This window comes from Lacinutrix neustonica (assembly GCF_026625145.1).
GTDB lineage: Bacteria > Bacteroidota > Bacteroidia > Flavobacteriales > Flavobacteriaceae > Lacinutrix > Lacinutrix neustonica.
Genome location: NZ_CP113088.1, coordinates 461,371 through 519,041, shown reverse-complemented (window position 1 = coordinate 519,041; position 57,671 = coordinate 461,371). Strand labels below are relative to the sequence as shown.

Annotated in this window: 53 protein-coding genes and 11 pseudogenes (2 of these 64 only partly in view); 40 read left to right on the top strand and 24 right to left on the bottom strand. The window is 34.9% G+C overall.

Going from position 1 to position 57,671, the window contains the following annotated elements; translation table 11 throughout:
* The 4 genes and pseudogenes from dnaK to N7U66_RS02800 form a co-directional block, all read left to right on the top strand.
* A pseudogene (dnaK, locus tag N7U66_RS02815) lies at positions 1 to 1,380 on the top strand (molecular chaperone DnaK); it begins 538 nt to the left of the window's first position.
* A gap of 153 nt (positions 1,381 to 1,533) precedes the next feature.
* Positions 1,534 to 1,911 carry a hypothetical protein gene (locus N7U66_RS02810; protein WP_267677231.1) on the top strand — a complete coding sequence of 126 codons (378 nt, stop codon included), beginning with the start codon at positions 1,534 to 1,536 and terminating at the stop codon, positions 1,909 to 1,911.
* Positions 1,871 to 2,059, top strand: coding sequence for a hypothetical protein (locus N7U66_RS02805; protein ID WP_267677230.1), 189 nt, complete (start codon positions 1,871 to 1,873; stop codon positions 2,057 to 2,059). Before N7U66_RS02810 ends, N7U66_RS02805 begins: the two co-directional genes overlap by 41 nt.
* A 318-nt stretch (positions 2,060 to 2,377) precedes the next feature.
* Positions 2,378 to 3,326 (top strand): annotated as a pseudogene (locus tag N7U66_RS02800) (NAD(P)H-dependent flavin oxidoreductase).
* A gap of 50 nt (positions 3,327 to 3,376) precedes the next feature.
* Here the strand turns inward: N7U66_RS02800 and N7U66_RS02795 are convergent.
* Entirely contained in the window at positions 3,377 to 4,456 is a 1,080-nt protein-coding gene (locus N7U66_RS02795) for an endonuclease (protein WP_267677229.1), read from the bottom strand.
* Between the two features lie 190 nt (positions 4,457 to 4,646).
* Between N7U66_RS02795 and N7U66_RS02790 the strand changes: the two genes are divergently transcribed.
* From N7U66_RS02790 to N7U66_RS02770, 5 genes are all read left to right on the top strand, one after another.
* Positions 4,647 to 5,075, top strand: coding sequence for a hypothetical protein (locus N7U66_RS02790; protein WP_267677228.1), 429 nt, complete (start codon positions 4,647 to 4,649; stop codon positions 5,073 to 5,075).
* Entirely contained in the window at positions 5,066 to 5,920 is an 855-nt protein-coding gene (locus tag N7U66_RS02785; protein ID WP_267677227.1) for a hypothetical protein, read from the top strand. Before N7U66_RS02790 ends, N7U66_RS02785 begins: the two co-directional genes overlap by 10 nt.
* Before the next feature lie 295 nt (positions 5,921 to 6,215).
* Entirely contained in the window at positions 6,216 to 6,701 is a 486-nt protein-coding gene (locus tag N7U66_RS02780) for a PAS domain-containing protein (RefSeq protein WP_267677226.1), read from the top strand.
* Positions 6,702 to 7,045: 344 nt separating this feature from the next.
* Positions 7,046 to 7,555, top strand: a complete 510-nt coding sequence (locus N7U66_RS02775; protein WP_267677225.1) for a GTP-binding protein — start codon at positions 7,046 to 7,048, stop codon at positions 7,553 to 7,555.
* Between the two features lies 1 nt (position 7,556).
* Positions 7,557 to 9,029: a translation factor GTPase family protein gene (locus N7U66_RS02770; RefSeq protein WP_267677224.1), complete on the top strand. Its 1,473-nt coding sequence runs from the start codon at positions 7,557 to 7,559 to the stop codon at positions 9,027 to 9,029.
* A 208-nt stretch (positions 9,030 to 9,237) separates the two neighbouring features.
* On the opposite strand, the gene N7U66_RS02765 is transcribed toward N7U66_RS02770, so the two are convergent.
* From N7U66_RS02765 to N7U66_RS02760, 3 genes are read right to left on the bottom strand one after another with little or no spacing between them, the layout of a single operon-like run.
* The gene (locus N7U66_RS02765) at positions 9,238 to 9,801 is read right to left on the bottom strand and encodes a GNAT family N-acetyltransferase (RefSeq protein WP_267677223.1); all 564 of its coding nucleotides are present in this window, start codon (positions 9,799 to 9,801) and stop codon (positions 9,238 to 9,240) included.
* On the bottom strand, positions 9,785 to 9,955 hold the full coding sequence (locus N7U66_RS21290; protein WP_313791389.1) for a hypothetical protein: 171 nt from the start codon (positions 9,953 to 9,955) through the stop codon (positions 9,785 to 9,787). The genes N7U66_RS02765 and N7U66_RS21290 overlap by 17 nt, the downstream gene beginning before the upstream one ends.
* A 14-nt stretch (positions 9,956 to 9,969) precedes the next feature.
* Positions 9,970 to 10,437 carry an alpha/beta hydrolase gene (locus tag N7U66_RS02760; protein WP_313791388.1) on the bottom strand — a complete coding sequence of 156 codons (468 nt, stop codon included), beginning with the start codon at positions 10,435 to 10,437 and terminating at the stop codon, positions 9,970 to 9,972.
* Between the two features lie 46 nt (positions 10,438 to 10,483).
* Here N7U66_RS02760 and N7U66_RS02755 point away from each other — a divergent pair, with 46 nt between their 5' ends.
* The 6 genes and pseudogenes from N7U66_RS02755 (at position 10,484) to N7U66_RS02735 (ending at position 15,205) form a co-directional block, all read left to right on the top strand.
* Entirely contained in the window at positions 10,484 to 10,912 is a 429-nt protein-coding gene (locus N7U66_RS02755) for a PaaI family thioesterase (protein ID WP_267677222.1), read from the top strand.
* A 1-nt stretch (position 10,913) separates the two neighbouring features.
* Positions 10,914 to 11,683, top strand: a pseudogene (locus N7U66_RS21285) (chorismate-binding protein).
* A gap of 4 nt (positions 11,684 to 11,687) precedes the next feature.
* Positions 11,688 to 12,029 carry a chorismate-binding protein gene (locus N7U66_RS21275; protein ID WP_313791385.1) on the top strand — a complete coding sequence of 114 codons (342 nt, stop codon included), beginning with the start codon at positions 11,688 to 11,690 and terminating at the stop codon, positions 12,027 to 12,029.
* A 63-nt stretch (positions 12,030 to 12,092) separates the two neighbouring features.
* Positions 12,093 to 13,842, top strand: a pseudogene (menD, locus tag N7U66_RS02745) (2-succinyl-5-enolpyruvyl-6-hydroxy-3-cyclohexene-1-carboxylate synthase).
* A gap of 118 nt (positions 13,843 to 13,960) precedes the next feature.
* Positions 13,961 to 14,302: a DUF2853 family protein gene (locus N7U66_RS02740; RefSeq protein WP_267677221.1), complete on the top strand. Its 342-nt coding sequence runs from the start codon at positions 13,961 to 13,963 to the stop codon at positions 14,300 to 14,302.
* Positions 14,303 to 14,375: 73 nt separating this feature from the next.
* Positions 14,376 to 15,205 (top strand): annotated as a pseudogene (locus tag N7U66_RS02735) (CvfB family protein).
* Between the two features lie 2 nt (positions 15,206 to 15,207).
* Here N7U66_RS02735 and N7U66_RS02730 read toward each other — a convergent pair.
* The 3 genes from N7U66_RS02730 to N7U66_RS02720 form a co-directional block, all read right to left on the bottom strand.
* Entirely contained in the window at positions 15,208 to 15,642 is a 435-nt protein-coding gene (locus tag N7U66_RS02730; RefSeq protein WP_267677220.1) for a hypothetical protein, read from the bottom strand.
* 139 nt (positions 15,643 to 15,781) lie between these two features.
* Entirely contained in the window at positions 15,782 to 16,210 is a 429-nt protein-coding gene (locus N7U66_RS02725; protein WP_267677219.1) for a hypothetical protein, read from the bottom strand.
* 206 nt (positions 16,211 to 16,416) lie between these two features.
* Entirely contained in the window at positions 16,417 to 16,827 is a 411-nt protein-coding gene (locus N7U66_RS02720) for a hypothetical protein (RefSeq protein WP_267677218.1), read from the bottom strand.
* Positions 16,828 to 17,219: 392 nt separating this feature from the next.
* Between N7U66_RS02720 and N7U66_RS02715 the strand changes: the two genes are divergently transcribed.
* The gene (locus N7U66_RS02715) at positions 17,220 to 18,059 is read left to right on the top strand and encodes a 1,4-dihydroxy-2-naphthoyl-CoA synthase (protein WP_267677217.1); all 840 of its coding nucleotides are present in this window, start codon (positions 17,220 to 17,222) and stop codon (positions 18,057 to 18,059) included.
* 7 nt (positions 18,060 to 18,066) lie between these two features.
* Positions 18,067 to 18,972 (top strand): 1,4-dihydroxy-2-naphthoate octaprenyltransferase, encoded by a 906-nt coding sequence (gene menA, locus N7U66_RS02710; protein ID WP_267677216.1) that lies wholly within the window; start codon positions 18,067 to 18,069, stop codon positions 18,970 to 18,972.
* On the opposite strand, the gene N7U66_RS02705 is transcribed toward menA, so the two are convergent.
* The gene (locus N7U66_RS02705) at positions 18,969 to 19,859 is read right to left on the bottom strand and encodes a sterol desaturase family protein (protein WP_267677215.1); all 891 of its coding nucleotides are present in this window, start codon (positions 19,857 to 19,859) and stop codon (positions 18,969 to 18,971) included. The genes menA and N7U66_RS02705 overlap by 4 nt on opposite strands.
* 59 nt (positions 19,860 to 19,918) lie before the next feature.
* Between N7U66_RS02705 and N7U66_RS02700 the strand changes: the two genes are divergently transcribed.
* The 6 genes and pseudogenes from N7U66_RS02700 to N7U66_RS02675 all read left to right on the top strand — a co-directional run bounded on the left by N7U66_RS02700 (position 19,919) and on the right by N7U66_RS02675 (position 26,543).
* Positions 19,919 to 20,953, top strand: a complete 1,035-nt coding sequence (locus tag N7U66_RS02700) for an o-succinylbenzoate synthase (RefSeq protein ID WP_267677214.1) — start codon at positions 19,919 to 19,921, stop codon at positions 20,951 to 20,953.
* A gap of 3 nt (positions 20,954 to 20,956) precedes the next feature.
* Positions 20,957 to 21,927 (top strand): annotated as a pseudogene (locus tag N7U66_RS02695) (CPBP family intramembrane glutamic endopeptidase).
* On the top strand, positions 21,911 to 22,978 hold the full coding sequence (locus tag N7U66_RS02690; protein ID WP_267677213.1) for an AMP-binding protein: 1,068 nt from the start codon (positions 21,911 to 21,913) through the stop codon (positions 22,976 to 22,978). The pseudogene N7U66_RS02695 and the gene N7U66_RS02690 overlap by 17 nt, the downstream one beginning before the upstream one ends.
* Before the next feature lie 92 nt (positions 22,979 to 23,070).
* The gene (locus tag N7U66_RS02685) at positions 23,071 to 24,846 is read left to right on the top strand and encodes a VIT and vWA domain-containing protein (protein WP_267677212.1); all 1,776 of its coding nucleotides are present in this window, start codon (positions 23,071 to 23,073) and stop codon (positions 24,844 to 24,846) included.
* Positions 24,818 to 25,456: a carboxypeptidase-like regulatory domain-containing protein gene (locus N7U66_RS02680; RefSeq protein ID WP_313791551.1), complete on the top strand. Its 639-nt coding sequence runs from the start codon at positions 24,818 to 24,820 to the stop codon at positions 25,454 to 25,456. Before N7U66_RS02685 ends, N7U66_RS02680 begins: the two co-directional genes overlap by 29 nt.
* 4 nt (positions 25,457 to 25,460) lie before the next feature.
* Complete coding sequence (locus N7U66_RS02675; RefSeq protein ID WP_267677211.1) at positions 25,461 to 26,543, top strand: DUF2135 domain-containing protein; 1,083 nt, start codon at positions 25,461 to 25,463, stop codon at positions 26,541 to 26,543.
* A 66-nt stretch (positions 26,544 to 26,609) separates the two neighbouring features.
* Here N7U66_RS02675 and N7U66_RS02670 read toward each other — a convergent pair whose 3' ends face one another.
* The 3 genes and pseudogenes from N7U66_RS02670 to N7U66_RS02660 form a co-directional block, all read right to left on the bottom strand.
* The gene (locus tag N7U66_RS02670; RefSeq protein WP_267677210.1) at positions 26,610 to 27,032 is read right to left on the bottom strand and encodes a DoxX family protein; all 423 of its coding nucleotides are present in this window, start codon (positions 27,030 to 27,032) and stop codon (positions 26,610 to 26,612) included.
* 115 nt (positions 27,033 to 27,147) lie between these two features.
* On the bottom strand, positions 27,148 to 28,431 hold the full coding sequence (locus N7U66_RS02665; protein ID WP_267677209.1) for an MFS transporter: 1,284 nt from the start codon (positions 28,429 to 28,431) through the stop codon (positions 27,148 to 27,150).
* Positions 28,431 to 30,058 (bottom strand): annotated as a pseudogene (locus N7U66_RS02660) (acyl-CoA carboxylase subunit beta). Before N7U66_RS02660 ends, N7U66_RS02665 begins: the two are co-directional and overlap by 1 nt.
* 125 nt (positions 30,059 to 30,183) lie before the next feature.
* On the opposite strand from N7U66_RS02660, the gene N7U66_RS02655 reads away from it, so the two are divergent.
* The 5 genes from N7U66_RS02655 (at position 30,184) to ettA (ending at position 33,833) form a co-directional block, all read left to right on the top strand.
* Positions 30,184 to 30,714, top strand: a complete 531-nt coding sequence (locus N7U66_RS02655) for an NADPH-dependent FMN reductase (protein ID WP_267677208.1) — start codon at positions 30,184 to 30,186, stop codon at positions 30,712 to 30,714.
* Positions 30,714 to 31,151, top strand: coding sequence for a MarR family winged helix-turn-helix transcriptional regulator (locus tag N7U66_RS02650; RefSeq protein WP_267677207.1), 438 nt, complete (start codon positions 30,714 to 30,716; stop codon positions 31,149 to 31,151). Before N7U66_RS02655 ends, N7U66_RS02650 begins: the two co-directional genes overlap by 1 nt.
* Entirely contained in the window at positions 31,148 to 31,861 is a 714-nt protein-coding gene (locus N7U66_RS02645; RefSeq protein WP_267677206.1) for a pirin family protein, read from the top strand. The genes N7U66_RS02650 and N7U66_RS02645 overlap by 4 nt, the downstream gene beginning before the upstream one ends.
* Positions 31,862 to 31,956: 95 nt before the next feature.
* Positions 31,957 to 32,139: a CAL67264 family membrane protein gene (locus N7U66_RS02640; RefSeq protein ID WP_267677205.1), complete on the top strand. Its 183-nt coding sequence runs from the start codon at positions 31,957 to 31,959 to the stop codon at positions 32,137 to 32,139.
* 2 nt (positions 32,140 to 32,141) lie between these two features.
* A complete protein-coding gene (gene ettA, locus N7U66_RS02635) occupies positions 32,142 to 33,833 on the top strand; it encodes an energy-dependent translational throttle protein EttA (RefSeq protein WP_267677204.1) in 1,692 nt (563 codons plus the stop codon).
* 69 nt (positions 33,834 to 33,902) lie between these two features.
* On the opposite strand, the gene N7U66_RS02630 is transcribed toward ettA, so the two are convergent.
* The 3 genes from N7U66_RS02630 to N7U66_RS02625 all read right to left on the bottom strand — a co-directional run bounded on the left by N7U66_RS02630 (position 33,903) and on the right by N7U66_RS02625 (position 35,063).
* Positions 33,903 to 34,130 carry a hypothetical protein gene (locus N7U66_RS02630; protein WP_267677203.1) on the bottom strand — a complete coding sequence of 76 codons (228 nt, stop codon included), beginning with the start codon at positions 34,128 to 34,130 and terminating at the stop codon, positions 33,903 to 33,905.
* A 154-nt stretch (positions 34,131 to 34,284) separates the two neighbouring features.
* Entirely contained in the window at positions 34,285 to 34,473 is a 189-nt protein-coding gene (locus N7U66_RS21270) for an MBL fold metallo-hydrolase (protein ID WP_313791384.1), read from the bottom strand.
* Between the two features lie 26 nt (positions 34,474 to 34,499).
* On the bottom strand, positions 34,500 to 35,063 hold the full coding sequence (locus tag N7U66_RS02625; protein ID WP_313791383.1) for an MBL fold metallo-hydrolase: 564 nt from the start codon (positions 35,061 to 35,063) through the stop codon (positions 34,500 to 34,502).
* Positions 35,064 to 35,327: 264 nt separating this feature from the next.
* Here N7U66_RS02625 and N7U66_RS02620 point away from each other — a divergent pair, with 264 nt between their 5' ends.
* From N7U66_RS02620 to N7U66_RS02570, 9 genes and pseudogenes are all read left to right on the top strand, one after another.
* The gene (locus N7U66_RS02620) at positions 35,328 to 36,566 is read left to right on the top strand and encodes a coiled-coil domain-containing protein (protein WP_267677202.1); all 1,239 of its coding nucleotides are present in this window, start codon (positions 35,328 to 35,330) and stop codon (positions 36,564 to 36,566) included.
* Positions 36,567 to 36,916: 350 nt separating this feature from the next.
* Positions 36,917 to 37,975 carry a hypothetical protein gene (locus N7U66_RS02615; RefSeq protein WP_267677201.1) on the top strand — a complete coding sequence of 353 codons (1,059 nt, stop codon included), beginning with the start codon at positions 36,917 to 36,919 and terminating at the stop codon, positions 37,973 to 37,975.
* 242 nt (positions 37,976 to 38,217) lie between these two features.
* Positions 38,218 to 40,212, top strand: coding sequence for a DUF4910 domain-containing protein (locus N7U66_RS02610; RefSeq protein WP_267677200.1), 1,995 nt, complete (start codon positions 38,218 to 38,220; stop codon positions 40,210 to 40,212).
* A gap of 11 nt (positions 40,213 to 40,223) precedes the next feature.
* Positions 40,224 to 42,188: pseudogene (locus N7U66_RS22425) on the top strand (AAA family ATPase).
* Positions 42,181 to 42,768, top strand: a complete 588-nt coding sequence (gene nudK, locus N7U66_RS02590; RefSeq protein WP_267677196.1) for a GDP-mannose pyrophosphatase NudK — start codon at positions 42,181 to 42,183, stop codon at positions 42,766 to 42,768. The pseudogene N7U66_RS22425 and the gene nudK overlap by 8 nt, the downstream one beginning before the upstream one ends.
* Before the next feature lie 47 nt (positions 42,769 to 42,815).
* On the top strand, positions 42,816 to 42,971 hold the full coding sequence (locus N7U66_RS02585) for a hypothetical protein (protein ID WP_267677195.1): 156 nt from the start codon (positions 42,816 to 42,818) through the stop codon (positions 42,969 to 42,971).
* Positions 42,972 to 44,051 (top strand): DUF6638 family protein, encoded by a 1,080-nt coding sequence (locus N7U66_RS02580; protein WP_313791550.1) that lies wholly within the window; start codon positions 42,972 to 42,974, stop codon positions 44,049 to 44,051.
* Between the two features lie 315 nt (positions 44,052 to 44,366).
* On the top strand, positions 44,367 to 44,894 hold the full coding sequence (locus N7U66_RS02575) for a hypothetical protein (protein ID WP_267677193.1): 528 nt from the start codon (positions 44,367 to 44,369) through the stop codon (positions 44,892 to 44,894).
* A gap of 91 nt (positions 44,895 to 44,985) precedes the next feature.
* Positions 44,986 to 46,752 carry a hypothetical protein gene (locus tag N7U66_RS02570; protein ID WP_267677192.1) on the top strand — a complete coding sequence of 589 codons (1,767 nt, stop codon included), beginning with the start codon at positions 44,986 to 44,988 and terminating at the stop codon, positions 46,750 to 46,752.
* A 92-nt stretch (positions 46,753 to 46,844) separates the two neighbouring features.
* Here the strand turns inward: N7U66_RS02570 and N7U66_RS02565 are convergent.
* The 4 genes and pseudogenes from N7U66_RS02565 to N7U66_RS02550 all read right to left on the bottom strand — a co-directional run bounded on the left by N7U66_RS02565 (position 46,845) and on the right by N7U66_RS02550 (position 50,172).
* A pseudogene (locus N7U66_RS02565) lies at positions 46,845 to 48,320 on the bottom strand (helix-turn-helix domain-containing protein).
* A gap of 83 nt (positions 48,321 to 48,403) precedes the next feature.
* Positions 48,404 to 48,862 carry a GNAT family N-acetyltransferase gene (locus tag N7U66_RS02560; RefSeq protein WP_267677191.1) on the bottom strand — a complete coding sequence of 153 codons (459 nt, stop codon included), beginning with the start codon at positions 48,860 to 48,862 and terminating at the stop codon, positions 48,404 to 48,406.
* Position 48,863: 1 nt separating this feature from the next.
* Positions 48,864 to 49,157, bottom strand: a complete 294-nt coding sequence (locus N7U66_RS02555; RefSeq protein ID WP_267677190.1) for a hypothetical protein — start codon at positions 49,155 to 49,157, stop codon at positions 48,864 to 48,866.
* Complete coding sequence (locus tag N7U66_RS02550) at positions 49,150 to 50,172, bottom strand: formimidoylglutamase (RefSeq protein ID WP_267678595.1); 1,023 nt, start codon at positions 50,170 to 50,172, stop codon at positions 49,150 to 49,152. The genes N7U66_RS02555 and N7U66_RS02550 overlap by 8 nt, the downstream gene beginning before the upstream one ends.
* 146 nt (positions 50,173 to 50,318) lie before the next feature.
* On the opposite strand from N7U66_RS02550, the gene N7U66_RS02545 reads away from it, so the two are divergent.
* Positions 50,319 to 51,200 (top strand): chromosome partitioning protein ParA, encoded by an 882-nt coding sequence (locus tag N7U66_RS02545; RefSeq protein WP_267677189.1) that lies wholly within the window; start codon positions 50,319 to 50,321, stop codon positions 51,198 to 51,200.
* Between the two features lie 196 nt (positions 51,201 to 51,396).
* Here the strand turns inward: N7U66_RS02545 and hutI are convergent, their stop codons facing one another.
* Positions 51,397 to 52,632: an imidazolonepropionase gene (gene hutI / locus N7U66_RS02540; RefSeq protein ID WP_267677188.1), complete on the bottom strand. Its 1,236-nt coding sequence runs from the start codon at positions 52,630 to 52,632 to the stop codon at positions 51,397 to 51,399.
* Between the two features lie 134 nt (positions 52,633 to 52,766).
* The gene (locus N7U66_RS02535) at positions 52,767 to 53,042 is read right to left on the bottom strand and encodes a hypothetical protein (protein WP_267677187.1); all 276 of its coding nucleotides are present in this window, start codon (positions 53,040 to 53,042) and stop codon (positions 52,767 to 52,769) included.
* 249 nt (positions 53,043 to 53,291) lie between these two features.
* Here N7U66_RS02535 and N7U66_RS02530 point away from each other — a divergent pair, with 249 nt between their 5' ends.
* A complete protein-coding gene (locus N7U66_RS02530; protein WP_267677186.1) occupies positions 53,292 to 53,798 on the top strand; it encodes a Crp/Fnr family transcriptional regulator in 507 nt (168 codons plus the stop codon).
* 154 nt (positions 53,799 to 53,952) lie between these two features.
* Here N7U66_RS02530 and fumC read toward each other — a convergent pair.
* Both fumC and N7U66_RS02520 read right to left on the bottom strand, forming a co-directional pair.
* Positions 53,953 to 55,351: pseudogene (fumC, locus tag N7U66_RS02525) on the bottom strand (class II fumarate hydratase).
* A gap of 58 nt (positions 55,352 to 55,409) precedes the next feature.
* Positions 55,410 to 56,326: pseudogene (locus N7U66_RS02520) on the bottom strand (lipid A deacylase LpxR family protein).
* Between the two features lie 201 nt (positions 56,327 to 56,527).
* Here N7U66_RS02520 and N7U66_RS02515 point away from each other — a divergent pair.
* On the top strand, positions 56,528 to 56,701 hold the full coding sequence (locus N7U66_RS02515; RefSeq protein WP_267677185.1) for a hypothetical protein: 174 nt from the start codon (positions 56,528 to 56,530) through the stop codon (positions 56,699 to 56,701).
* A gap of 117 nt (positions 56,702 to 56,818) precedes the next feature.
* Here N7U66_RS02515 and N7U66_RS22420 read toward each other — a convergent pair whose 3' ends face one another.
* A complete protein-coding gene (locus N7U66_RS22420) occupies positions 56,819 to 57,535 on the bottom strand; it encodes an outer membrane beta-barrel family protein (RefSeq protein WP_390886616.1) in 717 nt (238 codons plus the stop codon).
* On the bottom strand, positions 57,504 to 57,671 hold the end of the coding sequence (locus tag N7U66_RS22415; protein ID WP_390886615.1) for an outer membrane beta-barrel family protein. It continues 453 nt past the right edge of the window; the window shows 168 of its 621 coding nt (coding positions 454–621); its start codon lies off the right edge, out of view; it ends in the stop codon at positions 57,504 to 57,506. The genes N7U66_RS22420 and N7U66_RS22415 overlap by 32 nt, the downstream gene beginning before the upstream one ends.

Here is a 57,671-nt window from a genome sequence, read left to right as displayed (position 1 = left end):
ACAAAAAAGGAACAGACCAAAAAATAGTAGTGTTTGATTTTGGAGGAGGAACACATGATGTTTCTATCTTAGAATTGGGTGATGGTGTCTTTGAAGTATTATCAACAGATGGTGATACACACTTAGGTGGTGATGATGTCGATCAAAAAATTATTGATTGGTTAGCTGATGAGTTTAATAACGAAGAAGGAATGGACTTAAGAAAAGATCCAATGTCTTTACAACGTATTAAAGAAGCTGCAGAAAAAGCGAAGATTGAATTATCTTCTTCAGAGCAGACTGAAATCAATTTACCATACATTACAGCAACAGCAAGTGGACCAAAACACTTAGTACGTACATTAACACGTTCTAAATTCGAACAGTTAATTGATGATTTAGTTAAAAGAACAATAGAGCCTTGTCAAACAGCGTTAAAAGCAGCAGGATTATCAAAATCTGATATTGATCAGATTATATTAGTAGGAGGGTCTACACGTATTCCAGCAGTACAGGAAGCTGTAGAAAAATTCTTTGGAAAAGCACCAAGTAAAGGTGTGAATCCTGATGAAGTTGTTTCTTTAGGAGCAGCCATTCAAGGTGGAGTACTTACAGGAGATGTTAAAGATGTATTACTTTTAGATGTAACACCTTTATCATTAGGTATAGAAACAATGGGTAACGTGATGACGAAACTTATTGAAGCCAATACAACGATTCCTACAAAAAAATCACAGGTATTCTCAACGGCAGCAGACAACCAACCTTCAGTAGAAATTCACGTGTTACAAGGTGAAAGAGCAATGGCTGGAGATAATAAAACAATAGGACGTTTTCACTTAGATGGTATTCCACCAGCACAAAGAGGAACACCGCAAATTGAAGTAACGTTTGATATTGATGCTAACGGAATCATAAAGGTTTCAGCTACAGATAAAGCAACGAACAAGACACAAGATATTCGTATTGAAGCGTCTTCTCGGTTTAACTGAAGAAGAAATTAAAGCGATGAAAGCAGATGCTGAAGCAAATGCTGAGGCCGATGCCAAAGCTGCAGAAAATGCTAAGAAATTAAACGAAGCAGATTCTATGATTTTCCAAACGGAAAAGCAATTAACTGAGTTTGGTGATAAATTATCTGATGATAAGAAAAAACCAATCGAAGATGCTTTAGCTGAATTAAAAACAGCATACGAAACGAAAGATATTGCAGTTATTGAGCCAGCGTTAGAAAAAATTAACGAAGCTTGGAAAGTAGCAAGTGAAGAAATGTACAAGGCACAAGCAGACGCTCAAGGAGGAGCAGAGCAAGCTGGTCCTACAGATGCAGGAGCAGGAGCTAAAGGTCAAGAAGCTAGCGAAAGTGATGTGGAAGACGTAGATTTCGAAGAAGTGAAATAAATAATTTAGTGTTTTCATACTAAAAACGCAATCATTCATATGGTTGCGTTTTTTTTTTTGACCTATTATTTTAAAAAATAACCAATTATTATTTTTAAAAATTGATGATATTTTAAAATTTTATAGATTTGTGACCATAAACCCAAATGTATTATGAAAAAATTAAACGTATTACTTATTGCCTTATTTCTCGTGTTATCTGCATGTACTAGTGATGACGACACTACAGATGCGCCTATTGCATCTGAAAGTATTCTAGGAACGTGGATCGGTCAAGATGTTGATTATACAGGAGCATCAACGACAACAGGCCAAGGCCAAAGTATCAATTCTACTTTTGTAGGAGAAGCTTATGATGTTGACTACACATTAACTTTCACAGAAGACCCAAATCAAGTGGTGTCAAATGGTTCTTATAGTATTGAATTAACAACGACAACCTTAGGACAAACACAAACCAACACAGTAGAAAACCTAGAGTTTTTAGGGAATGGTTCCTGGAGTCTATCTCGGAAACCAATTAACTATTGATAATGATGGTGAAATTTCTGTAGCAACTGTTTTAGAAGTTACAGCAACTACTTTAAAATTAAGTTATAGGCAAACAGAGGAGAGTATAGTACAAGGTTTTAAAGTGACCACTTTTGTTGATGTAATTATGACCTACACTAGAATGTAATTTTATTTATTATTTTACTGCGCAATCATTCATTTGATTGCGTTTTTTTTGTTTTATAATTTGGCTCTTAATACAACTGTGAAACCCAATGTAAAACTGAGCTTGTCGAAGACTTTTCTCGCTTATTTAAATGTTTTTTTTAGCTTGAAAAACTTCGACAAGCTTAGAGATACAAATGGGATATGATTAGTCTTTATAACAATTATGCACGCATAATAAATTAATCATTATATTTGTACGTGTTCTTTTATTTAAGAACAATACAATTATTCTGTTTAATAAAATACATTCCTAATTTATATGGGAATAATAAAAAATATGCAAACCAAACTTACACAGCTCCTAAATATTAAATACCCAATCATTCAAGCTCCAATGTTTTTGGTCTCTAACGTGGCCATGGTAACCGAGGCCATGAAAGGGGGGATTGCAGGATGTATTCCAGCTCTAAACTATAGAACTTTAGAGGAATTGCGTGCTGCCATTCAAGAACTGAAAGCGAATAAAGTAGAAGGAGGCTCCTTTGGCTTTAATTTAATCGTGAATAAATCAAACTTAAAGTATAAGGGACAGTTAGAAGTGCTGTGCCAAGAAGGGTGCGATTTTATTATTACTTCTTTAGGAAGTCCGGAAGAAACTATTAAACAAGCACATAAAGTTGGGATTAAAGTGTTTTGCGATGTTACCGATTTACATTTTGCTGAAAAAGTACAACAACTAGGCGCCGATGCGGCGATTGCAGTAAATAATGAAGCAGGCGGACACCGAGGGAATTTATCTCCAAAAGAATTAACAAACCTATTAAGTGAAAAATTAGATATCCCAGTTATTTCAGCGGGAGGTGTAGGGCACAAGGGCGATATCGACAAAATGATAAGTTATGGTGCTGCGGGTGTTTCAGTGGGAAGCCCTTTTATTGCTTCTGTAGAAGCAGGTGTGACCGACGAATACAAACAGGCTTGTGTCGATTACGGCTCAGAAGATATCATCATGACACAACGTATTTCACGGTACGCCCTGTACAGTAATTAACACCCCTTATGTTCAAAAAATAGGAACCAAAGAGTCTTGGTTGGAATCGGTATTAAATAAAAATAAAAAGCTAAAAAAGTGGGTTAAAATGATTCGCTTTTCAATAGGTATGAAAGCGACTGAAAATGCAGCTAAAAAAGCGACGTATAAAACGGTATGGGTTGCTGGTCCTAGTATTGAACATACCAAAGCGATTCTACCTGTGAAAGATATCATAGCAAAGTTGGTTCAGTAACAAGTTATTAATTGCTTAATAATGTAAACTTAGATATTTTTTTATAGAGATTAGTTTATAATTATTCTTTTTGAAATCACTTGGTTTTCAGATACCATGTGAATCATATATATGCCATGTAATTGTGAGACATTGATGCTGTTACTGTCATTATCAACTCTTGTTTGTAACACCTTTCTTCCAGTCATATCATAAATAGAGAGCTTCGTTTTGGAGTCTAATCCGGTAATATTTATAATATTAGAAGCAGGGTTAGGGTAAATAGTAACGTATGTATCCTTGAATGTGGTAAGACTTAAAACCTGATCTATAGGCCAATCTACACCAATGGCTGTGCCCCGGAGATGTTCCGCTAACTCAGGATAATCTATAAAAGGGTTTCTATTATGTTGATAAGCATAATAAATGATGTCATTTCTATTTTCTTCCCAGGCATCAACAGGATCATTACGGTGCCAATCCATTAAAGTAGACCACACGCCATGTACAGGCTCATTATTTCCATTTGGGAGCATCCATTCAGTAGGTTCTAAATCGGGATATGCGTCCAGGCCTTCGTAACGAACAACCATATAAAACAACATTCTTGCAACATCGCCCTTAACATCATCACGAGGCTCAAAAGACCAATCCACGGTGTCTGTTTGTGAACCTGTAATATTGCCCCATTTATCGGTTACATTTTGACAATTGGAGCAATTATTAAAACTCCTATTGTTGCGTATACTATTTGTAGTGTTATCTAAAGGCCTTAACGCGTGAACATCTGTTCCAGGTCCCCTAGTCGTACCAAAGTCACCACGCGATTTGGCCCAAACGTGCTCTCTAGTCCAACCATTTCCCGAATTATATTCTTGAGCAGCATCTACAGAGACTCCTGAATAAATAAGGACGACATTATTTACATTATTTGGATCTCTATCGGTATCTTTTAAAATATCCCACACGTCTGTGTTGGTACTCGTGTAAGAGAATTCGATGTGATTATCTATAATATTATTTAACTCAAATTTGAGGCTATCATCCGCTAAATTTTCAGCACTTTCATAATAGTCTATAGGAATTTGAGCAAAAATGAGATGGGTAAACAGAAGGGCTGTTACCAAAGAGGAATGTGATTTTGGAGTCATATTTGTAGGTTAAAGGGATAGTACTCATATGTTTATACTTGGGATAGCAATTATAAGATAATTTTGAAGGTATTTACTATAAAACACAAATTATTTAGAATTTATTTCGTATAAGTTAAAAAGTATTTTTAATAGGCTTTCTCTTTTCGTTTTTTACACTTTACTTTGTATAATCTGCTAAAAGAAAACAATGTTGAAGAAAATTGGTTTATTTATAGGTATTATTATTGTCGTTTTTGTGGGGCTAATTTATTGGTCCTTGTCAGGTACTGAAGAAGAATTTAAGACCGCCAAAATTGTTGGAATGCATAATATTGAAACGGTAAATTTTCGAACGTTAGACTCTGTTTTAATTGCGGCTAGCACGCTTTATGAAGCCGATGAAATTAAACGTCTTATGCAAGGCGAACACTATCGAGAAGCTTGGGAGACTCCTATAAAAGTACCCGTATTATTTTTAGATTCCCTAAAGGGAGGGATGGAAGTTTTAAAAAAAGGTGGCGGCAAGCAAACTCAATCTTTGAAATTAAAATCGCATAAAGGTGTTGAATATACCATAAGAAGTATAAATAAGAACCCAAAAGCTTTAATCCCTGACTTTGCGGAACCTTGGGGTTAGAAAACATTATTGTCGATGGTATTTCTGCACAACATCCTTATGGAGCTGTATTAGCTGCAGAATTATCAAAACAAGCCAACCTATTGAGCACACATCCCAAAATAGTGTTCGTTCCTAAACAAAAAATACTAGGGAAATACAATGAAGAATACGGCAATCGTCTATTTCTTTTGGAGTATGAAACGAATAGCCATGGCAATTGGACCACATTTAAAAATGTTATTGAGATTATTGCGACAGACGATTTACAAGAACTAAAAGTAGACTATGGTAAAAATATTTCTATTGATAAACCAACATTAATAAGAGCCCGGTTGTTTGACTTCCTTATTGGAGATTGGGATAGACATGCTAAGCAATGGGGATGGATGGTTCAAAAGGAAAATGAAAAATACAGGGCGATACCAATAGCGGGAGACCGTGATAATGCTTTTTTTAAAACAGAAGGGGTCATACCAACAATATTAAGCAACGAAAACATTGTTCCTGAGTTGCGACCGTTCACCAAAGAAATAGAGTATATGCCTGGGTTAGTGTACCCTTTTGATCGCTATTTTTTATACCGTACATCGGATTCCCTTTTTGTAATGGAAGCTCAAAACCTTCAGCAACTACTAACTGATAATGTACTACAGGAGGCTCTTAGGGTTTGGCCAAAAGAAATTTCACATTTGGATGGTCAAGAGATTATAGAAAAAATAAAAGCCGGACGCGAGCATCTTGTCGAATATGCTAAAGAATTTAAAAGAATTATAGATGAACAAGGCCTTCTAAATGAGCCCTTAAAAGGCTCTAAAAATCTTAATTTGCCTGATCATTTAATTAAATGTTTCGATTGTAATTAATAAAGAGACATCACATACGTCTTTTACAATAACCCCATAGCATTTCCCTTAGAGATAAATACTATATTTGCTGCTATTAAGATGGTTTAGAAAGCTGTAAACAGGGTTTGTGATAAAATCATCAACTGTCGCGCATCGGTTTAATAATAGTGGTAATTATAAGGCAAATGACTTACCTTAATTAAATGACAGCCATAATGCTACAGCGAAATAGGGCGTATTGATAGTTATTAGTCGCGTACTTATTTCTCTTCAACGTCTGTTTCGTGCCACCTAAATTTAAAAATGAGACCAAATGAAAAATACACCGCTTAGGGCACCATTAAAGAGTTGGGATTTGTATGCTCTATATCTTCAAAGGCAAGCAGAAGCATTTACTACAAATACTGAAATTGAAATACTCAATGAGTTTAAAGAAAAGTTTAATTGGTCTTTTGATGTTGAAAAAGCACTGAAGGAAAATACATTTGAAGCGATTGTATTAACAAATATAGATCAAGAGATTCAATGGGTTAATAAAGGTTTTGTGCAAATGACAGGTTATGCTGCCAATTATTCAAAAGGAAAGCGGCCTAAGTTTTTACAAGGAGAAAATTCTTCAATAGCCGCTTTAAAAGTAATAAGAGATAATATAAAAAAGGAACTTCATTTTAAAGAACGCGTTATAAACTATAGAAAAAATGGACAAGAGTACGTTTGTGATATCGAAATTTTCCCTTTAAAAAATGAAGCGGGCAAGGTTTCTCATTTGTTAGCTTTAGAAAATGAAGTTTATAATTGAGATGCATATGCGCTAAGTATAACAGTAACTTAAAACAGAGAAAGTAAGTTTATTCAGTTTTTTAGCCAGGTCATATTGTGAATGAAAGCTTAAAAAAATAGTTGAAGTATTGATTTCTGATTTTAAAAAAATTAAAAACGCTTAACAACTAGTATAAAATACCTTTGATGAGATGGGCTGCCTATACAAACGATTTTAGATCAAGAGAATAGTATCTACAATGACTACAATAAGTAAGCTAAAGCGAAAGTAAAAACCAACTAACTAACCTTTAAAAATATACCTCCTAAAAAAATAGGTCATACAAAAAAGGGGGATCTGCTTAGATCTCCACTGCCGAACTTATGTTAGATAAAACAGTTTTAACTATAGGGATTTTAGCCCATGTAGATGCTGGGAAGACTTCAATTACCGAGTGTCTGCTGCATCATTCAGGGGCAACCACATCTCAGGGTAGTGTAGATAAAGGTTCTGCTATTACCGATGGGTTAGCCATGGAGAAAAGTAGAGGGATTTCTATCAAAGCATCGGCCGTTAATTTCTCTTGGAAGCACAACGAATTCCAGCTGGTAGATACACCAGGGCATGTTGATTTTTCTGCTGAAGTAGATCGTTCGCTTTCCATATTGGATGCTGTAATACTAGTGGTTTCTGCAAAAGAAGGCGTGCAAGCTCACACGCTTAACTTATGGGAGCGCTTGATGGAGCGTAAATTACCTGTCATCATTTTCTTTAATAAAATCGATCGGGATGGAGTAGATACAGCGCAGGTTTTTTTAGATTTTCAAATAGAATTAGGCGCTGCCCTTTTCGCACTAAACTTCCCCGATTTATCTGATCCGAGACAAACCTAAATTGGTACCGTTTACAGGGTGTGGGAATCATATCAACGCGACGCTCCTTGATGCCTCTTTAGAGAATTTAGCGGACTGTGATGAGCCTTTTCTAGCACGTTATTTGGAAGGAGATATTGCTGATTTAGCACACATTCTAGAGAAAGCTACTCGGTACATAAAAACTGGAGAGCTACATGGTGTTCTCTTCGGAAGTGCTAAGCTAGGACTGGGGATAGAAGGTTTGCTAAACAGCATGGAAACGTTGATGCCCCAATCTAAAACCTACTACTCAGTCGCAGCTGCTAAGGTTTTTAAAGTAGAGTTCAATGAAAAATTAGGAAGACTCGTGTACATAAAATCTTATGGAGGTCTGCTTAAAACCAAAGACAGCATTCGATCTCAGCAGCTCGGTAAGGACATTAAAATAAATCAGATCTTTAAACCGCAGCTTGGAAATCTAGAGCAATGTCCTAAACTGGAAAAAGGAGAGATAGGAGTTATCACAACTTCTGATATGATCCTTTCGGGAGATGTGTTAGGCACTGAAAATCTAGATGATGACTTTTCGAAGATTAGTACTGTGGTCTTGGGAGTGGAAGTAAAGGCAACTGAAGATAAAGATTATCAGAAATTAGGCGAGGCTTTAGAGATTCTTAATATGGAGGATCCTATGTTAGATTTTAAATGGTATAAGGAAGAAAGAGAGTTTCACCTAAAAATTTTAGGTCCAATTCAAACAGAGGTTTTGAAAGATAGCTTAGCCCAAAGATGGGCGATTGCCGCAGAATTCCTCGAACCTAAAGTGATTTATAAAGAAACACCTACTGCGTCAGCGGAAGGCTATGTACGTTATTGGATGCCAAAACCGTGCTGGGCCATTATGACCTTCTTAATAGAGCCAGCACCACTAGGAAGTGGTGTTTCATTTACTTCCAAGGTAAGAACGACAGACATTAGTAACAAATATATTAATGAGGTCAAGCGAGCCATTCCTTGGTCTTTAAAACAAGGCATTAAGGGTTACGAAGTCACTGATTTAACCATTACGCTTATAGAAGGTTCTGAACATACGGTACACTCCAACCCAGGAGATTTTCTATTAGCCACTCCAATGGGCGTGCTCAGAGGATTAGAAAATGCAGGAACAGATCTTTTAGAACCTATGTATGCTTTTGAAATTAAAGCCAATCAGGATTTATTAGGGCCGCTTTCTAGTGATTTAAACCAAATGAATGCTGAGATAGATGCTCCTGTTTTTGAGAATGATTTTTTCATTATAAGAGGAAGAGTTTCAGTAGCCGCTGCCATGAATTATTCTATTAAATTTAACGCGACAACCTCCGGGAAAGGACGTCTTAAACTAACGCTTGATGGGTATAAGAAAACCACCACTACTAATGACAAAGTGAGGAGCTACAAAGGCGTGTCGCCTCTAGATGAATCTCAATGGATACTGCATATGCGCGGCGCTTTTAAAGCAGATGAGCGCTGATCCAAATGAAAATAAAATTCTGTTTCAGGGAACAAGGTGTTTAATTGCAAAACAATAAATGAAGCATCGTATATGCAGCTTTCGGAGGTTGAACAAAGTTCAACGTAATCTGAAAGACTTCCAAATATAAAATTGGGCGTACTTAAAAATGGACAGCATCATTACTTCTAGATCTCTAATTGCGTTAGATTAAACCTTATAAAAAAAACTAAAACCCACTAAAAGCAACATTTTTTATCGCATGCCATTCCCCCTTCAAAATGCCATAACAACACGTGCTTCGTCTAAATCCGTCTAGCATTAGAGTGTCTTGTTTTAACACGCCTTCCAGCGTAGCTCCAATTTTTTCAACAGCTTTTCCGGATTTAGAATTACGTTCATCAATTCTAAATTCTACTTTTTCAAACTGAAGGGTTTCAAAAGCGTGTTGTAGCATTAAAAACTTAATATTTTTATTCAATCCTGTGCCTTGAAAATCATCACCTAACCACGTCCAGCCAATGTGTAGCACTTTGCTTTTATGGTTTATAAGTCCAAACCGTGTACTGCCAGCATAGGCTTGCTTTTCTTTGTCATATATAATAAATGCTAACGTGGTTTTCTGGTAGTAACCATTGACAGCCACTTGTACATAAGCCTTTAGTTTTTCGGGTGTTGAGATATCACTAGGCGAGTAGAAGATAAGGTCTTTTTCTTGAGCGATATTTACTAAATAATGGTAATTGCTCAAATCTAAAAGCATGAGTTTTACGCGGTTATTTTCTAAGGTCATATCTAATTAAACCATTTATAAAATTGACATTCACCACGTGTTTTCCTTCAAAAGGAATAATTTCTAGGTTTGTTCCAAATAATGCTTCAGCCCGTTCCTTTTCATAAGCTGCCCGTTCTCTATTTATATATTCATCTTCTGTACCATAAACCAAAGACACCTTTGCTTTTAAGAACTTAAAATCCTCAGGAACCAACTCTTTAGGGATACCTCCGAGTGTAAAACCAAGTGATGGCATGGCAGTTGTCGTTTAGCAATATAACGAGTAGCCACACTAACGCCTTGAGAATAGCCTAAAACAATGAAATTCGTGCCTTCTCGAATCTTTTCGGCCTCCATAACGGCGTCAAAATATTTAAAAATATTGTCAGTTTCTAAGGTCGTATTTTCTTTAGTTAACCAACTGGCACCAACGTGTTTAAAATTGGAACCTTGATAATATAAACTTGGGGCTTGAGGCGCAATGATATAATGTTCGTCAGCCTTTAAATCTTTGAAATAGCGAATAAAGTATTTACTTAGATACCCCATGCCATGACAAACAAACCAAATGTATTTTGTTTTTTCAGTCAAGGTGTTTAGCGTAGAATAGGTTTTTTTAACAGTAAAAAATATTTCTTTTTCAGTGGAATGCATTGCGTGTTTGTTTCGTATTTTTACAGCTTAAAAATACAGTAAAAACATGAGTTTAACTAAAAACGAAGTCTTACAAAAAGCTAATGCGGCCTCAAAAAACACATTAATGGAGACCTTAGACATTGAAATTGTGGATTATGGGCATGATTTTTTAATCGCCGGAATGCCAGTAACACCAAAAGTACATCAACCGGACGGTGTTTTGCACGGTGGTGCTACAGCGGCCTTAGCAGAAAGCGTTGGTAGTTTTGCCTCTCATATTTTTATTGAAACGCAAGACATGTTCGTTCGTGGACTTGAAATTACTGCCAATCATATTAAAAGTGTGAAAGACGGCTTTGTATACGCGAAAGCAACCTTTTTACATAAAGGTAGAACCACTCAGTTATTAGATATTAGAATTACAGATGATCATGATAATTTAATTTCTATTTGCCGATTATCTACCATTGCATTGCCTAAGAAAAAAGCATAGCATGAATTCAGACGATTTTTTTGATATTGCCAGTGACCACTTTGAAGATGCTTTACCTTTCGTAATCTATAGAAAACCAAAGACCAATACGGTAAAAGGCCTCTTTCAACAGGATACTGTGGTGTATACCTCTAAAAACCTTACCGAAAGTGGATTTGTTTTTGCGCCTTTTAATTCTGAAGCACCAACGATTCTTACCCCTTTAAAAGAATCACAATTATTTGAAACTGAATTTGTAAGAGAAGAAACGTTAGCGTCCCGTAAAACCAAAGAAATCTTACCTGCTACAGAAGCAGAAGGAAATCATATCACGTTGGTGGTTAAAGCCATTCAAACCATTGCGTCTACAGATTTAAAAAAGGTTGTTGTTTCAAGAAAAGAAACGGTACCCCTCTCTCAAGGGAATCCCATTCAGCTTTTTAGGCGTTTACTTGAAGTCTACACGACAGCGTTTGTGTATTGTTGGTATCATCCAAAGATCGGACTTTGGCTTGGGGCTACTCCGAAACCTTATTAAGTGTCACTGGGAATCGGTTTAAAACAATGGCTTTAGCGGGCACTCAAGAATATACCGGAAATGCGGCTCCTAAATGGGAAAGTAAAGAAACCGAAGAACAGCAATTGGTTACCGATTTTATAGTTGAAAGCCTTAAGTTTTCAGTACATCAGTTAAAAGTAGGAACGACTCAAACGGTTAGAGCGGGCAACCTTTTGCATTTACAAACCTTAATTTCTCGGTACAATAGCTTCCAATTTAAAAACGATTGTTGATGCGTTGCATCCAACGCCTGCTGTTTGTGGTTTGCCAAAAGCAACAGCAAAGCAATTCATTCTTGAAAACGAAAATTATAAACGGGAATTTTACACGGGGTTTTTAGGAGAATTAAATTGTCAAGAACGTACCTCTAGAAATACCAATAGACGTAATGTGGAAAATAACGCCTATAACTTGGTAAATACGGTCTCTAACTTATATGTTAATCTGCGGTGCATGCAACTCTCAGATGTACAGGCTAGTATTTATGTGGGAGGCGGGATTACCAAAGATTCGATGCCTAAAAAAGAGTGGGAAGAAACCGTGAATAAAGCAGAAACCATGAAAAAAGTATTGTTTTAATTTCTTTTATTTTGTTGGGTTGACCACATTCCAAACCTATAATTTCACTAAATTTGTGTCTTGATGAAGTACCCAAAAATTCCACTCGCACAAACCATTATTCAGCTTTGTAAAGCTAAGAATATTCAACACATCGTTTTGTCTCCAGGTAGCAGAAATGCGCCATTAACTATTGGCTTTACGTACGATCCTTTTTTTAAGTGCTATAGCCTTGTAGATGAACGCTGCGCGGCCTTTTTTGCTTTAGGGATTGCACAACAAATACACCAACCAGTGGCAGTCGTTTGCACATCAGGAAGTGCCTTACTTAATTATTATCCAGCAGTAGCCGAAGCGTTTTATAGTAATATTCCTCTAGTGGTATTAAGTGCAGATCGACCAAAACATTTGGTAGGTATTGGAGATGGACAAACCATTAATCAGGAGTCTGTATATAAAAACCACATCCTTTATTCAGCAAATTTAACTGAAGATTTAAGAGATGAAAACAAGTGGGTAAATGAGGCGATTCCAGTCATTAAAAGCACGAATAACATACACGAAAAGTATTTGATAGTGCAGCAGGACATTCAGGAAAAAAATGAACTGGAAATCAATAAAGCGCTTAACGTGTCTATTTCTAAAAAAGGACCGGTTCATATAAATAGTCCTTTTAATGAACCGTTGTATGATAGGGTTGAAACGCTATCAGTCAATCCTAAAGTTGTTCCTTTAGTACTAAAACAAACGGAAGCCATAGATTATACGGCATTAGCAAAAGATTGGAACACATCAAAACGAAAGCTGGTTTTAGTAGGGGTTAATGAACCTAATGCCGTTGAACAACAATATTTAGATCTTTTGGCGCAGGACCCGAGTGTTTTGGTCATGACAGAAACCACGTCTAACATTCACCACAAACGGTTTATTCCAAGTATAGATAAGCTTATAGGAGCTTTAAGTGAACACGAATTCGAAGCCCTTAAACCGGAGATACTTTTAACTTTTGGAGGGTTAATCGTGTCCAAAAAAATCAAGAAATTTTTAAGAGTGTTTCAGCCAAAACAACATTGGCATGTAGGCGAACATACCGCGAATGATACTTTTTTTATTTTGAATCATGTGTTCAAACTCCCTTTAAATAATTTCTTTTCAAGGTTTTTACCAAAAACAACATCTATTGAGAGTGATTACAATAGTTTTTGGTTACATGAGATGAACTCCGAGACGTGAAAAACATGAGAAATACATGGGGGTGATTCCATTTAGTGATTTTAAAGTATTTGATGTTTTATTGAAAAGTATTCCAAACGCTACTCAATTTCAAATTGGTAACAGTTCGGCCATTCGTTACGCACAGCTATTTGATATAAACCCAACGTTGCAAGTGTTTTGTAATCGTGGGACTAGTGGTATTGATGGTTCAACAAGTACCGCTATTGGAGCAGCGTTGGCGTCTAAAAAGCAAACGGTCTTTGTTACTGGAGATTTGAGTTTCTTTTACGACAGTAATGCGCTTTGGAATAATTATATTCCTAAAGATTTTAGAATACTCCTTATTAATAACAATGGTGGTGGTATTTTTAGAATATTACCAGGTCATAAAAACACAGAGAATTTTGATACTTATTTTGAAACGACTCACCATTTAAAAGCACAAAAAATAGGTGAGTTGTATGGATTTGAATATGAGAGCGCCGCTAATGAAGGAGAATTAAAGGCAGCATTATCAGAATTTTATCATGCAAGTGATCGTCCAAAATTATTGGAGATTTTCACCCCTAAAAATGAGAATGATGATGTGCTTTTAAAATACTTTAGCTATATCAAATAGTTGAAAACACACTTGTTGCCCCATTTTTATTAATGTTAATATTTTCTAAGGAAGAAAATTTTTTATACCAAAAAAGTGTATCTTTAAGAATCAATATTAATTAAAGAATTAAAACAATATGAGTAAAAGAGACGAGCTTATTACAAAATATGCTGCAGATTTAAGGGACAAATGTGGAATGAATCCTGAAATGGATTTATTAACAAAAGTCACGATAGGTTGTGGCCCTTCCATTTACAACAAAGATTCGGCTACGGTTTCCGGTACGGACCCGTCAGAACTAAACACGGTTAAAAACAATTTTTTAATCAAGAAATTGGGTTTAAAAGACAGTTCAGATTTGGACAAGGCTATAGACGCAGTGATGGAAAAATATGGGCGTTCTAATAAGAATAAGTACAGAGCCGTGGTATATTATTTACTAGCTAAGCACTTTAAAAAGGAATCGGTTTACAACTAAAATAGTTCATTCATATATAAAAGCGTTACAATATAAAGTTGTAACGTTTTTTTTATATAACTACCTTTGTGGCATGATACAAATAGGACAGTTTAATACATTAGAAATTCTTAGAGATACCGAACCTGGATTATTTTTGGGTGACACGGAAGATAATGAAGTGTTATTACCCAATCGGTATGTACCGAGTCTTTTAATATAGGGGATACCCTAAAGGTTTTTATTTATTTAGATAATGAAGAGCGTCTAGTAGCCGTAACCGATGAGCCTTATATTGTTAATGGTGAGTTTGCTGTCTTGCGTTGTAACGAAGTTTCAAATATAGGTGCCTTTTTAGATTGGGGAATGGTAAAGGAATTACTGTGCCCGTTTAAGGAACAGGCCTTCCCAATGAAAAAAGGAGGCTGGTATTTAGTGCGGTGTTATTTGGATGAAAAATCTGAACGATTGGTTGCTTCTAGTAAAACGAATCAATTTTTAGACAATACCGATTTAACTGTTTCTGAGTTTGAAGAGGTCGATATTGTCGTATCGCACCCCAGTGATTTTGGGATGAATGTTATTGTAAATAATTTGCATTCAGGATTAATTTATAAGGATAACATTTTTCAAGAGTTGAGTATAGGCGATAAAATGAAAGCTATCGTTAAAAAGATTAGACCAGGAAACAAACTCGATATTGCTCTTGGGCAAATTGGTTATAGAAATATAGAACCAAATGCAGAGAAAATCATGCAAGAATTAGAAAACAATTCAGGATTCTTACCATTACATGACAAGTCCTCACCGGAAGATATAAAAGCACATCCGGAGATGAGTAAAAAGAATTTTAAAAAGGCGATTGGATCATTATATAAACAAAAAATGATCACGATTGAAAATGATGGGATTAGAAAAAGCTAAAACTATTTAACCATAGTTTTACTAGTTTTAACATCAGCATTACGCTTTTTAGCCCAAGCAATAGCGTCGTTTAAATCTGAAAAATGCTCTACTTTGGTGGAAAGAAATATCTTTTCTAAGGTTGCGTTAATCCAGCTTCTTTCGGTGTAACTAACAATGGCGTAACCATTTAAGGCGTGATTGTTTTTAAAAAATTTAAGCCAATCTGCTGGGTTGACCGAATACTTATTAACCCGATTGGTGATGTAACAAACCGAAGGATCAGGGCCATAATGACTATAGGCGGCTTCTATAATATCTCTAGCTTCCTCCCAAGTGTAAGAAACTCCTGGATTTATTTCTGCAACTATAAAGTCTTTAAAAAAATAGTAATAACCGTATTCAGAAAGGTGAATGTCTTCTAATTCTTCGGTTAAGTTGGCGTCTTTAATTCTCATTAAAAAAAAGATTAGGCATATAACAATATACATCCTTTTCTTGAAACTTTATCTTTTTTAGATGAAAGCTTTAAAATTAAATTTATCCTAGAAAGTAGGTCATAGTGTTTTTTATTGAGAGCTCGCATGCGGCTATTTTCTAAGCAGAATTTTGTTTTTTAAATAGCGTATGGGTCATCCAAGTCTTTGCAGAGTATACATCTGTAAAATTTTCATATTGGACTTTACAAAACCGTTTTTCAAGGTTTGCATTCATTGTGTTTAAATCGCTATAGCTAACGACACCATAAAGTTTTAGATTGGGAAAATGGCCAAGGAGTTTCCCAAATTCTATGGGAGAAATGGAATAGTCATGAATCCTATTTGAAATATACCCGAAACTGCTGCAATCTTTGTAGAATAATTTTATGGCTTTTAAAAGGGCTTTAGCCGTTTTATAATTTAAATGGATGCCTTCATTTATCTCAGCAACAACTAAAGATTTAAAAAAATAAAGGGTTCCTATTTCATTTTGAAAAACATCTAATATTTCAGGAACTAAATCTGAATCTTTTAAACTTATTTTCATTGTATTTTTAATATTCATTCCGCTAATTAAACGACTTAATGAATTGAAAAACAATGCTCTGTAATACTTGTGTTAATGTATGTAATAAGTGGAAAGACGATATTGAATTCATAAAAAGAAACGTATGCTCTAAAATCCAAGGGGATCAAGGAGTTGTTTTGTGCTGAGATAATTAGTTAGGAGGAAACGGCACTTCCAATCTATTATTATTCATTCAATATTTTTTTGTTTATGTTAATAAAACCATCGTATAGAGAATTGGATTTACTGTATGGAATGGGGCAAAATTGTCTTTCAAGATCGGCAGTCCTATCATCAATAGTTTTATAGGTTATTGTAGAAAATGCTTTTAAGTTTTTAAGCATACTAATAAAATCTGGAAACTCCAGTGCTTCAATTGAAAATGAATTGATTCTATTAGAAATATAACCAAAGGGCTTTTTATGGCCATAGAACTTTGAAATGGCCTTTAAATAATCAATTGCAGTGTCTAAACACAAATGTTTTCCTTCATGAATCTCAGATATCACTATGTTTTCAAAAAAATATAAATCTCCTATTTCGAAATGGTGGGCTTCAAGAATACCGGGCTTAAGGTTACTTTCTATTGTTTTCATTTAGAGGGGGCTATTAAATGATCAGAGAATATTTTAAATTATAGTAGGTTTTCTTAATCAATGAATCATGGTAATTAATATGCCTCTAAAATTAAATAAAATCGATTACATTCAAAAGATTTAAAGATAAAACTTAGATTTCCCCTCTTATGTATGCTCTATTATTAAAATCGTTCTGAACATCACTCTGATATGAATTAGACTGTTTTTTTAAATAGCAATGTTGGTCATAGCAATAGGCTTGCTTCATGCCATACATCTCAAATGCTCTGTAATTTGTTTCCCTATTTTGTTTTCTGCCCTATTTAATTTTTAATGTTTAAAAAATCATTAAATAATATAGAATGTATATCGTCAATTTGCTTATTTTTAACCCTGATTAATAGATTGATATGAATGAGATTAAATGGGTGAAAGCCAAAGACTACGAAGACATAACCTATAATAAGTGTAAAGGAGTAGCTAGAATAGCCTTTAACAGACCTAATGTTAGAAATGCTTTTAGGCCAAAAACGACCAAAGAATTGTATGATGCTTTTTATGATGCGCAAGAAGATACAAGTATAGGGGTGGTTTTGTTATCTGCAGAAGGTCCATCAACAAAAGATGGTATTTATTCCTTTTGTTCCGGTGGCGATCAAAAGGCTAGGGGACATCAAGGGTATGTTGGAGAAGATGGCTATCACAGACTAAATATTTTAGAAGTACAGCGGCTTATTAGGTTTATGCCAAAGGCCGTTATAGCTGTTGTTCCAGGTTGGGCAGTGGGTGGTGGTCATAGTTTACACGTTGTTTGTGACCTCACGTTAGCGAGTAAAGAACATGCGATTTTTAAACAAACAGATGCCGATGTCACCAGTTTCGACGGTGGTTATGGTTCTGCTTATTTAGCAAAAATGGTAGGTCAGAAAAAAGCACGTGAAATTTTCTTTTTAGGAAGGGATTATTCTGCTCAAGAAGCTTATGATATGGGTATGGTGAATGCCGTTATTCCTCATGAGGATTTAGAAGCGACTGCCTATGAATGGGCGCAAGAAATACTGGCTAAATCACCAACATCTATAAGAATGTTGAAATTTGCTATGAATCTAACCGATGATGGTATGGTGGGACAACAAGTCTTTGCTGGAGAAGCCACACGGTTGGCTTACATGACTGATGAGGCAAAAGAAGGTCGAGATGCGTTTTTAGAAAAACGTAAACCGAATTTTCCAAAACAATGGATTCCTTAAAAAAGGCATGAATAAAAACATTTCAAATTGGTTCTCTGCCATACGCTTACGCACCCTACCTTTATCTATTTCCGGAATCATTATCGCGGGTTGTTTAGCCGAATATAATGGGGTGTTTAATTGGTTAGTCTTTTTGCTTGCCATAGCTGCAACCATAAGCTATCAAATCTTATCAAATTTGGCCAATGATTTAGGGGATGCAGAAAAAGGAACAGATAATGAAGATAGAATAGGACCTATGCGAGCCATCCAAAGTGGAAACATCTCCCATGAAGAAATGTTACATGCTATAAAAATTAATATTTTAATATGCATTGGTTTAACAATAGCGCTTATTCTATCTGCTTTTGGATCTAAACACATATTATTAGCACTAATCTTCTTTGTTATTGCCTTTCTATGCGTTGTTGCCGCTTTAAAATACACTATGGGTAGTCATGCTTATGGGTATAAAGCACTGGGTGATTTTTTCGTTTTTATTTTTTTTGGATTAGTAAGTGTTATTGGCTGTTATGTGCTGTTTGCGCAGCAAGTGGATCATGTGGTCATATTGCCAGCAATAACCATTGGGTTATTAAGTACCGCTGTTTTAAACCTCAATAACATGAGAGACATCGAAGGGGATACTAAATCAAATAAAATTACAATAGCGGTTAAATTAGGAGCGCCTAAAGCTAAAATATATCATTATAGTCTAGTTATTACCGCCATCATTTGTTCCCTGTTTTTTGGATTGTTATATTATGTCTCGCCTTATAATCTTATATTTTTCATCGCCTATATTCCCTTATTATTGCATTTAAAGCGCATAAAAACGATTAAAAATTTAAAAGATTTTGACCCTGAATTAAAAACATTAGCACTTTCAACAGTCTTGTTGGCTATATTATTAGGTGTCGGACACATTCTCTAAGTTCTATCTTTAAGCCATTCGTTTTTCAAGTCTTCAGACAGCTTACCTGTACCATCGTGTTTCCAACCCGGTGGTTTTATAAAGTAGCGCATGCTACTTAATATAGATTTGTTTTTAGAAAAAACATCTTTAAACATATTGAACCATTCAGAGAAGGCTATTTTAAATAGGTTGTAAGTTTTTATGTTTTCCACTAAACCATACACCACTTTTTCGTCGTCTAATTCCGGTTGGAAGGTTTTAAATAATTTATCCCAAATAATAAAAATACCAGCATGATTTCTGTCTAAGTAAATCGGGTTACTGCCATGATGTACACGATGGTGCGAGGGTGTATTCATAACCGCTTCAAACCATTTTGGCATCTTGTTTATGGTTTCTGTATGAATCCAAAATTGATAAATGAGACTGATAGACATTTGAAGTATAATCATGCCAGGGTGGAAGCCTAAAAAAGGCAGCCACAACCAAAAGATAAAGGTGTAAAAACCGCCTGACCAAGTTTGACGTAATGCGGTGCTTAAATTATAGTTTTCTGAGGAGTGGTGAACCACATGAGAGGCCCAAAAGAGTCTGCATTCATGCGATATGCGGTGAAACCAATAATAACTAAAATCATCTAAAAAAAGAAGTAAAACAAAACTCCACCAAGTTATAGGAATCGTAAAAAGTCTAAAATTATTATAAATATAAAAAAAGGCAATTAATACGATTGTTTTAGTTAAAAAACCTAATAACACGTTGCCAATACCCATAGAAATTGAAGTAAAAGCATCTTTGGTTTTATACGTTTTTTGTTTACGCTTATATAACACGTAAATCTCTAAAACTATTGATGCCACAAAAAAGGGAATGGCGTATAAAATAATATTTGGTAACTCTTGCATTTTGGTTATAAATTGAACCACAAATTACAAAATAAATTAAGTATTTTTGATAAAAATTTATGGAAGCCTACTACCACAAATATATTCTTGAATTTAAAACCCCAAGCGGCACATCTCGCGGGGTTTTGAAAACAAAGGAAACTTGGTTTATAGTCTTGTCTTCTCAAGGAAAAAGAGGCATAGGGGAGTGTGGTATTCTTAGGGGGTTATCTATTGACGATAGACCCGATTATGAACAGCAGTTGGCGTATACTTGCCAAAATATTCATAAAGGTTTAGCATTCTTGTTGGCTAAAAACAGAGAGTTCCCCAGCATACAAATAGGTTTAGAAATGGCATTTATGTCTTTAGAAGCCGAAGACGATTTTGTTTTATTTCCTTCCGAATTTACAAAAGGAAATGATAGTATTGCCATTAATGGATTAATTTGGATGGGTGATGCCAGCTATATGAAACAACAGGTTCAAGAAAAAATTGAAGCGGGTTTCACCTGTATAAAATTAAAAATTGGTGCTATAGATTTTGAAACAGAGCTTAGTTTGTTAAAAAATATCAGGAAGCATTTTAGTGCAAGTGATATTGAATTGCGTGTCGATGCCAATGGTGCTTTTAGCCCAGATAATGCTTTAGAGAAATTAAAACGTTTATCAGACTATCAATTGCATTCTATAGAGCAACCTATTAAACCAAAGCAACACGACGTTATGGCTTCATTATGTGAATTTTCCCCAGTGCCTATTGCTTTAGACGAAGAACTCATAGGTGTGTTTTTAGAAGATGAAAAGCAAAAAGTATTAGAAACCATACAACCACAATACATTATTTTAAAACCAAGTTTTATTGGTGGCTTTCAAGGGAGTGACAGTTGGATAAATTTGGCTGAAAAACAAAATATAAAGTGGTGGATTACAAGTGCTTTAGAAAGCAATGTGGGTTTAAATGCTATTGCACAATACTCCTATTTAAAACAGAACAAAATGCCACAAGGCCTTGGTACAGGTAGTTTGTTTATCAATAATTTTGCTTCACCTCTACAAGTCAAAAAGGGTACATTACAATACAATACAATACAACAATGGAATTTTAATTTATAAACTATGAATTACATACAACAAGCCTTTCAATACAAACACGATTTTTGGAGGTATTTAGTGGGCTCTTTATTAATAGTTATCGCATCAGTTATAGGGCAGGTTCCCTTTACTTTAGCTGTGTTTTTTAAAGCCTTTAAGGACGGTAAAGATTTAACAGCATTGAACCAAAATGATCTAATGGGACTATTAGAGCCCAATTTAAACCTCTTCTTATTACTTATTTCTTTTGCTTTTGGTTTGGCCGGGCTGTTTATCATTGTAAAAACGCTTCATAAGCAAACGCTAGTTTCATTAACTACCGCCGGAAAAAAATAGACTGGAAACGCATTTGGTTTGCTTTCTTTTTTTGGGGCATTATTTCTTCGGGACTGGTTTTGGCAGATTACTATATGAACCCGGAGGGATACGAGTATAATTTTGAACTTAATAGGTTTATTATTTTAGCCATAATAGCTATTGTGTTAATCCCTATACAAACCAGTTTAGAGGAATATATTTTTAGAGGGTATTTAATGCAGGGGTTTGGTACACTTGCCAAGAATAGATGGTTTCCACTATTATTAACATCTCTTATTTTTGGAATGCTCCACATCGCAAATCCGGAAGTTGAAAAATTGGGGTACGCCATTATGATCTACTACATAGGTACCGGTCTGTTTTTAGGTATCATTACACTTATGGATGACGGCATGGAGTTGGCTTTAGGATTTCATGCGGCGAACAACTTATTTACAGCACTTCTAGTGACAGCAAATTGGACGGCCTTTCAAACGCATTCTATATTAAAAGATACCGCAGAACCTGCTTTAGAATTTGTTGATTTGGCATTACCCGTGTTCATTATTTTTCCTATTCTCCTTTTTATCTTTGGAAAAGTATATAAATGGACCCACTGGAAAGAAAAATTATTTGGGAAAATTGAAGTGCCAGCAAGTGAAGACTATAAAATTATAGAAAGTGACACCAGCATTTAATAAAGTTCATAATAGATTTAAACTCAACGGCACACATTTTAATTTTAAAGACCTCAAGGAGCTGGGGTATAGTTTTGTAAAAGAAGGGCAGGTTTATGAGGAGCATATTGGACAATTTTTATTGGACTGGCAAGACAACAATACCCATATTCAAATGAAAACCTCAGGCTCAACAGGTCTTCCAAAAACTGTAGAAATACCCAAACAAGCGCTGGTTAATAGTGCTATTGCTACTGGGGATTACTTTAAATTGAAACCAGGTGATAGGGCATTACTGTGTTTGCCAGCGCATTATATTGCAGGAAAAATGATGCTCGTTAGAGCTATGATTTTAGGTTTGGAAATCGAGTGCATTGAACCCAAATCGAAATTGCATATAGATTTAGATAAACAATATGACTTTGCTGCGATGGTGCCTCTGCAACTTGAACACTCCATGGATGCGATTGATAATATCACACAAATGATTATTGGGGGAGCAAAAATTTCAAATGCGTTAATACTTAAAATACAAGAGCTTAAAACTAGTATTTACGAAACCTACGGTATGACAGAGACTGTTTCGCACATCGCAGTGAAGCAAATCAATCATTTAAAAAAGGGCGAAGTGCCAGTGTTTAAAACCTTACCTAATATTTCAATCACTCAAGACGAAAGAAATTGCCTCGTTATTGAAGCGCCTCAGATTACAAAAGAAAGAATAATGACCAATGATATGGTCAAGTTACACTCAAACACCACTTTTGAGTGGCTCGGTAGAATAGATAATATTATCAATACTGGAGGAATCAAAGTACATCCTGAACAAATAGAAAATGTGTTAGACTCAAAAATTGAGTCGCGATTTTTTATTGCTTCAGAACCAGATGCAAGTCTTGGAGAACGTATTGTTCTTGTTGTTGAAGGCGCAGAAGAAAGTGTTCATGCTTCAGCTTTTAATGTATTAAGTAAGCATGAGAAACCAAAAGTTATTTACTATATCAATTCGTTCATAGAAACCGCTTCAGGGAAGGTTCAACGTAAAAAAACGTTACAACGACTCAAAAAATAGGGTTCACTCATTTAAACGCACGGTTTACTCATTCTTTATTTTTTTTTAGATGCTTTGATTATAGTTTAGCCTTAAACTTTAATCTAATCAACATGAAAACGATATTACCTATTACCTTTTTACTGTTTGTGCTTCAATCTTTTTCTCAAGAGATACCTAGAATAAGTATTAATGATTCTACTTATTTAGAATTGACAACGTTGAAGGTGGAATCTGAAATAGTAGGAAACGTGGCGACTACAAGCTATACCATGCGATTTTATAATGCTACAAATCGCATTTTAGAAGGAGAGTTGGCTTTTCCTTTAGGACAAGGTCAGGCCGTTACATCGTTCTCAATGGACGTTAATGGAACCATGAGAGACGCCGTTATAGTTGAAAAAGAGTTAGGTAGAGTCGCTTTTGAGAGTACCATTAGACAGCAAATAGATCCAGGGTTATTAGAAGTAACAAAAGGCAATAACTACAAAGCGCGAGTATACCCTATTCCGGCAAAGGGTTTTAAAGAATTGCGAATTGAATTTGAGCAGGAATTATTTATTTCCAATGGAAATTATATATATGAAATTCCTTTTAATTTTAAAACCCCAGTAGACTTCGAGCTAAAGATCGCTATTTATGGTAAAACTCAGAAGTATAAAATTATTGAAGGTAAACACTTAGATCTTAAGTTTACAAGAACACAAGGCGTTCACTACTCAAAAGTCAGTAAAAGCGAGTGGCTAGCAAACCAATCGTTAAAAATTGAATTGCCAGTAAGCACAACAGAACACGTAATTACTTATTCAGATTATTTCAATCTTTATAAGGTTATAGATCCAAAAACAAGATTAAAACAAAAGCCTAAGCATATAACTGTTTTATGGGATGCTTCTTGTTCTATGCAATACAGAAATTTGGAAGCCGAAATGAAGCTGTTAGACAACTATTTTAACTATTTACACACGCTCACTGTTGATTTTATCAGTTTTAGTAATTCGGTTGAAACGTTAAAGACATTTATAGTAAAAGACGGGAATTGGAATGCTTTAAAAAAGCAGATGAAAACCATTGTTTATGATGGGGGAACGTCATACGCTAATCTAAATTTGAGTCGCTTAAAAACGAATGAGATCTTATTCTTCACCGATGGCATGTTCAATTTAGGTGATTTAGAAACAAACATTCAAACACCAATATATACTATTAATGCGGTTAATGCTGCAAATCATACATTCCTTGAAAACAAAGCGACCGAATGGAGTGGGAAGTATATTAATTTGAGAATTACAGATGTAGAACAAGCATTTGAAGCACTTAAATATGACGCCTATCAATTTCTCGGTATCGTAGAAAATAATTTAGTTAGTGATATATATCCCAAAACAAGAGTAAATGTAAATTCTGAATTTTCTATAGCTGGAAAATTTAAAGAAGCCACACAAATAGAATTGTTATTTGGTTATGGTAATACCATTACAGAAAAAATACTAGTCAAAATTGATAAGCGCTTGCGAAATAAATTAGCAAAGCGACTTTGGGCAAAAAAGAAGTTGCGCTATTTAAGTAAAAATAAAGAAGACAATAAAAACGCGATTATTGAACTCGCGAAAAAAAACCATTTAATTACGGCATTTACGTCTATGATTATTTTAGATAGGCTAGAAGATTATGTGAGATATAAAATTGAACCACCAAAAGCCCTCAGACAAGACTTTAAACAAAGGATGGAAAATAGTGTTGAAGATGAAGTTGCCAAATTGGAAGCAATAAAAAAGAAGCGCGTTGCTCTTTTAGAGGATTATAAGTGTGTCATGAATTGGTATAACACAGATTATCCCATAGTCCTCCGAGACACCTATAACAGATACTATAACTCCTGTAACTAGACCCGAGCCAACAATAATAACACAACCCACAAGTACTAGGTCTCAAAACGAGCCTGCTATAACAGTTAATAATACAACACATGCAGTAGAGCGTCCAATAAATGATGAGATAGATACAAACAGAAAAATAATATCAGGAACAATTTATGACGAAGCTGGCTTACCCCTAGCAGGAGTAAATATTATTAAAAAAGGCAGTAATTATGGGACGCAAACAGATTTTGATGGTAATTATGCTATAAATGCAGAGACTGGTGATGTATTAAACGTTTCGTACGTTGGATATGTGTATAAGGAAATTACCATTGGTAACGAAACTGCTATAAGTTTCAGTATGGACTTAGATGTAGAGGCTATAGACGAAGTGGTTGTTACAGCTATAGGAATTTCAAGAGAGAGTAGATCTTTGGGGTATTCAACAACTACTATTCGCTCTGAATCTCTCACGGAAGCGTTAACAGGTCGTGTTTCAGGAGTGCAAATACAGCAAAATACTTTTCAGGCAGGAGGTTCAGACAACGTAATTATTAGAGGGATAAGTTCCGTATCTAATAATAGCAATCCATTATATATTGTTGATGGTGAAGTCGTCTCTCGGAAATGTAACTAAAGAAATGTCATCAGATGGTATTGCATCAATAAACGTTTTAAATGAGGCTTCAGGAACAGTAATATATGGTAATAGAGGAGGTGATGGGGTCATAGTTATTACTACAAAAAAAGGTTTAATAAAACATGCAGAACGCATTGAGACACTCAATAAAAAAATAAATGAGGTGGTTCAGTTTAAAGATTGGACTCCTGAAGCCAATTATTTAAAGCAATTATCAACTACAAATAGCATTGAAGAAGCCTATGAACTATACCTGGAAATTCGTAAAAATTATTATAATACGCCAACATTTTTTATTGATGTAGCCGATTTTTTTGAGGCTAAAAAGGAACGGGAAATCGCCATTAAAATCTTATCAAATCTTGCGGAAATAGAGTTGGATAATCACGAGGTTTTACGCGCGTTAGCGTACAAATTAGAATCTTTTGAAGCTTATGATGTAGCACTTAATGTCTATAAAGAAGTTATGAGATTAAGACCTGAAGAACCACAATCTACAAGAGATTTGGCTTTAGCTTACGAGAATGTTGGTAATTATCAAAAAGCATTCGATTTATTATTTACGATTATTAATGGCGATTTGGTTGAAAAAGATTTGAACGGCCGGTTCCACGGTATTGAACAGTTAGCATTCATTGAAGCGGGACATATATATCAACGGTATAAAGACAAACTAAAATTGACCAGTACTCAAGAAGGACTTATTAAGCCAATCACTACTGACTTACGAGTGGTTGCTGACTGGAACCATAATAATACAGATTTAGATTTATATATTGAAAATCCAAAAGGTGAAACTATAAGTTATAAGCAGAAGTCAACACGTTATGGTGATAGGTTATCAGAGGATATGACTGAAGGCTATGGACCAGAAGAATATTTAATTAAAGAAACGTTAAAGGGAGCGTATAATATTAAACTGAATTATTATTCTGATACCGTGCAAAAGATATCGGGACCAACCGTAGTTAAAGTGACTATCTTTAAAAATTATGGAAAGGAAAACGAAATCAAGCACATTATAATTTATAGATTAGATAAAGAGGAAGAAGAAATAGAAATAGGCGGCATCAGTTTTATATGATACTTATTCAAAAAAGAGGCATGTCATGCTTGTCTTTCTATTTTAATCTTCAATACGATACAAAGCTTATTGTTGCATTTTAAGATAGTAGTCGGCAGAATGCTTGCCGGAACCATAAAACAAAAAGGCAAGGCAAACCATTAAAACGATGATAGCGAGAATTAAATTGGTTGTATGCATATCTCCGGTAAAATTAATGATGACGGCACCAACTAAAATAGGGATTTGTGCAATAATAACCCATCCGGTTAGCAGTCCAAAAACTAAAAGTATACCACCAATAAAATGTGCTGGGATGACGTAGTGTAATAAGATCATACCACCGGGAATATGTTGTATAGGTTCAAAGAGGGCATTTAGGGTACTAATATTTTGCATGAAGGATAAGCCCTTCATAAATAAAAAAAGACCTAAAGCGATGCGTAATATATCTATTGAAAAGTGAGTGTGTGCGTTTGCCCACTTATTTAGTGATTTAATGGTTCCCATGATTTAAAAGGTGTTGATTATCAGTCATTAAGATACGAAAAATTATTGAAATATTTTAGCCTAAAAGAGTTCTAACACTAATTTCAACCATGCGATAAGCATCTGCATAAGAAGATTATAGGTTGCCTATTGGCCTATTTCTAGTTCTCATATAAAATGTGAGTGATGCAAGTAAACCAATGAAGCAAAATCCAGCCATAATTGCAAAAGCAATTTGATAGCCTGTTTCTTCGCCCTTATAAGCATCTAAAAAGTAACCATATAAAAGACCAGCAAAAATATCCGGAGTATAACCCACAACAGAAATAAAGCCAACAGCAGTGCCCGTTATAGCTATGGGGATTTTTCCTTCTTCGAGGGTCGCGAAATAGAGTACTCTTGCCGAATAGACTCCGAGGGCCATGATTCCAATGGATAACACAAAAAATAAAGCACCATTAGCATCTATAATTCCTGAGGCAAAAATAAGAGCCGTGAGGGTCATGAGTATAAAGCCCATAGAGAGCCACAATGACGCTCTTGTACGGTCTGCTAGTAGTCCAATGCTGACACCAATTACGGGTCGCATATACAAAAGGTACGTGCCAATTTTAGCCGATTCCATCTTATTATAAAGCATGACTTCTTCAGCATATTGACTAAACAGATCTGTCATTTTATAAGCATAATAGGCACATATAATAATAATCATCAAGAGCCACACCGTCCTAAATTTCATGATTATCTTGAAGTTTTCTAAGGTAAATACTTTGATGCTTTTAGGAGTGTTATTTTCAACAGTATTAAATCTTAAAAAGAAAAAAACTAAAAACGCAATGCCTATAATCGCGTAAGACAGATATAGGACAACACTAATAAATGCTTCCTGACGTTCTATAATAGAGGTAAGTTCGATATCCTTTGAAATGAATAAAGAAAACATCAAAACACCAATAGAACCAAAAAGGGCAGCGACCAGTCCGCGTCCACCATCTAAAAAACCAAAGGCCATGCCTTGATGGTTTCTTCCGCCCCAAATTACGGTGGCTTTTATCATAGCAGCCCAAAACAAGAAAATGGTGGTAAATCCCCAAAAGCCATAAAGGATGTGAAGCTCCAATAAGGTAGGATAGGTGGTCAAATATAAGCCACCTAAAGCTGTAAGTATTAAAGCAACAGATATTAATAGGTGAGGCCTAAAGCGATCGGCAAGGGGACCACCAAAGAGGTATGAAAAAAGCGCAACAATGCCATAGACAGAAAAGCAACTTCCTAATTGGGTTTGATTTAAAGTAAATGTTTCTAAAAAAGTAGATCTGAAAAGACGTTGCAATACAAAGGGTAATATAAAAACAGCTTCACCAGCTAAAATCAATAGAATGATAGTTAAAGCGGATGAAGTGTTTTTTTTCTTATTCATTACACCTGTAAAACACCCATGTTAAAAGGTTTTTCAATAGGCGCGTGGTTAGCAGCCTCTATTCCCATACTAATCCAAGTTACGGTTTCTAATGGATCGATTATGGCATCTGTCCATAAGCGTGAAGCCGCATAATAAGGTGAGACTTGATTGTCATAGCGATCTTTTATTTTGCTGTACAACTCTTCTTCTTTTTCGGAGTTATGGTTTCGCCCTTTTTTAGTAAGGAAGCCTTTTCAATTTGTAACAACACTTTGGCGGCACTGTTACCACTCATAACAGCTAATTCTGCACTAGGCCAAGCGACAATTAACCTTGGATCGTAAGCTTTGCCACACATGGCATAATTTCCAGCACCATAACTATTACCAATAACAATCGTGAATTTAGGCACAACGCTGTTACTAACTGCATTTACCATTTTCGCACCATCTTTAATAATACCGCCATGTTCGCTTTTACTTCCAACCATAAAGCCAGTAACGTCCTGTAAAAAGACTAATGGAATTTTCTTTTGGTTGCAATTGGCTATAAAACGGGTGGCTTTATCGGCACTATCATTATAAATAACACCACCAAATTGCATTTCGCCTTTTTGTGTTTTAACTAATTTTCTTTGATTAGCAACGATTCCAACGGCCCAACCGTCAATTCTTGCGTAGGCAGTAATGATGGTTTGTCCGTAACCTTTTTTATACTCATCGTAGTCTCCATCATCTACCAAACGGGAAATAATATCTAGCATATCATACTGGTCTGCTCGCGATTTTGGTAAAATACCATAGATGTCTTCCGGATTTTCCTTAGGTTTTTTTGGATCCACTCTATTGTAGCCCGCTTTATCATAATCACCTATCTTGTCTACTATACGGCGTATGGTATCTAATGCATCTTTATCATCTTTTGCTTTATAGTCGGTAACGCCTGAAATTTCACAATGGGTGGTGGCTCCACCAAGGGTCTCGTTATCAATAGTTTCCCCAATGGCGGCCTTTACTAAATAACTTCCAGCTAAGAAAATACTTCCGGTTTTATCAACAATAAGTGCCTCGTCGCTCATGATAGGCAAGTAGGCACCACCGGCAACGCAACTTCCCATAACGGCTGCTATTTGAGTTATTCCCATGCTACTCATTATAGCATTGTTTCTAAAAATACGGCCAAAATGTTCTTTGTCAGGAAATATTTCGTCTTGTAAAGGCAAATAAACCCCAGCACTATCTACTAAATAAATAATAGGCAATCTGTTTTCTATAGCAATTTCCTGAGCCCGCAAATTCTTTTTCGCAGTAATTGGAAACCAAGCCCCTGCCTTTACTGTAGCATCATTCGCAACCACGATACATTGTTTTCCATTCACGTATCCTATTTTAACAACAACACCACCGGAAGGGCAACCACCATGTTCTTCATACATGCCATCACCAACAAAACCTCCTATTTCTATACTCTTCGTGTTTTTATCTAATAGATAATTAATACGTTCTCTAGCCGTGAGTTTTCCTTTTTCATGATGTTTATCGATGCGTTTTTGCCCGCCTCCTAATTTTACCTGTGCAAATCGGGTTTTTAAATCTGAAACTAGTAATTTATTATAGTCTTCGTTTTTATTGAAGTTAATATCCATGTAATATAATTTTGATGCTAAAATACAAAGATTTGTCAACAATAATAAAGTTAAAATTGTATTAAATCCTACTGTAATATATTCCTAGGAAAGTATTTGTTGTATCTTTGTATTAAATATAATTTATGAAAAAAGTTATAGCCTTTGCAGGGAGCAACAGTAAAACATCCATTAATAAACAGTTAGCAACCTACGTAGCTAATTCTATTGACGGTATTGAGATGAAAGTTTTAGATCTTAATGATTTTAACCTGCCTTTGTATAGTATTGATTTAGAGAAAGAACAAGGCATTCGAGAACCGGTTGAAAAATTTCTAAAATATATTAAAGAAGCGAACGGTATTGTTTTATCGTTAGCAGAGCATAATGGCGCGTATTCAGCGGCCTTTAAAAATTTATTTGATTGGTTATCTAGAAAGGAAGTGAAGTTCCGGAATAAGAAACCCATGTTATTGTTAGCGACATCGCCAGGACAAAATGGAGCAAAGTCCTGTTTGAATATAGCGATAGATCGGTTTCCAAAACACGATGCAAACATCATTGCCAGTTTTTCCTTGCCGTCTTTCAATGACACCTTTTCACCGGAAGGCATTACAGATCCTGATTTGCAAAAGGAACTCAACGATGCCATTGTAAGTTTTAAAAAAGCATTGTAATGGCTAATATTTCTAAGGTTACCAACAGCAAGTTTAAAGATAATAGATTCAAAGCATTTGTTAACATTATGTATACTGCAAATTGGTTGTCTAACAAACAGGTCCTCTTTTTTAAGCCTTTCGATATTTCTCCGCAGCAGCATAATATTTTACGAATTCTAAGAGGGGCAGGAGAACCGTTAAAAGTACAAACAGTGAAAGAGCGCATGATAGAACGCGCGCCTAACGTAACACGTTTAATGGATAAACTCATATCTAAAGAGTTAATTGCCCGAAAAGCATGTAAGACTGACCGTCGGGTGGTACACATAAACATCACTAAAAAAGGATTAGCACTATTAAAGGACATAGATGTCGTCTTTAATTCAGATATATTAGAACAAATAACACAAGAAGAAGCCGAACAATTGAGTAATTTATTAGATAAAATAAGATGAAAACCATTATACATAAAGCAGCATCAAGAGGGTATGCAAACCATGGTTGGTTGCAAGCCAATCATTCATTCAGTTTTGCAAATTATTATGATATAGAAAAATTACAGTTTGGGGCTTTACGTGTTTTAAATGACGATATCATAGCGCCAAAGATGGGATTTGGCACACATCCTCATGACAATATGGAAATCATTACCATTCCTATAAGTGGTGAGTTAAAACACAGAGATTCTATGGCTAATGAATGGCTATCGGTGAAGCCAGGTGAAGTGCAAGTGATGTCTGCAGGGACTGGAGTACAACATTCTGAAATCAATGGCTCGCAAGAAAAGTATCTTAGCCTGTTTCAAATTTGGATTATTCCAAATGCGAACAACGTGGCGCCTAGGTATGATCAAAAACGTTTTAATCCTGAAGCGCGAAAAAATAAGTTTCAGACTTTAGTATCTTCAATTAAAACAGATGACGCAGGGTTGAAAATTCATCAAAACGCAAAAATTTCAAGGATTGATTTAAATAAAGATATTACCATAGAATACAACACCCTATCAAAAAATCATGGAGTTTATATAATGAATGTAAGTGGAAGTGCTTCAATCAACACGCATAGTTTTGAGACTAGGGATGCGCTGGGCGTCTCTGAAACGGATGCGTTTTCCATTAAGGCAAATGAAAATTCAGATTTATTACTAATAGAAGTCCCAATGTAATTTTTAATAAATAGGCATTGAAAAAGCACACTTTACAGTGTGTTTTTTCTTTTTAAAAACCGATATTTGTAATTCCCTTTTTAAAGAAAACAAATATGGCAATGAACAAAAATACGGTGCTTGCTTGGGCGACCACCATAATGATATTAGTAGGATTAGGTTTAATAGGTTTAGGAGCATTCAGGTACGATGATGTCGCTGGTTGGGGTTTCGCCGCTGTAGGTGTTGGCTTTTTTGCCATCGCGTGGGTGTTTAATGCATTAAAAGGACGTGTATAATTATGAGTGATGATAAAAAAATAATATTTTCAATGTCTGGTGTGACTAAGTCTTACCAAAGTGCAAATACGCCAGTTTTAAAGAACATATACCTGAGTTTCTTTTATGGCGCTAAGATTGGAATTTTAGGACTTAACGGTTCTCGTAAATCTACATTGTTAAAAATAATTGCAGGTGTTGACAAAAACTATCAAGGTGATGTGGTGTTTTCCCAGGATTATTCGGTGGGTTATTTAGAGCAAGAGCCCCAGCTAGATGAGAATAAAACCGTGATGGAGATTGTTCGTGAAGGTGCGGCTGAAACGGTGGCCATACTTGATGAATATAATAAAATTAATGACCAGTTTGGTTTAGAAGAAGTCTATAGCGATGCCGATAAAATGGAAAAGCTAATGAACCGACAAGCAGAACTTCAAGATCAAATAGACGCCTCTAATGCCTGGGAATTAGATACGAAATTAGAAATTGCTATGGATGCCCTTAGAACTCCTGATGGCGATAAGAAAATAGCGGTGTTATCGGGTGGTGAGCGCAGGCGTGTGGCATTATGCCGATTACTCTTACAAGAACCCGACGTACTTTTACTAGATGAGCCTACGAACCACTTAGATGCTGAGTCTGTACATTGGTTAGAGCACCATTTAGCACAGTATAAAGGGACGGTTATTGCGGTAACACACGATAGGTACTTTTTAGATAATGTTGCAGGTTGGATTTTAGAATTAGATAGAGGAGAAGGCATCCCTTGGAAAGGGAATTATTCGTCATGGCTAGACCAAAAATCGACGCGTTTAGCGCAAGAAAGTAAGACGGCTTCTAAAAGACAGAAAACCTTAGAACGCGAGCTAGAGTGGGTAAGACAAGGTGCTAAAGGACGCCAAACCAAACAAAAAGCACGTTTAAATAATTACGATAAACTCATGAGTCAAGATCAAAAACAACTTGACGAAAAATTAGAGATTTATATTCCCAATGGACCACGTTTGGGTACCAACGTTATAGAGGCTAAAGGTGTAAGCAAAGCCTATGATGATAAATTATTGTATGAAGATCTTAATTTCAACTTGCCTCAAGCGGGCATCGTTGGTGTGATTGGTCCTAATGGTGCAGGTAAAACGACTATTTTCAGGATGATTATGGGAGAAGAAACACCTGATAAGGGAGAATTCAAAGTAGGTGAAACGGCGAAAATAGCCTATGTGGATCAAGCACATTCAAATATAGATTTAGAAAAATCCATATGGCAAAACTTTAGTGATGAACAGGAGTTAGTCATGATGGGAGGAAAACAAGTGAATTCTCGTGCTTATCTAAGCCGATTTAATTTTAGTGGAAGTGAGCAAAATAAGAAAGTCAAAATGCTTTCTCGAGGTGAGCGTAACCGCTTACATTTAGCCATGACACTTAAAGAAGAAGGCAATGTATTGCTTTTAGATGAGCCAACCAATGATTTAGATGTTAACACATTACGTGCGCTAGAAGAAGGTTTAGAAAACTTTGCAGGTTGTGCTGTAGTGATTAGTCACGACCGTTGGTTTTTAGATAGAATTTGTACGCATATATTAGCTTTTGAAGGTGATAGTCAAGTCTATTTCTTTGAAGGCGGGTTTAGTGAATATGAAGAAAATAAAAAGCAACGATTGGGCGGGGATTTAATGCCAAAACGTATTAAGTATAAAAAATTAATTCGATAAGAATAAATAGGATATTATTAAAACAAAAGAGTCAGCGTATAAGCTGACTCTTTTGTTTATGTCCAAATTCTAATAGATGTGACCTGAGGTAAAGTCTTCATAGGGTTTTTCTTTCTCTTTTTCTTCTGCTTCTTTTGAAGCTAGTTTTGACAGTCTTTCACTTTCCTCTATTAAGCGCTTGCTTTCTGCTTGAATTTTATATTGTTTTATATATAAAATAACACTAATACATAAAAAAAGTAACACTGTAGAAATAATAATAACAGAAGCGGGATGTAGTACAATGAGCGTTTTCATTGGAATAGCGTAATATTGTTATTTTTTGATTAAAAACGCGTATAATGTTAGGATTTAAACGCGTATAGCACCTCTAATATAACACAAAAAATTTAAATAATATTACTAGATTTTAAAGGTTAAATCTATTTTTTGATCGCTATTTATTTTTTAATTATCTCGGATACCAGTTTAATTGCACAACGTCAATGTCGGGATTGCCTTTATTAACCAAAGTCTTAAACTTATCAACATCACTTAAACCTTCAGTGCCTCTATAATGATACGGGTATACTTGCTTAGGCTTAAAATCTAAAACCGCACTTGCAGCGCGCTCTACTGGCATCGTATAAGGTAAATTCATGCAGACAAATGCCTTATCAATAGCACTCAAGCTGCGCATTTCTCGGTATGTCTTCTGTATCTCCAGTAAATATAAATACGTTCCTCCTCAAGCGTTAAAACATAACCATTACCGCGTCCTTTTTCATGAAATTTTAAGGCCTCCTGTCTTAAATTATACATCGGGATGGCTTCCACCTTGAAGGCTTCAAAATCTTTTATGTCCCCGTTATTCATAACCAAAGCATTAGATTGTAATGTTTCCGGTAATTTATCAAAGACGGCTTGAGGCGCTATAATAATGGACTCCTTCAAGTTTAAGGCGTCCAAAGTTTCAATATTCATGTGATCGCCATGAATATCAGTTATAAAAACATAATCAGGTTTCTTATAAGCTTCAAATGCCGCTGCACCACCTGTTGGGTCTATATACAATACAAGATCACCATACTCTAAAACTAATGTCGCATGCGAAATGGGATGGATCTCTAATGCCGCTTTTAAATTCATTTCCTTTGGTGTTTCAAGGGTTACAGGATCTGTTTTTTTTTCGTCTTTGCAACTAAATGCAATCAACCCGAGGCCTACTACCAGATATGCAATGGTTTTCATAATTAAAAGTTTTAATAAAGATACCTCTCTTTGATTAAAAAAAATAATTTGTAACATTTTTATAACATGTCATACTTATAAGAGCAGGAAATTATTTCGAGAACTAATAAATTTTGCCGAAATTGCTTCTTAAAAACGTACAACCTTAAAATACCAAATATACTATGTCTGATGATTTTGATTTATTAGAAACCAGCTCAAGTGAGAAAGCCGAAAAAGTTGATGTTAATTGGGGTAAGGCGATAGATACTATGAAGTCTAAGCTTGCTCAAGAGGACGATCCGGAAAGTCGCCGAGAAAATATTAAATGCCACCTTAGATGATGTGGTGCACATGGCCGAAAAAGACCGATCGACCTTGTTGGATGCCATTAAAGACTTAACCGATTATCAAGATGAAGTTGGTATTTTATTTGAAAGATTCTCATCACTTAATGCTGGAGAACAAAAAGTCATTGACGACGCTCAAAAAGCATTGGAACGTGCAAAAGTGGAATTAGAAGATGCTCAAAACAAACCAGATACCTGGTGGAATAACCTTTGGGGACGTAAAAGTAAAATAGCTAAAGCAGAGCAAGGACTAAAGGACGCCAAAAAAGTGCGAGCTGGAGCAGACAATAAAGCGAAAGCGATGTTTCAGGAACGCATAGAAAGCGCCGATATTCAAACACTTTTAAGTGAATTGTCTTATAAATCTCAAGCAGCGGTCACACGCTTAAAAAACCGCGAAGTTGAGATTAAAGAAGTGGAAGAAAAATTAAAGGAGGCCATTGTTGAAGCGTCAAAAAATCATACCAAAGCCTTAGAAAAGAAAAAAGAGACAGAGGCCAAACTGGATGAACAATATGCTTTACTCAAGCAAGCCCGTCAAGCTTTAGAGGAAGTAGCAGATAAGCAATCTACAGCTTACTCCGATGCTTTATCACAAGTTACAACGGTTGAGCAAAAAGTAGAAGAACTAGAAGGTCTAAAAAATGCTTACACAACCCTAGCAGCTTCAAAGGATAGCTTTGTTCATAAACATAATTTAACGATTAAAGTATTAACTTCTTTACGTTCTAATTTACAAACACATCGCGCAAAATTAAAGAGTGATACAGACGAACGTTTAAAATATTACGATGGATATGTCGTAGCCTTAAAAGCAAGAACAGATCAAGAATTTGCGGCTATTTTAGAGCACTTAGGTGTGAAAACAGATGAGCACATTGGTGAAACTTTAGCCTCAATGCATACAGCAAGTGCTAAAGCCCGTCAGGAAATGATGGATAATATTCCAGTTCACGAAAAAGTGATGCAAGGGGTTTATAGCAGTTATGCAGAAGCTTTACAAGAAATTCGTGCTAAAGATGTAGATATTCAAAAGAATTTTGCAGAGCGTTATGGCATCGATATGAAAGAAATCTTTGAAGATTATTACAAGGCAGATGCTAATGCACCTTCAGGTGGCGCTGCAGCTCCAGTATCAAAACCGGAAACTAGCGACGACGATTTGCTTTCTTAACATAATGCGGGCGTTACCTACTTTTGCTTTTTATGGCAAAAGTAGGTCAGGCTTTCGGCAGTCGCTCTCTGCGAGGAGCTCCAACAAAGCCTCAATCCCTAACGCAAAGTGAATAGACCATTTACAGTAATAGATGTATTTTAGATTAATAGTTAGATTTTTTACTGTTTTATTTGGTATCATGGCTATGTACGCGATGTGGGATTATATTGGGGGTAATAAACCTCAAATAATTCGAATTATAGTGTTCGTAACTTTTACATTAACAGGCCTATTATATCTTATTTTCACTGAAGAAAAAAGCTAACTATTTATTGAATATTTATTAATAACAATCGACTAAATATAAAATGTCTATAAACCACATAGTAACACCTTTAGATTCAGCGATACTGGACTCCAAAGAACAATATGTTTTTTATCACAAAATGGTTGATTTTGCCTTGAAAGAACTCATTGTTAGTGTACAACAACATAATTTATGTACCTCTCAGGAAATGACGTTTTTCAAACAATACTGTGATCTCTTGTTGTATTCTATCGAAGCCATGCGTATAAAATACATGTATGACGATGAGGATAACCTGAAAGTCGATTTAACCCATTCGGGTTTCCCAAATTACTTAGAGTTTCGCTATTTATTTAATGATTTGTCATTACGTGATAATTATTTAAATAAATTAAAAGACGTTAGTGAATTACAAGACGCGTTTTTAGATGAGTTACTGCGTAAAAAACAACCCATAAAAAAAGATAAATTATTTCAAGCCGCATCTATCGTCTATTATACATCGGTAGAACAACAATTTATATTTAACCGCTTTGTGCAAGGAAAAATTATAGACGCACCAGTAGGAAGTCAAGCAAATTATATGGTGAGTTGGAGTTTTTATGATGTCTCGCATAACAGACCCTTTGTTTGTTTTATGTACTTCGATTATGATGGTAGTGTTATAGAAGACAAAGCAGAGATATACAAGGTATTAAAAACAGCAGCAGATCGAGAGATGCATTTAGATACCATGGCGTACGGAATTGACAGACGTTTAAAACATTTGAAACCAAAACATATTAAAAGGATCGATTTAGGGCCGTTCCATAATGTATTCGCAAAGGATGAAAATGTTGTGACGCATTCCATTTTAGAAAGTATTGCTAAAAAAGAAGTGCCACTGGAATCTTACGCCTTATCCCTAAAAGTCGATGAAGTTTATTCCGGTAGTGAATTTAAAGAAGGGGGGTACTTTACTAAGCAAACGCTGCAAAAATGGAGCGAAGTGATCTATAATAATTATGTCTTTGCGCCACACCGTATCATCCAATTATTATACAATAAGAATTCTGAAATAATGAATGGACTATCTAAACTGCCTTTTGAGTTAGCTGATCTTAAAATTAATAAAAAATAAATACAAATGTTCTATAACTCAACTTTTATAAAAGATAAACAGCTGGATATTTTTACTTTTAAAAAAAAACACTTAAAACCGAAATTAACAATTGTCATACTCGTTTTATTATACTCTTTTAACGGTGTAGCACAAGAAAAAATAAAAATATTAAATGGATTAAGTAGTGAGACTGGGCTTATTATAAATGATTCTATAACTAAGTATTTAATCAATAAAAGTTCGGTGATAATGCTTTTCATTTGGTAAATGAAATAGCATTGTTGGATAGACGCCAAGATACCGATGGTTATAATAAAGCAGTAAGTTTAATAGAGAAAAAAGCAATAGAGTTTGGATTAGAGAATGTGAATGTTGAGTCCTATAAATCAGACGGGGAAACTAGTTATTTTGGAGATACTCCTCAGGAAATATGGTCTGTAAAAAAAGGAGAGCTAGTAGCAAAAACACCCTATTATTATAAAATAACATCTTACGACGATTTGCCTATGTCTTTGGCAACAAATAGCTATTCTACAAAATCTACAGCAACATTAATAGATATAGGCGAAGGAACGAAAAACGATTATATAGATAAAGATTTAAAAGGAAAAATAGTACTAACAAGTAAATCGCCATACTCAGTAATAAGAAAAGCAGTTTGGGAAAAAGGAGCAATAGGAATTGTCTCTTATTATACAATTCCTTATTGGGATAAAACAAATAGATTAGAAGGAGATTTTGTAGACCAAGTTGGCTGGTCCGGAATGCCAAAAGTCGATGATGATAAGAAGAAATCTTTTGCATTTATGATTTCTAATAGAAAGGCAAAAGAATTAAAAGAGCTTTTAAAAAAGGAAGAAGTAAAGCTTCATGTAGATATTGAAACGAGTTTCGCAAAAGGTGATTTTGGTATAGTATCAGGAGTTATAACAGGTTCAGAATTTCCTGACGAAGAAATTATTATAACTTCACACATAGACCATTATAAACCAGGAGCTAATGATAATGCCTCGGGTAGTGCTGTGTCTCTTGAGGTAGCAAGAACATTAAACACTCTTATTGAAGAAAAAATAATACCTCGCCCTTTAAGAACTATTCGTTTTTTATGGCTACCTGAATTTACTGGAACTAAAGCATGGTTTTCTAGACATTTGAAAGACAATAAAAAAAGATTGGTGAATTTAAATCTAGATATGTTAGGTGCTAATTTAAGTAAATCGAATTCATTTTTTTCTATTAGTTATACTCCGGATTGGAATGCTTCATATTTAAATGCTTTTTCTAATTCGATTATAGATTTTTTAAATACATATAACAATACAAAATATCCTAAACGGAAAGATTATAATATAATTTCTGTAAATGGATCACGTAATTATGTAAATGCAAAGGCTGAACCATATACAAGAGGTTCGGATCATCAAATATTTAATGATTTTGGTATACCAGGTATTGCATACAGTACTTGGCCGGATAACTTTTATCATTCTAGTCAAGATACACCAGATAAGGTTGACCCAACGCAATTACATCGTGTGATATTTACAAGTTTGTCTACAATTATTATGAATGCTTATGCAGAGGATGATAATATTATAAATATTGTAAACCTTGTAGAAATGTATGGTAAAAATAGAATGAAAGATAATGAACTTGAAGCAAGAAAATTTCTATTAAGTAATAATAATACAAAAGCGCATAATTTATATTTCTCCTCACAAATAGTAAGCTATGGCTATAAAAGAGAAATAAAAGCATTACAATCTATTCTATCATTATCTAAAGTTGAGAATACAGAAAAGATAATTACAGAAAAAAAGAATCAGTTTATAGAAAATGAAAAACAAGTTATTGAAGAACTTAAAATATTAGCCATACAAAATTCAAAAAACAAAAGTTTTAAAACATATCAGTTGTCTGACATAGAAAAAAAATCACAGAAAAGAATTCCATATAAGGATAAAACAAAGCAGTTGAATTCATTTTATACGGGTTATACTACTGAAACAAATGAGAGGTATACAAATGTTAATAAAGGAATAAATAAAATACTTAGTATTCTAAGAGATAGAGAAGTAGGAGAACTGCGTATTTACGAATTTGAAGATATTATATTAAGCTATGCAAATGGTATTAATTCTTTATTAGACATTAGAAATGCCTTATTTGCTGAGTATAAAATAGAAATACCTATAGAATTAATTAAAGAATTGTTTGATGTTTCTGAAGAAGCAGGTATAATTAAATTTAAGTAATTTAAAAAAACATGGAACACAATTCAACATTCCCAATAAAACAAAATGAACTCGATTTGCTTCGCGATGAGGCTAGCGGATATTTAAAAAGCATTCAATGGGAGCAAGGTGCACGGGCTAAAAATAAAGATAAGAACGCAAAAGATGAATCCATTTTGCTGTATTTATCACGAGCGAATAATGGGAGTAGCGCATCAGAAATCACTTCGGTTTCTAAAACGGTATTGGCATTAAAAAAACGATTGTTACCAGATTCTATTGCGATTCCTGTCTATTTAAATCAAACACTTTTCGCCATACAAGAAGGTTTAGCTTTGGGTATATGGGTAAAAGACAGCTACTACGACGCTTCAGGACTATCGAGTTTAAATGAGCGTAAATCGGCTTTAGATTCTAACGGAAAACGAGAGTATGAAAGTAAAATGCATACAGCAACTGCATTTATGTTATTTGCAACAGCCTATAACATTTTATACCGTTTAAAACCTCATGCTTCAGACGACTTAACCGTGATGAAACAAAAGTTTGCAGGTTTGCCCGAAGTATCTTTTATGTCACCACTAAAAGGTGTCGCCTGTGCGCTGTTTTATTTTGACAAATATTTAGGGCATCCGAGACCTCATTAAAAGTGATAAAGATGTTATCGATTTTTCAGTGGTTTATTTTGAAGCGTTAATCGACGAAATTCAACTTCGTAAAAGCAGCTTAGAATATACTGAAACGATTGTAGATAGAACCTATAAGCTAGAAAATTCTGAATTCTCTATTTCCGGTTGGGATAATGTATTTGCGGGTACTGCTAAGAGTATTGAATTTAATAAAGTTCAGTTTGAACAAATTGTGGGGAATAGAGATGCCAAACATTTCGCCCGCCGACTAACCGAGCGCATGTTGAGCTATGATTTCGAGGCGAAGAAAAATCCGTTTCAAGAATTGGGAGGTTTTATGCCTGTCTTTATGGGGTACGGTATTCCAGGAACTGGTAAAAGTATGCTCATAGCAGCCATCGCCACCCGGTTAAAAGAACATTGCGATCATTTAGATATTCCATTTTTATTTCACCCCATGCCGAGACACTTTAATTAGTACGTTTCAAGGAGGGTCTGCCGAGAAAATGGTAGAGTGGATGAAACCCATGCAAGATCCAACGAAATTAATTTTTGCTCCCATTGATGATGCCGAGAATAATTTGCAGGAAAGAACCGCTCAAGGTGTTTCTGCGGGGGTAAAAGAAGTGATCGGGGTGTTCCTAAGGTATACAGAAGGGGCATACGCTGTAAATTATGGGAACAGTTCTATTGGTTTATTTACTAATTTACCGGAAATGTTAGATAAGGCTGTCATCTCTCGTGTGCAAGGGCGTTTTAAAATTGATGGCGCGAGAACCACTCATGATTTTTTAGATCAAGATCATTTATGGTGGCGTAAATTAGATAAGACCATACCAGATTTTGTGAATATGGCCCGTTCTAGTGATTACGAGTTTTTAAAAGATCAAGGGTTAGCAAAGACTATGGGAGACATTTTAAATAGTGTTGAAAAACCTTCAGAAGCCGTAGTTTTAGAAGCTTATGATAAAGCAGAACAACATTATAATGTCAACGAACATGAGTTTTATGGCAATTTATATTTAGAGATTCAAAAGATTTTCCCATTCTTCTCATCAAGGGATGTCCGTAATATTCAATCGGCCATTTCATTACGTTTAACCGATTTTGATTTAGAACAAGATTGGTTTGATAACCCTGAGATATATTTTAAACAAAATTATGAAACCAAGTTTAATATGCTCCAAGAATTAATGAAGCAAAACATGAAAGGTTTAGATTTTTCTGAAATTAGAAGACAAGAGGTCGTGCGTTACTTAGATAACGTGGCAACCATTGCCGATACCGATTTTAAACGTCAGGTGGATGCCGAGAGTAACTCAAATGAATATTGATTTGAAAGCTAGAGAAACGTTTAATCATGAGTAATACTAGAATTAAAAATTTAAAAAAGGAGCTATTATCACACCATCGGTATACGTTAAATAAATTAACCTTCGATTATCAATTAAATAATGGTGAATGGGTCACTCAAATTCGAGAATGCTATGATCGCGGGAATGGTGCGGTGATACTTTTGTATAACAAAGAGAAACAAACGGTGGTATTAACACGGCAGTTAAGAATTCCAACGTATATGAACGGGAACTCAGAAGGTTTACTTATTGAGGCTTGTGCAGGTTTGTTGGATGATGACAACCCTGAAGACTGTATAAAAAAAGAAACAGAAGAAGAAACGGGATATCGCATAAACCATGTGAAAAAAGTGTTGGAAGCCTATTCTTCTCCAGGGACTCTAACAGAAATACTACACTACTTTATAGCCGAATATTCTAGTGATATGAGAGTTAACAAGGGGGGTGGTGCTAAAAATGAAACAGAAGATATTGAAGTTCTCGAGATGCCCTTTAAGGAAGCTATAGAACTCATGAAGCGCGGAGAAATAAAGGATCTTAAAACAGTTTGCCTTTTGCAATATGCACAGATAAATAATATTTTTAAGAATTAAAAGGGCCAATGAATTTAACTTATATATCGTAGAAAGAACAGAATAACATGCAAAAACTACAACAAGCTAATTTGTACAGGAGCGAACTCATTCCAGTAAGTGGAAAACTCGTGGAGCGTTATAATAAAGGCTTGATTAAACTTGGATTTACAGCAACAACTTTAACAAACTTCTCGATTGATGGTATAGGGTGGAGCCCGTAAATTGCAGAGGAAAAAAATAATGTACACTATTTAAATAACGGGGAAGCAAACACGCATGGCATATTAATTTCACCCTTACAAAAAGGACTACCCCTTTACGTACCGTTTCACTCCTTCGACCGAGACATGATGCTGCAGGTCTTTAGAACGCACCAACATAAAATTAATGATATTACTCGGGATAGTGCCATTTGTATAGATTTTGATCAGAACATAGATGCGTTTTATGAACCCTTAGACGTACTGAAATATGATAAAGTGACCATTCGTTTTCATTTGATAGATCATCTCGATCTGGTTCAAAAACAGCAATTATCATTAATAGAAACATTTAAACGAGGGCATAATTTTATAGACGAAACGCTACATCAAAAATTATTAGAATCTGCCAAAACCTATGGTGATTTAAGAGGACGGGATTTGGAGTTACAAGAATTGCAGTACAGTAGCTATTCATTTTATACTAAGGCTTTTGGAGGTGTTTATGTATTGCGTGATTTTATTTCAGAAATCGTCGTTTTCGAAGATCTAAAATGGTATAAAGAGGCTATTAAAGACACCACTCATGAGGTCTTAATTTATCATATTTCTCAACCCGAATTGATGGAAAAACTTCGAGATCATATTATAATTGAATGCGATTTAGAAGCCGTAGTCAAAACGGAACGCTATGAACGCATTAAGAAATTTGAATTTGCCTCAACTTTAAAAGAAACCCAACACCCCATTAAAACAATATTAAATGATAAGGTGTTGTTTAAGAGTTATTTAAACAAAATGGATATAAATTCTAGAAAGCGGGTCATGAGTGTAGAGCGCTATTTGGAAAAAATAGAAGTAAGCAATCAATATAAAATTGCTGATATCGTAGATGCCAAGGTTTATGATGCCCTACATCAACCCCATTCTTCTTTATCCTCAAAACATATTGACCTTATTTGGAAACTTTTAGTAAATGTATGTTCTAAAGATGTTTTATTTTTATACTGGTACGATAAAGAACAGTTTTATAAAATGTATGACACCTGGGATGATTCATTAAAAGAATGGGTAATTCAGGAAATTCGTAACAATATTTGAAAAAGAGATACTAATAGGTTAGGAGTTTGACGTTTTGTTAAATGGATAATGGAATTTATAAAATGGATGAAGTTTAAATGTGAAGATTTAATCATTTGGCAAAAAGGAATGAATTTGGGTGAGAATATGAATAGCTTATCTAAGACATTTTGTTCGATGAATATTATGATAGCCTCTAGAAATAAAATTAAAGAATAAATTTATTAAATACGAGTAGGGAACTTCAAGTTTCTAATTTAGTGCCTATAACAAAAATAACCAGCTTGAGTAAGGAACTTCAAACGTCTTACTTCGTGCTTCAAACGATATAAAACCATGATGTCACTAGAAATAATACTATTTATTGCCTCAATCCTTTTCGGAATGCTGATGTATTGGAGAGAATCGAAAAGCAATAAGATTTATAGATTCTTTAATACACTCTTTTATTCTAAAGCGCTACAAATGAAACCCGAAAGTAAAAAAGGCTTTGTCTATAGGCAATCCTTTTTAATGCGCTTGGTGTATATCGCCGCTTTATTTTTAATAGCTATTGTCGTTGCGCGCTTTATTATACCTATCGACCTCGCGACCATTTCCTTGTTTGCTTCTAGTATTTTTGGGACATTGGTAGGAACGTATTTCGCCCATTTGGTTTTTAAATCTTCAGAAGTCTTAGATGAGCAAGGAGCGTCTTTGGCAGATGCTGTAAGTGATACTGTTGAAAAGGGTAAAGACTTCATTAAAAATTTAGAAACCGAAGACGCTAGGGTGGTAGATGCGGCTAAAGGTGAAATTGAAAAAGAACCTAACCCAAATAAGAAAAGTGCTCGAGAGCGTTTAAAAGATAAAGGATATATGTAATTACTTATCATTCCGCACGTGATGCAGAATCCATAAACCATAAACCTAAATAGATGCTGCATCGAAGCGCAGAAGGACAAAACCATAAAATATGATTAAAAACTATTGGAATAAAGGCAGGAAACAAAAGCGAAATGTTGTCATTTTATCTATAATTGTTATCGCTTTACTTTTCTTTTTAAGAGACGATTATCAACCGGCATTGTTATTTGTGCGTAAATTTATTTTCGTGATTTTACTTAGTGCTATTGTCCTATTCTTTGGATTATGGAAATTTAGAAGTCAAGCTTCCACTGGCAAACGCGTTTTTATTTTGGCGATTTTGGGGGTGTTTTTTGCTGCTTTTTACTTTGTTGGCTGGAAAATGGAGCTCTACGATTATATGAAAACCTACAATGTATTTAATGATTTAAATAGGGTAGAAATAGATGAACTGCCGCTAACTCAAAATGAACGAATCCAGCCCTTAAAGAATATTCATTCTATGGCTAACGAAAGTGTAGGTGAAACAAAAGATGTGTCCTTGCCACATTTGGTACGTGTAGATAATGAAAATAAATGGACGATGGCGATTCAACCTACCAAGAAGTATTATTGGCAGGGGATGCGAGATAATACAGAAGAAGTGTTTTCTGTATCGAGTACGACGCCGTTTCCGCGTTTTTCGAATGAAAACAGAATTCCAGTCACTTTTTCTATTGGAGAATCTTTAAAGTTTAGTAGAAACACTTATAATGCGGTCGTACAGCGCTTTAATCCTTGGATGCTATTAAACTATGAGCCTAGCGACACCTTTTATATGAAAAATGATACGGGACAATGGGTGGAAGTGGTGAGCTTGATTAAATGGAAAGGCTTCTTTTTTCCATACCCTTCTTTTGGAGGCGTGATGATTATTGAGAATGGAGTGCACTATTTTAAGGATTATCTTGAACGGGTAACCATTGGAAAAGGAACGTTTATAGCTCCGGAGGAATTAAAGAATTATCCATTTTTAACACGACAAAATATCTTAGCAGAAAAAGTGTCGCGTTTACAAGGGGAATCCTTAAAATTTTTAGGAGGATTTAGTGATCCCTTACCATGGAATATGAAAACGGCTGTTAAAATTCCGGATTTGGCAGACGATCAAAATCAACAACCCTTTGTCACCGATTTTAATTTTGAAGATACCCAAGTTCCAGCGTATAGCGGCTTGTATCATTGGTTTGGTTTGGAACCCATAGGCGATGAACGCTCTAGTTTGACCTATAGTGTTTTTGTCCCTGCCGATGGCTCAGACAAGCTGTTTTATTATGATCATGCCGCAAAAAAACAAGGTTATGCGGGTGTTTCTGCCATGCCTTTAAAAGTAATAGAATCTCGTAAAGAGTTTGATTGGAGTGTGAATAAACCGGTAGAGTTTAGACCTTATATAAAAAATATAGCGGGACGTAAAAGACTCTTTTTCTTGGGAACCATTGCAGCCGTTAAAGAGGGCTCAGATAATTTTGATGGAGCAGCGACGCCAGATTTAGCATTAATTGATAGCGAATACCGGGATGTGGTTTGGATAGATGTAAAACATCCTAGCAGTTGGGATAAGGAATTATATGATCAATTAAATGAAGCTTGGCGTTCCAGCGAAGGGGAACGTATTAATGATTATTACATCGATGAAATTAAGCCCATTGAAACGATGACAGATTCTACGGCAAATGTGATTGCAGTGGATACTACTAAATTTAGAGCCAAAATCACTAACAATAGTAAAGCGATAGATGATTTACAACGCAAAATAGATTCTATAAATAAAAAAAGAGAAGAGGAGGAAATTTCGAGATTACAGCGAAAAATTGATTCTTTGAAAGGCTTGTAAGCCACAAGAATACGTGTGTTCGACTTTAAATATTTTTGCTTTTTCAATTTGGAAGAACCCAAGTTTAAAGCATAAAAACATTGTTAATCACCTTAGCTAAATTGCGTAAACAAGTCATTAACAACATGTTCAATTTGTAGGTTCTTTTGTTCTTTTTGCAAAATAATTGGAGGTACGATGCGCTCTTTACAATCGCTTATTGCGCAACGTTCACAAGTCACACCAACATTAAAACGTGGTATTGTTGGATCATCCCAAAAAGCAATTTTACGTTTTAATTGTTGATTTATTAATAAGCCAACACTAACGCTTCTGTACTGATTGGTTTTAAAGGGATCTCTTGTGGCAGAAGAAAAAATCAAATAGGAATGTTTGCTATCTGGATAATGAGAAATTTGCATGTCAAATACATGATCTTCATTCGTTTTCACAATGTCTTGTAATACTTTTAGCGAAATCCATCGCCTACAATAATGTTCATCAGTTTCGTTAGCATGAGGCGAATGTTGATGCGTTAAATGGAGCTCTTTGTTAAGAAAGAATTTTTTGTCATCTTTTTTATGAACAAACCTCAAAAAGAATAAATTTTGGAGATTAAAATCCTTAGGTAAAATATTGGTTAGCCGTTGGTAAAAGGATTCGGAGACGCGTTAAAGGATTCGGCAATAGAAACAAAAGTCTCCTTATCAAACGTTTTTTTCTTAAAGAGTTTTTTTAGTTTTTTACTCAATATAGTACGTGGTAGCAATAATGCACCCGCAAAATAGGACGCATAAAAATTATTCAAAACTTGATCAAAATTTTCAAATTTAATCCAAGAGAACGTGTATAAACGGGCTTCGTATTTAAGATAATTATAGGCGATTTCTTTAGCGTATATAAAGCTACGTTGCGCATCATCGATATGATTTGCTAAGAGCAGTGTTTTCGTTTTTGGAATAAAAATAGAACGTAAGGTATCTAATTCTTTATGTTTTTCTAAATCTTTATTATTTATAGTATAACCATATTCTTCAATTAAAATTTCCTCTAATTCTGAAGATGGAAGGTTTTGGCTCAAATCAATTTGATAGGCTTTAGCGAACGATAGGACACTCTGTTCCAATTCATCAAAATAATTGTTGTTGGCTTGTTGAAAGGAACGTACAGAGGCCAAGTAAAAGTTTTCTTTGCTAAAACTGTAATGCTGTGCAATTTCTATAATAGTACTTATAAAAGCATTGACTTTAGCTGGTGCATTAGCAACGATATCAATAAGCGTGCTTTCTTGAATACCAAAAACCTCTAACGGAATCTCTTTTAAAATTTTTGATTGTAATATGTCTCCAATTGGAGCAAGGTTTTTGTCCAGTTTTAACGACACAAAATGATCGTATGGAATATCTAATTTTTCAGCTAGTAGCGCGATTTTATCTCGGTTTGGGATATTTTTTCCCTTTTTCTATTTCGTTTAAATAGGACTTAGACAAACCACTAAGTTTAGACAAACCAAATAAAGATAAATTTTTCTCAGTCCGTATCTGTTTTAGTTTTAAGCCAAAAATAAGTTTGATGTATTCTTCTTCCATGATTACAAAGATACTATTTTCAGTGCATACTCGTTCTTGCGAATCATAAAATTCAGCGAACGTTCACTTAGATTTAGTGCTTTTTATAGGGGATATTCCATTTTTATATTACAACGTTTGTAAGGGCAATTTGCTTCAACGGGAATGTCAATAAACCCATATTTTCTATAAATATAAATCGCATTTTCAAGACGCGTGTTCGAATAGAGTAGTAGTCTGTTGAAGTTTTCCGTCCTCGCAAAATCAATGCAATGTTGCATGAGCTTTTGTCCAATTTTATGACCACGATATTCGGGTGAGACCGTCATTTTGGTTAGCTCGAACGCCTTTTGTTTTGGTAATGGCATTAATGCAACAGTACCCACAATATTATTATCTAGTAATGCAAAAAAGATGTGCCCCCCTTTGTTTATAATATAGGTTTCGGGGTTGGATAATACCTCTTCATCAAAAGGTTCAACGTAAAAAAAAGTTTCAAGCCATTCTCTATTTAATTGGTAAAACGCTTTTGAATATTTGGTTTTAAATGAAACTATTTCCATATTATTTCAAGTATGAATTTGCGACAAACAATACCGTAAATATTGATAAAGTTATTAAAAGTGTCATAACATAAATAGACGCATTTTTATTTTTACCACGCAAGTTATCAATTAATGCCCAAATGGGAATACCTATTAATCCTAACAATGCAGGAATGGTTAATAATTCTCCAAGAATTCTAATTATTTGGACTTCGACCTTAAAATAGTAAACACCAATAAGCATACAAAAATACAATAAGATAAGTCCGTTAATATATAATCTTAACTGTTCTATTTTTATCCTATTAGTCATAGTTATTGGCTCTAATAAAGTCGGTTATAAGATAGGTAATTAATTTTCCTACTTGATGGTTTTGCTCTGTATTGGGTGCTGCTTCGCAAATATGTAAATAAGCAACCTGCTTTTGCTTTCCAAAATAATTGACAAACTGCCGCGCTCTACTGGTAGAGAATCCACTGGGTGTTTGCGCACTGCTTGGGATGTTTTCTATCGCATCACAATCAATTTCTAATCCAAACTCAACTTTATCAATATGCTTCTTAGCGCGTTTCATTTCGGCTTTAAAACTTAGTTCTTTTCTAATTTCAATGGCTTCAAAAGTCGTGTATTGTAATTTTTTATTCTCCTTGAATGTCTCTAAAAGACCCTCAGAGGTGTAATTTTCATGCAGTCCAAACACAAAATAATTATTCAAGAATCCTTCGGCAAAAGCGTAACTAAAACCATTGCCACTATGTCTCCCTTCCAATGCTCTAAAATCTGAATGGGCATCAAAGTTGATCGCATTTATTTTGTGATTAAGTGCGAGAGACGTCCCTTTTATATTGCCGTAGGCATTATTATGGCCGCCACCTATAAGCATGGGGATTTTTCCAGCTTTTACAATAGTATAAACAGCATCACATACTATTTTATCAATTTCGACCACGAGCTTCCTAGCTTTAGCAATGTGTTTTTCAGTACCTTCTTGCCATTTGGATAACTTTTGCAACTCACTAGTAAAATCTAAACAACCAAGTATGAGTACTTTATTGGCGTCGTTAAACGTATTGTTTTGGGTATTTAACAAAACTTTAATAGTAGCGTCCCAGGCATTGTAGGCGCCAGTTTTACCGTGATTTGCAAGAACTCCAATGTCTTCCGGTAATCCTAATAAGACATACTGGACGTCTAAAAGTTTTAAGTCCTCGTATATGTTTGTGTTTGTAGACAACACTTTTACGTGTTCACCAAATTTAGATTCTAAAGGACGCTTAGAAATTAAATTTTCAATTTTAGATTTTGTCATTAACAAAAGTGTATCCATCACAATTATAATTGTTTATATAAAAAAAATAAATTTACATTTAAAAAAAGAACTAACAAGCATTAAATTTAAGAAAGAAAAACTTAAATTTCAGCTTTAAAACTTAACCCTTAAACTTAAATTTTACTTAAAAAACAACAAAAATTATGGCAAACAATGCAGCAAATACAGGATTAAAAGTCGCTTTAGGAATCGCTATAGCCCTCTTTATAGGAGTGGTTGTCTTCTCATCTTCTTTATACACTGAAAAAAAGGAAAACGAAAAAATATTAGTTGAAGAAAAAACGAAAGTCTTAGACGAATTAACAGCAATGCAAGCGCAATATGATGTAGCATTGAGTGAGAATACTGTAGCTAATCAAAATTTAATTGAAGCGAAGCAACGTATTGATGGTTTAATAGATTCATTAAAAGTGTCGGATACCAATTTAAAAAGTCTATGGAGCTATAAGAAAAAATACTTAGCGCTACAAAAGGAAATGACAACCGTTCTAGCTCAAAATGATAAATTGAAAGTTGAAAATCAACTATTAGCGACGAGTCTAGATAGTACTAAAATACAGCTAGACGAACGCAAGATGTTTACAGATTCTTTATTAGTTCAAAACACAACTTTAGCCGATGTTGTTGAAAGCGCTTCGGCCTTAAACACGAATACCCTAAAAGTAACTGGGGTTATCGAGCGTAGTTACGGAAAACAAATTCCTACTGAGCGCGCGAGCCGTAGTGACAAAATTAAAATTTGTTTTACAGTGGCTAAAAATAAGTTAGTTCAAGCTGGAGATAAAGAATTATATGTTCAGGTCATTGATCCTAAAAACAATATTCTAGGTGCCAACGAACAAATAGCTTTTGGTGAAGAAACACTTAATTATAGTGTGATTAGTAAATTCAATTATGAAAATGAAAGTTTACCTATTTGTGAGTACATTTCTAGAGCTAGTGAAGATTTTGAAAAAGGGAACTATAAAGTAAATGTTTTCAATGGAAAAGAAATCGTTTCAAGTTCAATCTTTGAAATGAGATAATTGAGTTCATTTAAAAATATATTAAAAAACCTGAAGGCATCCCTTCAGGTTTTTTTTATGAGTTTAATATTGGGAAGCCTCAAAAATATGCCAATCACATTTAAAGAGTCCTCAAGATAAGTATATAGCGTATTAAAAAAAGTCTGTATTTCGGGTTGACGCCTTAATAGAATAGTAAAGGCTTACCATTTTAAAATCAAAGGCATTGCCCATTGATAATGACTTGGTCGATGTGGTTTTCTCCAAAAGCATATGGCAAAAAATTATAACTAGGCACTTTCTTTGTGATTATAATATTTGCTTTTTTTCCCTTGGTAATACTTCCATATAAATTACTAATGCCCATGGCATAAGCGCCATTTATAGTGGCGGCATTAATGGCTTCTTCAGGAGTGAGTTTCATTTTAATACAGGCGGTACTTACTACAAAATTCATATTTCCGGAAGGTGTGGAACCTGGATTATAGTCGCTGGCTAAGGCTAATGGTAAACCGGCATCTATAATTCTACGTCCTGGTGTATAGGGAATGCTTAAAAAATAGGAACAGGACGGCAATGCTACGGGCATGGTATTACTCCCTTTAAGCGCATCAATATCCTCTTGGTGCAACTCTTCTAAATGATCGACGCTTAAAGCATTGTGTTTTACAGCTAAAGCGATACCTCCAAAGGCATTAAATTGATTTACATGTATTTTTGCACGTAAATGAAACGCTTTTGAAGCTTCTAATATTTTTGCAGTATCGTCTAAAGAAAAATACCCTTTTTCACAAAACACATCCACATAATCTGCTAGGTTTTCTTTTGCTATTTGTGGAAGCATCTCGTGGATTATTAAATCTAAATACCCTCGTTTGTTGTTTTTATATGCCTTTGGTAGGGCATGTGCACCTAAAAATGTGGCTTTTATTTTTAGTGGAAAATTTTGTTTGATTCTTTTAATTATCCGAAGCATTTTGAGCTCTGCTTCTGTAGACAAGCCATAGCCCGATTTAATCTCAAGAGCTCCAGTACCCATCTGCATGACTTGCTCAATGCGCTTTATGGACTGTTGGTACAGCGCTTCTTCAGAAGTGTTTTGAAGTACTTCGGCACTATTTAAAATGCCGCCCCCACGATTTGCTATTTCTTCATAGGATAATCCGTTAATTCTATCTACAAATTCCTGTTCTCTATTACCAGCATATACAATGTGAGTATGTGAGTCGCACCAGGTTGGAAGCACTATTTTACCTGTAGCATCAATGGTTTTTGAAGCCTTGATGTTATGGCAGTCTTCCATTTTTCCGTAGTCAACAATAGTATCATCTTCAATAAGAAGGTAAGCATTTTTTAGAGAGGGAAGTATTTTCATATCCTGGCCTACAACTTTTAAAATGGTGTTGTCGCGTATTTGAAGTAACTCTTTAATGTTCTTTATTAGAATAGACATAGCTGGAATTAATAAGTATCGTTTAAGGTATAAAGTTAGCAACTAAATATGAAACAACAGCTAAACATAGCGTTAATTCAAGGAGTGAAACAGTTTCTGTAGTGTTAGATTCTAGAGTACTAGTTTTGTATAAATTAAGTGAAATCTGTAAAATTAATATGCAACGACACCGTCACTATTAAAATGATACCAATCAAAGTAATAATCCAATTTTTAGTTCTTATAAAAAGTGAGGAAACGAAATAAATGATAATAGTGAGAAGTCCTATTATGGCGGGTATCCATTTAATAATTATTGCAGCCATTCCCGCTCCGGAGTAATCTGCAGTAAAGGCAATAGTGCTTCCTATAATTTCAAATATAAAGATGAGTATTATATTGTATTTAGGGTCATTTATTTTGTCTCTCATGCTTCAAATATAGGATAAAATGTAAAAATTGAATCTTTTTTTTATTTTGTTTTATACCGTTGAATCTACCCTCTATAACGAAATATTATTTTCGGCTAACAATAATTAACTACTTTCCGTGTGCAAAATGTTGAATCTAAATACAAAAAGGGTTTATATTTCCTTAACGCATCTTATGAAACCATATTTTAAAGAAAGCTTTAATTATGTTAATTCTTTCAACACGCTCCCGAATCTATTTTTAATACATTGTATGAAGCCGCAGAGTATAGGAAACTGGAGCCAGGAGACAAACTTTTAAGTCAAGGTAAAATTCCCAACAAAATATATTTAATTTTGAAGGGGGTGGTTCGCGCCTATTTAATTTTAGAAAATGGGAAAGAGGTGACTACCCGATTGTTTAATCCTTACATGTTTTTTGCTTCCATTAAAGCGTTATTAAATAAAAAGCCATCCAGTATTATTTATGAAGCCTTAACGGAGAGTGAAGTTCTTGAATTAGATTTCACGACGTTCTCTAACTTATGTCATAATCATTTAGATGTCATGGGATTGTATGCTAAGGTTTTAGAAGATACTATTATTAGAAGTGAAGCTCGATTTATAGAGTTTTCTTCGTCCGACGCTACCAAACGCTATTTAGATTTACGTAAACGTATAAATAATCTTGACAACCTCATACCGCAATATCAAATTGCTGCAAGTATAGGGATCACACCGGTACAATTAAGTCGTATTAGAGCCAAACTCAATTAATACAAAATACCATTCCTTAACTCATGTTAAGTGGAATGGGCATAATATGTTATAAACTTGTAGTATAATATTTTCCCAAGATAATAACTAACTAAACAAGGAAAGCCCAATAAACCATTTGTTTATTGGGCTTTTAACTTCATTTATTGATGGCTTATTTCAAGCCACCCACCATGTTTTCTCGGTCTTACCCATGCATCATAATCTTCAGCGGTAACATAGCCTAAATTAATAGCTTCGGTTTTTAAAGTCGTTCCATTTTTATGTGCTGTATTTGCTATTTCGGCCGCTTTATAATAACCAATTTTAGTATTTAGAGCCGTAACAAGCATCAACGAGTTGTTTAGTAATTCTTTAATAACATCGTAATTTGGTTCAATACCGAAGCACAATGTTCTTCAAAACTAGCACAAGCGTCCCCTAATAATTGAGCAGACTGTAAAATGTTACTAGCCATCATGGGTTTAAATACATTGAGCTCATAGTGGCCTTGTGTACCCCCAATAGTGATCGCCACATCGTTGCCCATAACTTGTGCGCATACCATGGTTAAGGCTTCACATTGTGTAGGATTTACTTTTCCTGGCATAATGGAACTTCCTGGTTCATTCGCTGGAATAATAATTTCACCAATTCCGGAGCGCGGTCCGGAGGCCATCATTCTAATATCATTCGCTATTTTGTTTAGTGAAACGGCTAATTGTTTTAATGCACCATGAGATTCTACTATGGCATCGTGAGCTGCTAAAGCTTCAAATTTATTTTCTGCGGTGATGAATGGCAAGTTGGTAAACTTCGCGATGTATTTCGCAACCAATTCGTCATAGCCTTACGGAGTATTTAATCCAGTACCAACAGCGGTTCCGCCTAAAGCAAGCTCTGCTAAATGCGGCAAGGTGTTTTGTAACGCTTTTAAACCGTGATCCAATTGTGAAACATAGCCTGAAAATTCCTGACCTAAGGTTAATGGTGTGGCATCCATTAAATGTGTTCTACCAATTTTAACAACATCCTTAAAGGCCACAGCTTTATCATGTAAGGTATTGCGTAGTTTTATGATATTTGGAATGGTATGGTCTGCTATTTTATGATATGCAGCAATGTGCATACCCGTTGGAAAGGTGTCGTTTGAGGATTGCGATTTATTAACATCGTCATTAGGTTGAATCGTTTTCTCCCCTTCACCAACCACTTTTCCCGCAATTTGATGGGCGCGATTTGCTATTACTTCATTCACATTCATGTTGGATTGTGTTCCGAGAACCCGTTTGCCGGATAACCAATGGAAATTGATCGTCGTGCTTGCCTTCTAGAATCTCATCACATACTTGAGCAATTAAATCACGCTTTTCTTCGGCTAAAACACCTAATTCACAATTGGTATAAGCCGCTGCTTTTTTGAGATAGGCAAAGCCATATACGACCTCTAGTGGCATAGACGCAGGTGCCCCAATTTTAAAGTTGTTTCTTGAACGCTCCGTTTGTGCGCCCCATAGCTTATTTGAAGGGACTTGAACTTCTCCCATTGTGTCTTTTTCTACTCTGTATTCCATGTGATTTAGTTGTTTAGAACACAAATTTACAAAATTCAGAAATGTTTTTTACTTCAAACTATAAAGTAAATCCAACTTTTATTCCTCCCCATTTAGCAGCGCTTACGGTGTTGATTTCTCTAGTGATCAAAGTTACGGTATATTCAAAATACATGGTTTTTGTTTTTAATACGATACCATAATTCAACTGGCCAGTAAAACGTCTGAGATCTTTATGGGCAATCGTGTAAGGACTACTCTTATTAAAAAGCCCCCCTGTAATGAAGCATCATATCCCACGTAAATGCCTTTTACCTCTGAATAAAAATACAATCGAAAAGCTTTATTTGGTTTTGTAGGTTGATATACCGAATTAACAATTCCTATTTGCGTTGAAGTACCAATAGAAGCATTAGTAAAAAGAGACCCAAGTTTTAAACAACCCTGCGCTTGAAGGGAAAACAGTCCCTGATATTCAAACACTTGTTTTTCAATGCCTATCTCATAATTTAAAATGACGTCATTTTTTATTTGATGTTTCCAACCTCTTGGAATTTTATTACCAGTAGCCTCATGAATAGCCACTTGCATCTCTTCACCAAACGCACCAGGACCTATAAGGCCAACATTAAAAGAAGAAGACAACCTTATTTTGGTAGTGGTATTGGTAGTTATATAAAACGATTTTAAATAAATAGCAGCGGCAAAGGGGCGGTCTCCAAGTTGAATATTGGTACTCACATAATCATTGGGGGTAAACCCAATATGCTCCAAAGCTAAACCATACTTTTCTTTACGATTGGCAGCATCGAATTTAAAAAAGAGCGCATGGATTGGGTTGTTTTTAAAACGAGATGATACCCATTCAAAAGCATAGCCTTGCGTGTAATTTTCATCAGTAGCAGCAAAATAGTCATTGTCATAATTGAACCTGAAATATTCAGTAGTACCGAAATCTCTGTAAGACGCCAAAGGATCTATTTTTTGACAGAACATAAAGAAAGGAATACAAAAAAGAAGTATTAATGGAGCACGATTTTTATACATATTAAACTTACGTATTTTTCTACTTGGCGGTTTTTAAAAGAAGCAGGAGTCTTATATTAAGAACTCTGTTAATAATTCTAAACTTTATATTGTATAAAAAAACAGTTTAACTTATCTTTGTCCAAGATTTAAAACAAGACACTAACAATTATGTTCGAATTTGACCAATATTTAGGCTTTTTAGCATTCTTAACCATCTTAACCATAGGTTTTTGGTTAATGATATTTTTATTAACGTTTGTTATTCCTTACTGGATTGGCGGGAGTTTAATTGAGCGTCTTAAAGAAATGAGAGAAGAAAAAAAGGCGAAGCGTAAGGCATAATTCGCTTTCTAGTAATATAAAAAAAGGGAAATTCAAATTGAATTTCCCTTTTTTGTTTCCCTATGTTCGAGTAAATAAATTTATACTAAATGAGGTGTAAACGTATGAACCTGAAGGTTACCCTTCAAAACCATCATCGCCACCATCGTAACCGCCACGTCGTTCTTGTTTCTTTTTCTGATTGAATCTATAGGTAAATGATAAATTAAAACTACGTTCTCTCCATTGGAATTCACTTTCGCTATAAAATGTTGGAGTAGTGGTAGTTTGCGTACGTTTCCTACTATTGAATAAATCACTAACGTTTAAGGCTAATGACGCTTTATCTTTAAATAAATCTTTACTAAAGGCTAAATCTGTAGAGAAGATACCATCTCGTTCATTCTGTGCATCTGCACTGGGTCCTCTGTAAGATAATCGTGTTTGCCAATCTATATTTCCTGGTAATGTATATTTATTATTCACTCTTGCAAACCAACTTGTGTTTGTATTACTTAAATCCAATCCATTAGGTGTAACGCCTTCCGTTTTATTTTCAAAGAAATTAAAATTGGCATTAACATTCCATTTTTTTGTTGGTCTGTATCCTAGCGTAAATTCAAAACCAAAACGATCTTCATTAGCTAAATTTATTGGCGTTCTATTAATAACTGCTAAGTCTTGACCGTTAACATTAACCGTCGTTCCTGTATCAAAACTCACAAAGCTAAACCCATCGGTGGCCTGCGAATAATAGGCAGACGTATTAAAAGTAAACTTTCCAAAACGTTTAACATAACCTAAATCAACTTGTCCTGAATAACTAGGATCTAAATCGATTTCCTTGAAAAACACTCGTTACACTGGAGCGAGATGGAAACGGATTGATAAAATAAGACCTCGGCCTTCTTAAACGTCTGTTATAGGCTAAAGTAACATTTTCACTATCACTCAATTCATAATTGAGATTGACTGTTGGAAATAAGCCGGT

Coding starts and splice junctions, on each gene's coding strand:
- N7U66_RS02650 (WP_267677207.1), top strand. CDS start 30,714: ATGGCTAATATTTCTAAGGTTACCAACAGCAAGTTTAAAGATAATAGA.
- N7U66_RS02645 (WP_267677206.1), top strand. CDS start 31,148: ATGAAAACCATTATACATAAAGCAGCATCAAGAGGGTATGCAAACCAT.
- ettA (WP_267677204.1), top strand. CDS start 32,142: ATGAGTGATGATAAAAAAATAATATTTTCAATGTCTGGTGTGACTAAG.
- N7U66_RS02685 (WP_267677212.1), top strand. CDS start 23,071: ATGAAAACGATATTACCTATTACCTTTTTACTGTTTGTGCTTCAATCT.
- N7U66_RS02575 (WP_267677193.1), top strand. CDS start 44,367: ATGATGTCACTAGAAATAATACTATTTATTGCCTCAATCCTTTTCGGA.
- N7U66_RS02700 (WP_267677214.1), top strand. CDS start 19,919: ATGGAAGCCTACTACCACAAATATATTCTTGAATTTAAAACCCCAAGC.
- N7U66_RS02630 (WP_267677203.1), bottom strand. CDS start 34,130: ATGAAAACGCTCATTGTACTACATCCCGCTTCTGTTATTATTATTTCT.
- N7U66_RS02515 (WP_267677185.1), top strand. CDS start 56,528: ATGTTCGAATTTGACCAATATTTAGGCTTTTTAGCATTCTTAACCATC.
- menA (WP_267677216.1), top strand. CDS start 18,067: ATGAATAAAAACATTTCAAATTGGTTCTCTGCCATACGCTTACGCACC.
- nudK (WP_267677196.1), top strand. CDS start 42,181: ATGAGTAATACTAGAATTAAAAATTTAAAAAAGGAGCTATTATCACAC.
- N7U66_RS02585 (WP_267677195.1), top strand. CDS start 42,816: ATGCAAAAACTACAACAAGCTAATTTGTACAGGAGCGAACTCATTCCA.
- N7U66_RS02715 (WP_267677217.1), top strand. CDS start 17,220: ATGAATGAGATTAAATGGGTGAAAGCCAAAGACTACGAAGACATAACC.
- N7U66_RS02570 (WP_267677192.1), top strand. CDS start 44,986: ATGATTAAAAACTATTGGAATAAAGGCAGGAAACAAAAGCGAAATGTT.
- N7U66_RS02655 (WP_267677208.1), top strand. CDS start 30,184: ATGAAAAAAGTTATAGCCTTTGCAGGGAGCAACAGTAAAACATCCATT.
- N7U66_RS02560 (WP_267677191.1), bottom strand. CDS start 48,862: ATGGAAATAGTTTCATTTAAAACCAAATATTCAAAAGCGTTTTACCAA.
- hutI (WP_267677188.1), bottom strand. CDS start 52,632: ATGTCTATTCTAATAAAGAACATTAAAGAGTTACTTCAAATACGCGAC.
- N7U66_RS02675 (WP_267677211.1), top strand. CDS start 25,461: ATGTCATCAGATGGTATTGCATCAATAAACGTTTTAAATGAGGCTTCA.
- N7U66_RS02740 (WP_267677221.1), top strand. CDS start 13,961: ATGAGTAAAAGAGACGAGCTTATTACAAAATATGCTGCAGATTTAAGG.
- N7U66_RS02755 (WP_267677222.1), top strand. CDS start 10,484: ATGAGTTTAACTAAAAACGAAGTCTTACAAAAAGCTAATGCGGCCTCA.
- N7U66_RS02535 (WP_267677187.1), bottom strand. CDS start 53,042: ATGAGAGACAAAATAAATGACCCTAAATACAATATAATACTCATCTTT.
- N7U66_RS02765 (WP_267677223.1), bottom strand. CDS start 9,801: ATGACCTTAGAAAATAACCGCGTAAAACTCATGCTTTTAGATTTGAGC.
- N7U66_RS02775 (WP_267677225.1), top strand. CDS start 7,046: ATGTTAGATAAAACAGTTTTAACTATAGGGATTTTAGCCCATGTAGAT.
- N7U66_RS02730 (WP_267677220.1), bottom strand. CDS start 15,642: ATGAGAATTAAAGACGCCAACTTAACCGAAGAATTAGAAGACATTCAC.
- N7U66_RS02670 (WP_267677210.1), bottom strand. CDS start 27,032: ATGGGAACCATTAAATCACTAAATAAGTGGGCAAACGCACACACTCAC.
- N7U66_RS02705 (WP_267677215.1), bottom strand. CDS start 19,859: ATGCAAGAGTTACCAAATATTATTTTATACGCCATTCCCTTTTTTGTG.
- N7U66_RS02640 (WP_267677205.1), top strand. CDS start 31,957: ATGGCAATGAACAAAAATACGGTGCTTGCTTGGGCGACCACCATAATG.
- N7U66_RS02720 (WP_267677218.1), bottom strand. CDS start 16,827: ATGAAAACAATAGAAAGTAACCTTAAGCCCGGTATTCTTGAAGCCCAC.
- N7U66_RS02665 (WP_267677209.1), bottom strand. CDS start 28,431: ATGAATAAGAAAAAAAACACTTCATCCGCTTTAACTATCATTCTATTG.
- N7U66_RS02795 (WP_267677229.1), bottom strand. CDS start 4,456: ATGACTCCAAAATCACATTCCTCTTTGGTAACAGCCCTTCTGTTTACC.
- N7U66_RS02615 (WP_267677201.1), top strand. CDS start 36,917: ATGTCTATAAACCACATAGTAACACCTTTAGATTCAGCGATACTGGAC.
- N7U66_RS02780 (WP_267677226.1), top strand. CDS start 6,216: ATGAAAAATACACCGCTTAGGGCACCATTAAAGAGTTGGGATTTGTAT.
- N7U66_RS02625 (WP_313791383.1), bottom strand. CDS start 35,063: ATGAAAACCATTGCATATCTGGTAGTAGGCCTCGGGTTGATTGCATTT.
- N7U66_RS02760 (WP_313791388.1), bottom strand. CDS start 10,437: ATGCATTCCACTGAAAAAGAAATATTTTTTACTGTTAAAAAAACCTAT.
- N7U66_RS02790 (WP_267677228.1), top strand. CDS start 4,647: ATGTTGAAGAAAATTGGTTTATTTATAGGTATTATTATTGTCGTTTTT.
- N7U66_RS21270 (WP_313791384.1), bottom strand. CDS start 34,473: ATGAATTTACCTTATACGATGCCAGTAGAGCGCGCTGCAAGTGCGGTT.
- N7U66_RS02550 (WP_267678595.1), bottom strand. CDS start 50,172: ATGGATACACTTTTGTTAATGACAAAATCTAAAATTGAAAATTTAATT.
- N7U66_RS02545 (WP_267677189.1), top strand. CDS start 50,319: ATGGCAAACAATGCAGCAAATACAGGATTAAAAGTCGCTTTAGGAATC.
- N7U66_RS02810 (WP_267677231.1), top strand. CDS start 1,534: ATGAAAAAATTAAACGTATTACTTATTGCCTTATTTCTCGTGTTATCT.
- N7U66_RS02725 (WP_267677219.1), bottom strand. CDS start 16,210: ATGAAAATAAGTTTAAAAGATTCAGATTTAGTTCCTGAAATATTAGAT.
- N7U66_RS02805 (WP_267677230.1), top strand. CDS start 1,871: ATGGTTCCTGGAGTCTATCTCGGAAACCAATTAACTATTGATAATGAT.
- N7U66_RS02555 (WP_267677190.1), bottom strand. CDS start 49,157: ATGACTAATAGGATAAAAATAGAACAGTTAAGATTATATATTAACGGA.